This is a genomic window from Paenibacillus sp. 1-18 (assembly GCF_000520755.1).
Lineage (GTDB): Bacteria > Bacillota > Bacilli > Paenibacillales > Paenibacillaceae > Paenibacillus > Paenibacillus brasilensis.
On sequence record NZ_ASSB01000345.1, the window covers coordinates 1 to 51,059 of the forward strand.

The window sequence follows — 51,059 nt, forward strand, 5'->3', positions numbered from 1 at the left end:
CTTGATTGTCACCCTCCACAAAGGATAGTTGCCCCTCGGATACGATAGGCTCCACAGTAGGCGTTGCAAGCTGGTATACAAGTTGATACGGCGTATACCCTGCATAGGATTGTTGCGGTACGGATTGCGTGAAGTTAGGCGCGCCCACACGCTGAACCCAATACTTAGTGCCTGTACCATTCCACGTCGCTGTTGTCGCTGCCTGCGCTTGCGCTGGCGTTATGGTATTAGCATCATACGCCTTGTATCCGTAAAAGTAGGCTTTGATGTCGTCCTGCGTTGGTTGGTATCCGTCAGCCCATCCACTGTCTGCAACTGGAATGCCGAAGTAAATTTCTCCGGCTGCTGTAACGGCATTCGTATCTGCTGAACTGCCTGTACTTCCTTGCGGTAGTAGTTTTCCATCATATTTTGTGCCTATACCGCTACCTGCTACCGCTCCAATCGCCAGCCCTGTCACTTTAACTTGCCTGTTTCCGTTAGTAGCACCACCTTCACCAGGTATCCATGCTCTACTACCATCAAGCATTAGCCCCTGCCATCGTTTGGACTTGAAGTATTGCCCGTCACGTTCGAAAACTGTATCCGCATTGGCTCCTGTAACTGGATCGGCGTACAGGTCTGTTTGCAGCGCCAGCATGGAATCCTCTCGCGGTTTAAATGGTTTGGCTGTGCTGCCGATGTTGAGCATAGGGTTTTCGTGGTTGAATGTACCCACGGATGCGTACCGTAGTCGCACGGACAAAAAGCTGGTTTGGGCTGACGTTGTAAAGGTTTTAGCTCCCACAACCACGACACCTGTAGCAACCTCACCGCTCGGATCAGAGTCGTTTGAATCTCGTCTTTCGATGTATTGTAGACCATCGCCCATGCTTGACATAGTGTAAGTTGTGTTAGGCAGCACAGGCACGACGACTTTTAGCGGGGCAATGATATCCGCTGTAGTCCTTACTGCTGTCGCCTTATTCGGACCTTGAACGGTGACGATCCCGCTAGTAGTTACTGTCCACTCATAAAATGATGGCAATAAGTTCTCACCATACCGAATTACATATGGATTACGTACAGGCATTACACTATCCACGTAAGACCACTTAGCAGCCGCTTGAGCTGGCGTATAGCTTGCCGCTGCTGCGTAGTCCGTATCGGATAACTCATAGACGCGCACACTGTCCATGTTAAACGTGTTGCCGCTATTTCCCGTACCAGTTACAGTTACGATATGAAAAAAGTCCGTCGCGGCGAACCGTACAACAGATGGTGCAAAAGCAGAGGCTGACGTTACCTCATTACCTGTAGCTCCAGCAACCCCGTTTATGGATATGGCTATCTTGCTGGTGTTGCCGTTTTTCACATCTGCAACAGCTACATATTTTTTCCCCGGCGTAGTCAGGAAGCTTGCCGACGCTGTGGCTGATACACTACCTACCGTAAGTTTAAAACTGCTGCTGCCGCTGGTTTTATTGGTGGCATCCGTTGCAATAGCCACGTTTGAGGACCATGAACCAACCGTTTCGCAACCACCCATACGCCCGAGCAAATTTACGAGCATTCGCCCGGTTATGCCGGACAAAGAAAACAAAGCCGACTTAATGGCGGTGATGATCTGCACGCCTGCGTTCAGCGTTACGTCCTGACGGGATATAATGTTAAAGCGTTCTTTAACCCCATCCATAACACCAGCAAAACCGTCTATCTTCTCCCAGTTATCATTCATCATCGTTTCAACGTCGAAAAAATCATTCCCGTCTGTTACCGGGTCCTTCATGTATAAGCTCAAATTAGGTGTATTACTAGCCAATCCGTACACCTCCTGCAAAATTATTTAATGGTGTGTTATTTATTCCATTTATCTTCATGACATGGTGTATCTCAGCAATAACAAGGTAGCGAAATTTATATCGTACTTCTAAATGTGCTGGTTTTATTTCCTCTATGGCGTCCTTCAAATCTTGTAAGTTTGGCGGTATGCCTAGAGTCCCGATAAACCTGATCACAAAATAGTATTCAGACGGAAAAACAGTAACATCAACCTCGCCGCGATCATAGCTATCTGCCACATTTTTGATCATGCTCGCAGACACCTTGCCGCTGCCGCGCATCTTAGAGATAACCACGCTGCGGCGTTGCTCGATCGGCTTCGATGGCATGGAGACTATTTTTAGATCCTTTTCCCAATACTTAATGCCCCAGGTCGCCGTCTCCGGGTGAAACTGGCGGAATGTATCTACCATTGCAGCATTGAGCTTGTCGAACTCGATATCTTCCGTCTGCATTATCTCAACGAATTCTTGGATTTCCTCATAGTAATCCGGCAAGTAGGACATAAGCTTTTTAGACATGTACATCAACCGTCCCGAGCACGGCAACCGAATCCAAAGGCACCTGAATATTGCTGGTCACTCCGTTAATGGTTAGGTCAAAATAGTCGATCACAGGCGGCACGTCCAAGATAAAATTAGCTATCCGGGTGATCCGCACTAAGGTATCAGTTTCGTTAAATGCCAAGCCTTCCAGATACTTTGCAATGCTGGCTTCCAACTGCTCTTTGACATCGTCCGTCGTTGCATCCCTCGCCAATTGGACCCGCACGCTGACGTTTATAGGCACTTCCCCAGCTCCAACAACCGTGACAACCGGACCAATGGGCGCAGCGCCTTCCCCATGTCCATCCTGAGTAGGGTCTATATGCATCTGCACAGCCTGTACAACAGCAGGTGAAGGTGTTCGTTTCTCATTGTTGAGAATTACAACCTTAACTGTGCCGTTCCCATTCCAGAGCGGAAATACTTTTGCATCACCTACCCCAGATACTTCCCGAGCCCATACAACGTACTGGTTTTTATTTGCGCTAGTGATCGGCTTTGTAACTTTGTCCTGGTAACGGTCATAAAGGGCTTCGCCCGACTCTACATCTTCCCCAGACACCAATAAGTCAACCAGTTCAGCTTTTGCTAACTTGTCTATAAAATCTATAGGCAATAGCGATCCTGAATATTTATTGCCTATTGCACCAGCAGTCTCACACTCAACTGCAAATTGCCCAACCCCCAACTTACTTTTGACAACATAGTTTAAGTCTTCTATAGAGTAACGACTTCCAATTGGCACATCCATAAGCTCGTTTTGGTTGTTGTAAAACTTGCCGCGCCACTGGGCATTAGTTGCTTCCTTACGAACTATACCAGACCATGCTACTGATTTATCTAGCTCCTCTCCATTCTCCGGCGCAGGAAAGCGTAGGCTACGCTCGATGTCTAAATTCACATACATTTGAGCCAGTTCGTTCGCTGCCGGGGCCAGCGCATCGAAGATAACGCTCCCTTCCCGTTTATCCATGGTATCTGGAATACGGGCCAGCAGACGTTCTAAGATAACTTCTTCTGTTTGATCCTCATACAATCCCTCCGACCCCCGTTTCGTCTCTAAAGTTACCTTGTGTTGTGATCACTTCAAATTCGGCCAGAACATCGCTGCCGTTAAAAGTGAATTGAAAATCTCGCACATCCGTAATCCGGTCATCTGCCAGGAGCGCTTCACGGACCAACCGTTTTAATTCAGTCTGCACAAATAACCGGCTCTGCCCTTGCAGCCGGTCTATCTCAGCTCCGTAATCATCGGAGTATATTAGGTTTTCGTAGCGTAGAGTTTGAAGTATCTTATACACCACTTGCCGCATAGCCTCCAGACCGTCCACAATGCCGCGTGCGCGTCCATTCGTGAAGTCTAAGGCATATGTCTTGGTGGGCATTTCTTCCTCTTCAATCTCTTCATCAACGATGCTGCCGCCTTCTGGTATCATGGTGTCACCAACTTATCCAGCACAGCAAACTGTTGACCGCCTTGCATTCGTAGTAATAGCACGGCATCGCCTACCTTAAGGCCTTCGCGGATCACCAACACATCAGGCAAAGCGGTTTGAGTGGTCTTTGTTGCCGTCTCAGTAGGAGTCTCGTCTTTATACACATGGCTATGTGTAAGACTAACCTCATAACGTGTTACCCGCTCAGTGATTAATAGAAATTCCTCGTCCAACACCAAACGTTGATCTACAGTAATTTCAAGCGGTGAAATAGCAGTGACCTGTCCAAGCATACCTTCGCTGGGCTTTGATGCTTTCATAGTTTCCAACGCCATTTTCTGTAATTGTTTGTACATTAAATCACCTTCAATTCGAGTGACATGGTATGTTCTAAACCCGAAAATTTATGTGTGCATGAATCTACCAAGTAAACTTGGCTTACTTTCAGATCATCAATAAACACAGGCACATAACACCCCGCCCGTATACTTAAATCCCCCATAGCGTCTATACTCAAGCTTTTGCTCTCCCGGTTATGTAAGGTGAGCAAATTTTGTGCCTTTTGTTTAATCTGTGCCGCGTTCATTTTTTCATCGACTTTATCGTAGAGCTGCAGCTTACCCCACTTTTTAATATTGTTGCTGTCCTGGTAAACGTAGGCATCACGCTTGCCACTCTCTTTGTTGTCTTGCACCAGCTTGACGTAATTGTACGTCTCGCTATCTATGCTCTTTTTTAGAGCGTATCCGGTCATTAGACTGCCATCACCTACACTCACAGATACAAGCATGTCAGCGGCCCGCTTAAGAGCCAGAGCACCAAAGTCGTCGTAGAATACATAGATTGTCCCGGTAGACATTAGTGTCTGGTCGATAGCCTTATAGATGATGTCTAAAAGCTTTTGGTTGTCCTCGACCATAGCCGGGATCTTGTAGCTCGTGTCGGCAATCATACCTGTCTTGAGTTTAAAATCCTCTGCGATCCGCTTAATTACGGCCCCGGCTGTCAAGTTCTTGAATACGTAGGTATCGTTTGCGTTCAAGTATCGGATTTGGTCATAGGCCGTGATCTTCATATCCGACTTTTCGGATTGCTCGACGCTGAACACATAGCCGTAAAATATCTTGTACTTGCCCTTGGTGATCCGTACGATATCCCCGTTTTGCACCTTGAACTTTTTATTTTGATAGACTCCATCTTTAACCAACGTGATATCCACGCTGCCCGGGCTTCCGGTGCGTTCTGTTTTCCACGTAAGCTCAGACACAAGTCCTGACGCGTTCTCTTTGCCTGCCAGCGCTTCACCCGACACCTGCCATACGTTACCGTCCCGGTTATCTATAAAAATATCCATGCCATCACCCCGGCAGTCTGATTACTTGCCCGACCTTTAATCGCTTGGCCTGAGCATTAGAAATTTTGTTGAGCGTTTGAATCTCCTTGTAACGAGACCCGTCTCCCAGGTTCTTCTTAGCGATGATCCAAAGCGTATCTCCTGCTTTGAATTTGACGGTTTTAGGTTTAACCCGTTCGTTAGGCCGTTTGGCCTTCGCTTTAGAGGTTGTCGTCTTTTTGACGCCAGCCTTGGTTGTTTTTTTAACCTTGGCCTGTACCGCGTTGTAAAAAACGTACTTTTTGAATGATATTGTGTACTCGATATCCGATGTACCCGCTACTGGCTTCCACTCGAATTCCTCTATTGTGACTGGCATGTTTATGGCTATTTCTTGCGGACTCTTTTGTGCTCCCGGCTCAAAACTTATCGCAGAATAAATAAAGCGGATGGGCCGCTTGGTATCCATCCACTTGTCTATTAGAGCTATATATTCAGGTATAGGCCGCAATTCGTTCCCATTAACAAAAGGGTACGCCTGACCGGGAAAGAAACTGTCAAACGATATTTCTGTCAGCTTTCGTGACTGGATAGCGTTAATCTCGCCCCCGTCCACAATTTTGTATGTGGAGCCGTCACCAGCTTCCTTAATACTCATTTCCGGCGGATTGACCGGAATGCGAAATGCTTCTTCCCCGTTGTTGTAGCTTAGTAATATGGCGTGTTCCATTGTTATGTGTACACCCCCTGTGCCGTAGAGACAAATTGTTCTTCCAGATGGTCACCGATCTTTTTGATGATCGCATCCACATCAGCGCCGTTGTTGATATCCCCTGTTTTGACCTGTACCGTAGGCGTAAGAGTCACGAAGTTCTGTATAGACTTCATTTCTGCCAAGTCTCTCATAACTTTCAAGTCTTCACTTGAGATATCTACCTTGTCCTCGATCTTACCGACTTTATCTACTTTGCCGACGTTTTTCTTTTTGTCATTTCCAGCATTCGCTTTTTTAGCCGCATCAGCAGCAGCATTCCATTTTGTGAAGTCGAAAGGTTTATCTGCCTTAGGCGTAGCTGCGGCTTTTTGCTTCCGACGATCCATATCCCGTTGGCGGATATAATTCATGGTATCATCTTGGCGTTTTCTCGCTTTAGAAGCAGCCATAGATTCCATCGCAGCGATTTTAGCAGCACTTTTCACTCTGAAATCGTCGGTAGCTCTTTGGGAATCGGCGGAAAATGATACTTGACTGACAAAACCGATATCCGTCATTCCTGTGCTATTCAGTGCCTTAATCATGTCATTTACTTTGTTTATTACACCGTTTGCCATGTCTTGCATTGTTTGCATGACACTAGCTTTCGCATCCAAAAACGCTTGAGCAATACCCACGCCAACTTTTACAAAGAAGATTGGGACTTGATCAAAAAAGTTCAATACCTCATTCCACTTTAGTAATATTGCCGCCGCTACCATGTCGTTAGTCGTATAAACTTCATACATCCATGTCACTAGAGCAACCAACACTGTCAAGATGGCAATAAACACGTTTGCTTTCATTGTTGCGTTTAAAGTTGCCCATGCTGCAGAGAGCCCACGAGTAACTAACGTTTGGGCAAAGATCATGGCCGTACTACTTCCTGTGGCAAAAGCTATAATCCCTTGGGTAACTGCTACAGCCTTCATTGCAAGGTTCCAAGCGATAAACGCCGCTGCCACCCCTTTGACAATAGGTGCAATGTTTTGCCAATTGCTTGATATGAAGCCGTATACTTGAGCTATAGCATTAAAAGCTTTAATCGCATTTTGGACTACCCAATCTAAACCTTTGCTCAGGTTAGCAAAGAATGCATCGAATTTGCCTTGCTTGAATGCGTTATTCAACATCTGGATCATTGGTAAAAGCGACTTGGTAGCCGCGCGCCCAGCATCAGCAAACATGGATCTTACATTGTTCTTCATGATCTCTAACTGTTTGGCCGGACTTGCCAGCATAGTATCAAACGCTTTTTGCCCCATCTTTTGAGACTCCAATAACTTGTCAAAACCTTTGATAAAACCGTCGATGTCACCCTTCTTGGCAAAGTCCACGATGCCAGATGCGCGGATATCGGATTTCCCCATATTGAAGCGTTCAGCCAAGGACACAATATCGGCCGATAATGCTTCCTTAAGGGCGAAGGCAGCTCCTTCCATTCCATTACCGGCACTATCGAAGGCATTCAATCTCTGCGCAAGGTTGTTCAGCTTATCCAGTTGATCAACATTTTGAGTAGCGGAGAAAAATGACAGTGTTCCTTGAAGTGATTCATTAACATCCTGCCCAGCTGCTAATGCGTTTTTCTTAAACCGCTCAAACATGGCCTTCCCCACGTCTTCCTGACCTGTACGAGCAACAAACATATCTTGCATTTTCTGTTGTTCCATCGCACCGCCCACGGTAGCGCTAAACAATTCCTTAAGCCCTTGCATTGATAAGTAGGCTGCTGCCATACCTTTTAGGTTAGCCAGCAAACCAGATGAAGCTCCCTCGCCTCTTCTCAAGCTTCCGTTTATTTGCTCTTGCAATTGGGCTATTTTGCGTTCTAGGTCCGCTATTCGCGCTAAAGCGGCTTGTAACTCTGCTGCGTTCGCTCCGCTACTGGTTCTGAGTTGCCGGACAACACGAATAAGACGCAACACAAGCATTTGAAGATTGCCAAACATAGCTTGCAATGACGCTGGTAGTTCAATTTGTATACGAGCTTGGATAACCCTTAGTTGGCTTTGTATTCGTTGTCTGATGAGCCTGACCTGATTCATTAAAATTGCCTCATTAGCAATTTGGATATCAAACCTCATGTGTGCGTTCGTAGCTGTTCGTAACCTTTCCATATGTCTGGTTGTAGCTTGCACGGCGCTATTAACTACGTTTAGGCGTTGCGAAAAGTTATCAAACAGTTGAAGGCTAGCCGATACTGTAGCCATCTTCCCACCTCCTCCAAAGAAAAAGGCTGCTCATACGTATAAAATATACGCGATGAACAGCCTTACTCTATAAATTAACTTGATGTACTCCATTATTTTGTAAAAGGGGATCTAATTTATTTTTTATCTGCATGGCTGAAAAATGGTTCGAGCCGCTGTCAAAAAGTAGAGATGATAGATTACCTTCTGAATTGATATAATTCAGAATAAAATAATAGTTGTATGTCTTCTTCTCTTTGTTTTTAGCCCTAGAACCTACTACCAACCCGATGGGGCCAAATAGTAGCCCTCCTGCGATACCCTTTACCGCACTACTACTAACAATATTGGCTATTTCCACGTCTGTTTTTACTTCAGCTGCCGTAATCTGATTAATTGCAACATTGAATTCTGCACCACCAGCTTTAACAAGGATTCTATCCTGCTTAAGCAAAATGGTGCACGCTGATTTTTCAGCAATCGGCAAACCCTCAACATGAAACATTTCACTTAGCACAATTGCATTTTCTTCGTTCAACATTTGTTTTTTTGCCTTTGCAGAATTGACCGATTGCGATATGGCAACCGTTATTCCTACAATCAAAGCAAGCGCAATAATAAACCACATTTGAGCAGACCTCACTTTATTCATATGTGTAATGTTACCAAATATAGTATATGAAATCGCGTAATGAGTCTATTATTTTTTCTTTTCCTTATCAATGCGATAAGAGATCATAGCATATATAGCAGCACGTTCTCGCTGGCTCATCGCCATAAGGTCATGTGGCAAAATGTGAAGTTCATGGAGAGCGTAGTATGCAAAGGTTGCATCTGGATCGCTCTCCTTTATGAGTTTTTTACTTCATCAACCAATTCGTTCATATCTCGATCGAATCCGCTCAGCGTCTGGATACGTTCGATGAGCGTAGTGTATTCCCCGGCAAGTAACATTTTTCGAATAAGAGAATCCGCTCCCATAACACCATAAGACGCTTGCAATCCAGCATCTTTAAGGTTAGGATGAACCACTCCGGCTACTACCAATTTCGCTGTAAAGAGGTCAGAATCAGTTTCAGTCTGGTAAACACCCTTCACCTTTACCTTTCTAGCGGATTCCTTTCGGATTATGGACGTCTCATTCTCTGAAACGCTACGAATCTTCCACAATAACGGCTTTCCTTCTGCATCCTTAAAACGCTCAGAGAGAGCAATTTCCTCAGTAATCTCCGATTCCACATTTTCCGCATAAAACAAAGTCAAGTCACTCATTATTCATATCCCCTTAATTTAGATTATTTTAGTTACCACCCAATACAGGTTTAGAGAAGCTATCCTGCAAGCCGACCCCTGAGAAAGTAAAGTCTGCTTCCTCGTCCAAAAGTTCGGAGTCCGTGTCAACCTTAGCGATAATCGTGCTACTTAGATTGACGTTTCGAAGGGTTACGGTTTGTTTGCCAATAGATGACGTCGGATCTTCATTAACTACAACAATGTCGAAGTAAGTGTCCTTGCCCGTTGTCACGTAGTCCAGCATTAACTGGCGGAATAAAGATGTGACATAATAGATGGTCATATTCCCTGTGCCTTTCCATCCATTAGCTTTACTTTGCTCCCCCAGATACCCTAACACCTTAACTTCTTTTTTGTTCTTTTCGATTTTAGCTTCGAATTTTTTAATATAGGCCATTTCCTCGACATTGCCGTTTATGGTGGCATACATACGGCCCTGCTGACCAGATATGGTATCTTTTGCTTGCAACCATTGTGTCATATTATCTCACCCTCGCTAACTGGTAGATTTTTTCGATGCTATCAACAGGCTTGACATAGTATTCAGCGTAAATGGCATCTTTGTCGGTGCCTGGTACAATTGTTACGTCTGTTTGTGGATTGAACTCCTCAATAGCTCCTATCTGCTGATTGAGTTCAAACAACGAGATAGCTTCTTTCTTTACAATATTTCGTCCATCGGCGTTATTATCAACTTTACCGATGTACGACCTTGCGAACACCCTTTGCAAATCAGTCTTGACGCCATCCAACGTGCGGACAACACGATTTTTCCGAAAATATTTGTTTTTGGTAGGCGTAAAACTGCGAAAGGTGTTGATGTCCTCTTGTACCTTAGCTTTACCGCCCTCGAAGATGAAGAAGAACTGACCGCTTTGCACACCTGCAATCGCTTCTCGCTTGGTGAACCTAACGTCCACATCTACTGCGTCATCGTAGTCAGCGTAAGTGAGGGATTCGTTTACATTTGCTGCAGCTGTTGCAGCTGCGACCCAGGCAACTGCCTTAACCTTGTCAATCACTGTACCGTCTGAAAGAATAACGCCGTTCGTGACGTTTATTACTCCTTCGCTGTCTGCTGCGCTGTAATTCGGTAGTACCACCTGTACATTTTTGCCCTCGTCATCGCGCAAGCGACTAACGTAAGTCGTATACAAAGGCTTAAGCGTTGCGTCGTCATAAGGCACGCCTACGGTGTTGAAATCCTGAGTCTCAATAGCTGCCATATAATCCGAATGATCGGCGTTGGTTGTTGTGCCATCCGCTCCACCGGTTAACGGCGCCCCAGCTGTAGCTGCCAACGTCTTATCTGTGCCAGATGCCTTGAAGCTCACCCATTCATTAGCTACCAGCCCGTCAATATTGGTCACTTTCTGCAAATTGACTTCCCGGCCCTCGACCAAAGTCCGAACGTTGAAGCTAGAAGGCGTATCAATGTCAGCTTGAATCACAATGGAAATATCATTCCCTCTCGCGCCTCCATACTTCGCCGTAGCGACAAGATTGCCGCTTGTGACTGTAGCCTTTGTCCCTTGATTTAGGCGGTACACCAACAACGTTTTCGCGCGCTTAAGAGCCTCCTTAACCAACAGGAGGCTTGGGTGTGTGATGTCATATCCCAAAGCTTTTGAAATGTCATCGCCAGCATCTATTGTGATTATCTGTTTCACAGGCCCCCAGCTTAATGTCAACGGCAGAGTGACAACACCGCGATCACTTAATGTGCCTAGTGGTTTAGGCTCAGAAACGACGTTTGTATAAACGCCGGGTAAATCCTTGTTCTGTGTAACCCATGTGCCGGCCATTATTCAACCTCCTTCTTCAACCAATCAGCGAGAATCCGTCTGGCCTCACTAATGGTGTAATTCTGTCCATCATCAAGTAGGACGTTCAGTGTATCTTTTTCGATCTGTGTGAACTGCTGCGATTCTTGAAATTGCTCTTTGGCAAAACGGGGTTCTACCGAATCTGCAGACGTTGCCGTCTCTTTCTTTGTAGGCGCTGCCGCAGGCGTTGCCCCAGTTTCGTTTTCTTGGTTATCAGTATCAGCCACGAATACCAGCCTCCTGTTTTAAAGTCCTCATTTTTGTTTCCGGCCCCTTTGGACGCATTAAATGGACATTCACATCTAGGAAGAAATGCAGCACATCATCGACGATTTGGTGTTTCATCCCCACCGCCCTGTACAGGCTGCCTTCCCACTGGATATATTCCAATTCCTCGTACAGTTGGTCAGCAACCGTTTCGCATTCACGGCGCTTCTCCGGGTTGTCTGGGTCTGGGAAATAGTGAATGTCGAAACTATCAGTCCGCATGTACCGGCGATTAAATTCCCGGTTCTGTGCTCCATCAATAATCAACACAAAAAAGCACGGTTCCTTGAAACCCTGCTCGATTCGCTCGTCGTACACTGGGGCACCCGTTCGAAAGGTGCTCAGGTACTTCAATATTCCGTTTTTAACATCTTCCATTGCATCACCTCAGGTGGTCTTCCATAAATCGTTTCAGCTTGCGATCCATGAGTGCAGGCAACTCACGCTCCAACTCTCGTTCAGAGATGGTGAGCATGAATCTACCTTCCACCCAGCCCGTGTGTAGCCGTGTGCGGTGCCCATATTCCACATAAGGCGCGTACTCAATGGGATTAAATAACTCAATGCTATAGCCGCCCCCTACACGCTCCACAGGCCCCAACTGCCAATTTCGCCGGAGCATACCCGTATCTACTGGAGTACGTGCCACCGTCTTAGCTAGTAGCCTGCTGGCAAGTTCTCTTATGCAGTCCTCGACGAATCGCGGGTAATCGGCTTGCATCTTCCGCAAGCTCTTCCCTAACTGCTCGAACTCGCTAAAATCGAACTCAGCAAAACTCATGCCTTACCAACCCGCTTCATTTTTACCTCTTGATGGGTTGGGTATGTGAAGGGCTCTCCCGATTGCTGAAACTCATAGCTCATGCCGTCCTGCGTAACAAAAATACGGCTTCCGGACGGGATAACAATATCAGGCGCAATAAACAGCTTACCGTCATATGCGACATCATTGTTCGTGTCCGTTTGGGCCGCGCTTGGCAAGGATGCCTGAGACAATGCACACGGCTGGTTGTCGAATATAATGCCCTTTGTGGGTCGTTCTACGCCTGTTACGGGGTCTTTGCGGGTTATCTGACCTTCGACTCGACAAACGCCCGTATAGGTCATTTCAAGCAGCCTGCGTTCCATAGATGGGCTACCTAATTGCATGCCTACCACCTCAACCTTCGGAATGCGTTAAGCTGCGCGCCATACGCCTTAATAAAGGCCGTACCCTCAACGCCCTGCTTAGCATCTGCAAAGAATGTTAATTGCACGTCACCGCGCTTGATGCTTTGAACATTCTTCTCGCCTTCACCAGCTGCAGCCGGAGCCACAAACTGGTTAAGGTAATAGTCCTTTGCGATCAGCAGCACCGTGTTTTCCAATTGCTCCGGTATGTCGGATATGTTGCAGTAGTTTTTGATACCGTCAATGGTGAAATCCAAGGAAAATCCAAGTTGCACATCCTTACTCGTATCAGTAACTGGGATGCCAAGTAGGATTTTAAGCTTGGTCAGCAGTGCTTCCCTGCGGTTCGGTTCCATTTCCTTCACCCGCTTTCAGAATGGCTGCGAGCACGTCTTCCTTTTTGGTTGCGCCAGCTAGGTCAATGGAGTTTTGTTCGGCGTGATCCTTCAGCTGGGCTAGATTCATCTTGTTGATATCCGTTTCGACGGGTTCTTCAGGCACTTCCGTATCAGGGCTAATAACTTTGTCAGCGATCAACCCTAGCACATCCTTTGGAGCTACCTCAATTTCCTGCCCTTTGATGTGGAATTCACCGCCATACTTTGCACTATTTATAAGAGTCACTTTCACTCTACTCACTCCTCCCAAAATAAATAGGAGAGACGATTGTCTCCCCTTAGTTAACTTTAGCGATAAAGATGTTATTCATTTGTTCAAACGAAGGCATTACGATTTCAGATACGATCGTATTTACGTTTACTGGATGCGGCTCTTTGTATGTTGTTACTGCCACGCCTGTATTGACGATTTGTACCTGAGCGTCCGTACCGCCACTCATCAAATCGGCTTCCTCAGGTGTAGTGCCATACCACGTATTGCCCAATGTGTTAGCTGGGATAAGGGTAAAGTAATCATCAGGGTAGAAGAGTCCTGTTGTGCCATCTTGTAAAGCGAACTTCTTGTTGTATACAGCTACAGTAAGCCCCAATTTGCTGAATAGGTATTGTTTCATCATGGAGTCGGTCATAATGATGTTCTGACCACCTACAGGATTCATGTCCAACCGAATAGTTTTATTATTCAAAATGTAATTCCACGTTTTCCGTGTGCAAATAGCATTCTCAGGACGTACACCAGTGTCATCCTCGACTAGATCCTGCCACGTTTTGATATCTTGAATGATCGGAGCATCAGGGTTACTCCATTTAGCATCCGCCGTAAGTGTGGTTTTGTGCTCATCAGACATTTTGTAATCGTATTTGTATTGCTGGCGATTGGCCACAATGTCGATTCGGCCCAAAGAAAGTAATTGCATGATCATTCGTTCAGGCACCACTGTAGCACCATCAATCAGCGTTTTTCTATCATCGTAAATCTTTTGTATGAGTGTTTGATAGTATGCTGCATTAGGAGACGCTAAGAGTCTTAGCAATTCTTGACGCTCTGTTTCATCAATGTTCATACCTTCACGGAAAAACGGCATTTCGGTTTTGATTTCTTCAAAGCCAATTCGGTCTCTCAATGTGGCTTTGGCATCAAATGCGGACGGTTGCAGGGATACTGGCAAGCCTCCAGCACCTTTAATCCATTTCAAATCTAACCCTTGTTGCTTTTTCGCTGGGAACAATGTGGCTCCCAAGTAAGGAATTGCGTTCGACGCTGTCTCCTGATAATAGGTAGTAATATTCTCGGCTGTTACAAGATCAAAAATAGTTGGCATGTCTTCACCTGTCCTCTCTTATTTCAAAAATGTGATTTGTTTGAGTGCTGTAATTTCTTCTGCTGTTGGTGCTGTCGGAATTTTGCCCAGATCTACAAACCCGTGAATCATCAATGCTCCCGGTGCAGGGCCATAAGTTACATCAACATCTTCAAATAGCACACCTTCCGCATTAGAAACCCCAGTGGTTGTGACTGCTTTTTTACCCAGCTTCGTAATATCATTCAAAATACCATTGCCGATAATCGTTCCAGCAGGGACGATTTTCTTTCCATCCGCATTAGCGGTGATTCCCTCATCGTCCACCGTAATAGCTAGGTTCACATAATGATCAGGGAATTTGGTGATTCCCTTTTTGTTACCGTATTTAGTGACCACAAATTTACTCATTTTCTCATCCTCCTGTTATTGGAAATACGACTCACGCGCTTTAGATAGGTCGCCGTTATCTGCCGACTTATTCTGCGCAGCTATCTTCCCATAGTTTGTTTTGCTGTCGCTCGGGTCTTGCTTTCCGCCTGACCCGTCCGCTGGTGTAGCACCTTTCGGTTGGAATCCTGGTTTCGGGTCCTCTTTTGGAACAAATAAAAAGCCATCGCTTTCGCGAAGGCCTGTGAGTTGGTCGTCCAAACCGCTTTTTATGGCGCCATTGTCGTCCAGTTCGATTTTTGTTTTGTCCAGTAGCTTCGCAACAATATCAGCGTTGTGAACCTGACCACTCAAAGCCATCTTTAGCGCCGTGTTCAAACGTAACTCCTGCATGTCGGCATTGTACTTGTCGGTAGCGGCTTTATTGTCCGCCTGAAGCTTCGCAATCTGATCTTGTAGCGCTGGCACATCCCCCGCTGCCTTCTGCAAATCAGCCAACTGCTTATCCCGGTCCTTCAGATCCGTTTCGAGTCGCTTCTTGGTATTGTTCACTTCATCGAATTTATCTTTAGGGAACCAGTTGCCATCATTCACGACAGCCAGTTTCTTATCACCAGCCTTTTCAACAACTTGGTTATACAAATCTTCTCCAAGCAATTCTCTCAAATCCATTAATAGCACCCCTATATTAGTTTTTTTGGCGTGTAACCCACCACGCATAGGATACGTTCAGTCAGCCCCGAACCTTTAAAGAGGGCATACCCAGTTTATAGCCATATGGCAGGGCAAAATAAAAAGCCTGCTGCATCTAAATGTGCAATCAGGCTTTAATCCTTACTATTTTGTTTTTCAAACGGCTCTTTGACTTGCCTTAGCATGTCGGCGGCTATTTTTTTAGGTGTTTTGGTAAAATCCAGCTTCAGCGGCGTATCATCTATTAAACCGATAGTCCGCTTTGGCTGCTTGGAAGTCTTCGACATACGTCCACCCCAGTTCTTTAATTATGAGTTGTAACCAAAGGTAATCCATGTATTCATTCTTGGCTGTTTCTGACATTGTAGCATAGTTGTCAGACGATTGTAACTGCTCAAGAGCGGTCAGGGCAGTGGATTCCAAGACATTATTAAATACAAGCAGATCAGATGATTTACCATCGGATGATACTCCACTTACTCCGCCATCATGCCCAACTGCAAGCAGGCTAGATATAGCAGGATAGATCGCCATGTTACGAATATCCTTAACGTTAACCCTCGTCCCTCTCGGGTGGTTATGAGTCAGGATCACACTATTCGGCGGTGCTTTGATAAGCGATTCGTGTATCTCAGGAGTAAATGTAACTTTGTTTATGATACCATCAGCTCTGCCAATTTTCTTGCCTGCTGTCTGATCCATAATAACCATGATTTCTTTGCCTGCTTTGTGTCCTTCACGGGCAAGACTACGGTTAACCTCAGCTAACTTTTCTAATACCGGTTCAGACACATTTGGCAAATCAACATGGTAAGAAGCTTTCGGATTGTACTTCCGGTTAAAACTTCCTCCAGGTTCTTCAACCTCTGGATCTGGCACGTTGCTTTCTGTAGGTTCATTCGGTGTGTTCGGCTTAACATATTCCTTTTCCCATTGCTCATAGGTAATGTCGCCGGGTACCGCTTGGTTCTTGCCATCTTCATCCCGAGCTATTCGCTCCTGAACATTATCCTCGTAATAAGGAATCGTAGTGGAACGACAATAAGCATGCAGCGGCGGGTAAGTAACTCCTACCTCAGCCTCGGACAATGCAAATACCTCTCCATCCATGTGCCGGCAGATACTTGATGTACGTTTATCTAGGGTAGCTGTAAACTTATATTGTTCTACGCCCAGCTCCTTATAGGCATCCATGCGAGACTGACCGGCAAAGTAGGCTGATTCAGTTTGGATGATTCGTGCTGCAGCTGATCGTGAAACACCCATACGGTCAGATAAGGCGTTAATCATCTTATCCGGTGTATCGCCGCGTATCATGCCTTGAGTGAGCACTGTTTGAAGCTCATGGACCAACTTGTCACGATCCTTCCAGATCCGCGCAGAGAAGTTTGAACCATCCGCCGCCCAGGGTTTACTTAAGACCGCTTCAATCTGCCGCTTGTCCAACTTAGAGAAGGTAGCGCCCAACCCTGTGCCCTTGTGTAGCTCAAACACTGAGTGATAGTACCCATCCTTGTATATATCGCCCATAAGCTCTTTAGCGCCTGTCTGACGCTTTCCGGTTAGGACTTCGACATGTTGCCGCATCTGCATTTGTAGAGCCTCTAAGCGAGTCATACGCACTCTTATGGAGGCATTCTCAAGCTCCTTCATCCACCGCTGATCAACGGCGTTTTCGCGGCCTGCCTTGATATAGTCCTCAACGGTCCACTTAAACTCTTTAAGCTCCCCCGCTTTGAGCACTTGCCGTGCTTCAGCCAAACCCATTTCATTGTTCTTAGCGAAACGTTGGTAGAACACGTCAATATCTTTTTGAATGGATGCATTAGCCTTGGCGTACTCAATCTCCATTTTGCGGACGTAAGCATCACCTTTGCCTAGCTGTGCCTCATTGAGGGTATCCATGCGCTTAGACCAGTATTCCTCGGACCTCATGATCGTTCATCCTGTTTTGGGTCTGTCTCAGGGGGATTGCCGCCTGTACCGCCATAAGGCTGATCCTCTGCCGTTTTCATGGCTTCATCAGCCTCGGTTTTCTTACGTTCCTCTTCGGTCTTAACATCAGTCACCCATGGATGATTAGCGAGGTTAGTTTCATCGGACAGTATACCTACGCTGTTTTTGACGTTTTCAATTGCTTCAGTTTCGTTGATCATAACGTCCCGGTTAAGGATGAAATCAACGTCATAACTGGAGTAGTCAACCTTTGTTGTGTTATACAGATGTTGATCTACGAACCAAAGAAGTTGTTCCAGCGAGGCTTGAAATTCCGCCTCAATCGTATTCGCATCCAAGTCTAAATCCTGATAGAGAGAACGAAGGGCTATGCCAGATGGATTATTACCAAACTTGTCCGTTTGCGTGTCCACACCTCGACCAAACTCATATATACTTTTACGCAATTCAGCAATATGATTGCTTAGTGCTGTAGTGTCGATGTCTATACCTAACGTATCAATGCCGCCGTCTGCCTCAACCCTAACCATACGTAGTTGAGCCAAATTACGCCGTGCGTCTTCCAACTTTCCGCCACCGTAATTCTTCAGCACAATAATACTGCTTGGCATATCCTCGATATTGTCCGCATTCTCCGACATCCGCAAATCATAATCATCAACCAATGTTTTGATCATTTCTATAAGCGGTTGTTCTTCGTCGTTGTACTTGAATGCAACAAAAGGCGGCCGTTCCCAATTTAGAAACATTTCCTTACCGTTTACTATGGATGTAAAGTGAGATTCCACTCCCCCTATTGGACTTAAATCTTTCGAGACTAGCCTGTCTTGAGAGAAGCGCATGACTCCTTTTGAATCCCAAAACTCAACTATTGTAATGGTCTTCTTGGTTTTAGCCTCGTAGTAGATCACGTCATAGAATCGAATGACTGCATCCAACTCTGTATGCGCTGAATCTTTCCAAAGCGGGACAATCTCCTCACTCGGAATGCTCTTAAAGGCAAGCTCCCCTGTCTCGGTGTAATAAACTTGTAGCCAGGCTATCCCCTTATTGATTGCATTCTTGCCAACGTTCTTAAGTGTACGCTGAAAGTCTTTGCCGAAGTATTCACTAAGACGTTTCTTATATTCATCTGGACCGTCAGTTTGTATGCTAAATGGTTTAGAAAGCAGATACCCCGTTTTCTGATCGACGAGTTTGCGAACAAATCCATGTATTAGCTTATTGTTAGCTAGATTATGGACTTCTTGCCTTACCCCGCCTTCGCCAACAACAGTACGCTTCTTCTCAAGTATTTTCGTTTTGTTCTCATAATACATCTGCCCCAAGATCATAAGTTTACGCTTCATAGATCCTTTGAAATCCGTGACCTCTTGCATAGCTATTTCCTTATTGGTCATTGGAGAGTTTTCCTCAAGCATGCGGATGATATCTTGTGTTGTGCTCAATGCATGTCCTCCTTCCTGTATTAATCAAACGAGATACCCGGTTGCCTCATATCGTCTTCAAAGGCGTACCGTGTAGCATCAATAGTATGATTGTCCTTATCATCTAGCCTAGTCCGTGGATTGCCGTCAGCGTCCGTCTGATAGTCGATATTCTCGAACTCCCTAGCGATGTTCGGCGTTCGGGCTGGATCTATTACAATTTCCTCAAGATCATCAAGCCACTTTTCACCATACTCCACTGAACCTGGACCTTTCTTCGCACCCTTGAAACGGCAATGTAACTGCATTTTTAATTCATCCACCGACTTCGGCTCTGCGCTGTCCGCTATTGTTAGCTGCTGGTCATACTTTTTCTTTTTGAGCTTTTCGCCCAGCTCTCGGTTAGCTATCTTCACGCCGTATACTTCGTCCAACGCGTAGATTCTCCGCCGTGTTTTATCATAATGCCAGCGAACAAAGGCCAGCGGATCAACACCGTAACCCCAGTCATTACCTTGTCGGATGTTATCGAAGCTTTTAACCTCTTCATCTGTAATTGTACGGAATGTAAGGTTGTCAAACGGTACCACTCCAGACCCAATAGCTTTCCCGAGATACTCCCATTCATAACGCCGTTGGTTCTTCTCCTTTGCACTCTCAGCCTCTTTTATGAAGGCTTTGGAGATAAACGGGTTGTCCAAATAAGTAGAGTGATGAACGTGTGTATGATCCGGTTGGAATACAGACTCATATTTCTTGTTGACCCATGACTGCTTACGCTTTGGCGGGTTGTAGCTATAGAAGAACTTATAAAAAAGACCATCTCCCAATTCTCCACGCAATAAGGAGTTGGTGATGGTTGTAACTTCTTCTTCCGTCTTAAATTCTGCTAATTCCTCAATCCACCCTATGGCAAATGGGAAGTTGGCATCTTTCAGGGATTTAAGCCTCTCAGGGTTCTGTGCACCTCTAAAGGCCATATAGTTTCCTCGCGGCAGATATGTTATCCGCATGGGGGATTTATTAATCTTGAAAAACTGCGACACACCCTGTTCGGTTATTGCCCATTTCATTTGCTCGAAAATGGATAATTCAATGGTGTTGTCGATATAACGTATACCAATAGCATTAACGGGGTAACGCATAAGCAACTGCACAATGATGTGTGCTATATCTGACGATTTCCCTGAACCACGGCCACCTTTTTCTACAATATTGAGGACGTTCGGATCATTTGCAGCTCGCCATGTCGCATGAAACGCCTTTGGGATGAATTCAGACAGTTTTCTAACCATCGTTTTTACCTTGTATGTCGTCAACAAAAACAGGCGCTACAACGGCGTTAACGTCCAGTTTATCAACCCACAATCCATAACGCTTACCAAGCAGTTCAGCAGCCTTATTGCGCTCTTTCACTGGCGTTTCAAGGCCTAATTGATCCTTTACCTCTCCACGGATAACCTGTGTCAGAAACTCCAACACTTCATCCTGACTAGCTATACGAGCCGATTCCTTGCTGTCCATTCTTTCTTTTATATACTCCTTAATGTTAGGGTTTGTTAGTAGTTTGCTAGCATTAACCCTTGCGGTCGCATCCTTTTTGCATTTCGGATAAGCCATTTTGTAGCTCTCTGTTCCGTTTTGTGTTTCGATATAATAATCAGCAAATGCTTTATGCCTCTCATTCATTTGCTGTCACCACCATAAATTGAAGCAACTCAATAGCACTTTTGAACTCATAGGTGTCTGGCACCATGCAATCTTTTTCTTTCCCCGTCTTCTTGTCTTTCTTTTTACCTTCAATCCAGAATGTCAACTTGTACCTAGAGTACACGCCTTTAAACTCTTTTGAGTACCGTTGTTCTTGTATGAGCGACACATCGTGTCCTTTTTGTCCAAGTTTCAACAGTAACAACTTTATGTTTTTGCTAACATTCATATCACCCACCCTCTTTCTGTTTGCTTGTCTCTGTATGCTATTGTGGAGAATCAGGAGGTTTACCGATAACCCTGATTGCACTTGATTTACAGCCAGGACAGAGCATGTTATAGCCAACTATCACATTTCAACACAGGCTCTTCCTCCCTTATTTGGTCATTCTCCATAGCCTAAGCCGTCAACATCCACCGTCAGAAGAAATAAGCTCTATTTTTTCTTTATTACCATCATTCAATCCTCGAACGATTAGTTTACTTCAGGACCATCGCTGTCTGGAATTTGGTCAAGCTTCTTATCAAGCGAAGGCTTTGTTTTTCCAATGAGCGTCATGGGAGTGGTTTTGAGCGCTAAACAAATGTCACCGACGTTCTTGCTATTGTTATCATCCAATAAGTAGGTAAACAAGCGCTGTTCTTTCTTATTGAGCCCATACTCTTTAGCGATACTGGCTGCGACTTCTTCACACGTCATTTCAAGTTCTTCCGCTACTCCCATTTGCATTCACCCTTTCAGCAAATAAAAAAGCCGCCTATTGGCGAATAAATCATTCGTTTTCTAAATCAATATGGAAACTTACTGTCGGGAAATATTCTTTCCTGACTATATAACCCTCATTTTCATATTTTTTAATTATTTGTTCAATCCCAAATGACAGTTCCGTTTTTAACGATTCCGTGACTGGTTCATTATTTGTTGTTTCCAGAACGAAGCGATCAACATCTTCTGCCAATTTTTCTTTAAAATCACCATCAACTTTTGGAAATCTATAATTCTCCACAAACCGATCATACCTAATCCGAATCTTTTCTAACTCTTGAACATAATCAACTTCGATTCCGCGAACTGTTGCAAGGTTGACGTCCATGCAAACACCTCTTTTTTTATTTTCAATATACCATATATAAGACACACAGCGGAATCGAACCGCCCAATGTCCTGTATGTGTCATATCCCCGGACTAAGCCGGGAAAAGGCGTTACTTGAGTTGATCAGCCAACTGCTTAATTACAGCCGGCGTGCTGATACGTTGTCCATCTTTGCGGTTGCCCTTGATGTATGCTGCATCCTCATTGCTGTAGTAGACTACACCGTTACCCTCTACTACTGGATAGCCGCTTTCGTCTGCTTGCAGCTCAGTAGCAACATGCTTGCCGTGCTGCTTGGCATGCTCCTCATCGTGCAAATGCAGGATGCCGTATTGATCGAGATATGCGTAATTCTTTGCCATTGTCTTCATTCTCCTTTTAAACGCAAAAAAGCGGCGGTTTCCCGTCGCCCTCTCGTCTGTATTGTTTGCGCCCTAACCCTCCGTCGTGCGCTTGCCACTGCCGCTCCCTTATGCTTGCGGTATGGTTACCTATACTCCTTGATGGATTCGAACCACCGACCAACGGCATATAAGGCCGCTACTCTTACCACTGAGTTAAAGGAGCATATTAAAAGCCCGTAGTTCTATAGCGCCCGGGCGGAGCGCTTGGGAAGGAATCTAACCTTCTGACCATCCCCGCTTCCACACCACCGCAACTCAGTGCTCTATCACCCTGTGTTCAAAGCGGTGCCTTTAAGCGTGGACGAGTCCTGCCGTGGTAAGGGACAGCAGGGACACCCGGGCGTTAACCCTATATCCCTACTTTAAAATGGTTTCTCCCCCAAATTGCCCCCACGTTACCCCCAACTTACCCCCAAAATTCCGCATAGCTTCAAGGTTTCTGCTATACTTTTGACTCCTTCGTCTATTCGGCGGTCAATGGTATTAACGCTCATGCCGCGGTTCTGGAATTGGATCACAGTAAATTTATATTTACGCCCCTTAATGAAGCGGTGCTCAATGATCTTTTTGACCTCATCGTCTAAGATTAAATTGATTGCCATGTCTAATTCGGTGATCAATTTGCTCCACTCCTGATACACTTGCCTTTCTTCCGCCGTTAGAGACTCCTTGCGACCTAATGATTCGACGGTAAGGCGCATCTTAGGGTAATTGCCCAGCAACTTGCGTACGGCCTTCTTATCGGCTTCTGTGATGCTCGGGTATAATTCCATTTGCTCTATCGCCCCCATCTTGTCGCTCCTTTTTACATCAATTCAAACAGATCCATTTGTCCTTTACCCGTAAACTCCGTGGAATCCTGTATTAAACCATCCTCCAGCCACTTACGCGGTGCCTGCTGCTGGTAATGAGGCCAAATTGGTTCGCCCTCAACTGATCGGCTGGGATTGGTCTTCTCGGCCTTCTGCGTCCACACCCAACACGTTTTAGACGTCACTTTATCGTTGTTATCTGCCATATTTAACCCTCACCTCGCTTGGATCTATCCTCTCAATCAACATATACCTATCTACTTGCACAACACCCACATATAACAGTACAGCGCATAATATAGAGGTATAGGCTCTTATCATGGGATGTCTACCTTTTTGACTTGATCTACATACACCTTATAAATCTCATCATCATAAGCAAGCGCGGCAACTCTACCAACACGATGAATCTCAATATGATCAACCTTCACATTTTTCAAAAACGGAAACTGTATACCAATGTAATCGACTCGATCTCCCGGTTGTATATCTGGCTGCTGTAGTAGGTCTGGATACAGGTGCTCTATTACGCTAAGAATGTTATCGTATGCATCATTTTGGCCCGTGTGGTATCCTCCTAAGCCTACTTTCGTTTTAGGCAATGCTGTAATCCGCGTTTTGATTTCATTGATAAGTTTATCTGTCATTGTTGTTCCTCCCTCAAAACTGGTAGAGTAATTGGCGTCCAATGCGTATGATAGTCCGGCCAGTTTGCATCCAATGGAGTACCGCAATATGGAGGTTCCACAATCGGGAATTCCCACCATAATACAGCTCCATGATCCTCATGCCATTCGTCTAGCGGTCTTGGGGTACGACTTATCTCTATTTCCTTTTTCAACTTTTCTGCTTTCTCTTGCGCCAACCTGAAGTAAGTGGTTATTGGTGGATTTCTCATGTCCCATTTTTCTTCTTTAAGTTCCTGTTCAAATCTTTCCTTTTGTTCAAGCTCCCACAATGGAGATGGGTTCTTCTTCAAATATTCGAACATCAATATATCCTCCCTTAGTATCATTCCGTTTTGCTACACGATATGATCGGGTGCAGGTGTTACCTACACCCTGTATTGGTTTAATCCTGACTGGATAATGTCATATAAGCAGCCTCTGCCCTCTCTCGGGGGCTGGAATTAGCTATTTCTGCTGCCGTTCCAAGGCTTACGGCTGTATAAGCCATAACTGACTTACCATACTTGTTAAGCAACCAGTTACGGATATATCCTTCTTCGTCCTTGTTTATCGCTGCTGCCTGTACCTCCAGAGAGACGGCAGGATCGGCGCAGTAGTTAGGTGCTTCTTCCCATGCCATATCTTCTGTCCATTTAGGTCCTGATTTAGAGTCTCCTTTTAGAATTAAATAATGAAAATTGCGCGAGATTTTCACTGAGTAACCCATCAACTCAGCTAACGCCCGGTTAAGTTGCTGGTCTGTCATATCTTTTACCGACATATCTATCATCCTTCCAACGCTCCGTCAGGGTGACAGAGCGTATTGTATTGGTGGTTACTCCCCTAACTCGTTAGTAAGCCAAGTTATTTTGCGGTCCCTTTCTTCAAGCTGCTCTTGAAGATGATCAACCTCTTGAAGATGCTTATTGACTAATCCTTGTAGCCTGATCATTTCCTGTCCTTGACGTTCAATTGTCATTCCGTATTCCCCTGTCTGCTGCTGGAGTGAGTCTACCAGGGCAAGTACATGAGACGGATGTAATGCCAATCCACCACCATCCTTATCTTGAGCAACAAAAACTGTCGTCGCCGATTTCAACATATCAATTACGTGTTGATGTTTACTCACCTTTACCGCCTCCTTGTAGCAGCTCCGGGTTATCGTGTATGTTGCCGATAGGTTTTCCATGCTCATATATACCAGTCAACATCCATGCATTTACGGCCCATTCTGCATGTTCTGTACATTTCACAACTCCACGTTCCAGCGCACCGTTTGACCACGGTCTTGTAAACTCGTAAATATCGCCTTCCCAAACACCGTAGTTTGGTAAATCTATGAATTGACCCACTGTTGCAGGATCGACCTCGCAAAAGTCTCCTTTGTCGCCAAAGATATAATGTACTCGCGGCGGAACATCAGTATATCCTTGTGAATAATAGCCAATTTCAAATTGATAGACATAGTAGCCATACACCCAGCCAGTGCCGTTGATAGGTTTACCACGGAATTTAATATCTCTCATGCTTATCTCTCCTTTGGTATAGGTAGTAGGCTTACAAGCTGTATTCTTTAATCCATGTACGTTGGAATAGGTCGTCCCTGTATATTTCAACGCAATCATATTTTTTAGGATCGAGCAGGCTTCGGGCCTCTTTTAAGGCTCTCAACAAGCTGCTTTTAAAAAACATTATTTTAACGCGCTTGCCATTGTAATAAAGCACAAACTCAAAATCCGATTTATTGGTCACGTTATCTCTCCTTTGGTATAGGGGATGCCCCCTTAAAATAGTGACATCTGACCAACTTGCCCCGCAGCAATAGGATTGATCCAAAGTGATTCGGTCCGGATCCGCCCGGCTTCTGCTTTAACCGTTTTCGTCTCCCGCCGCCAATCTCTCAAAGCTTCCTCATACATAGGATGATCGTATCCACTAAGCAGGACCGGACCGGGATGATTCAATAATATTTGCAGCAACTCAATATGATCCGCATCGTTCATTTCATTCTTGTACATTCGCTTGCTTCGCGTTGAAAGTAAGTACGGCGGATCTGCATAAACAAGGACCTCAGGACGCTTGTAGCGCTCCAGCAGCTTAACCGCAGGTTGACATTCAATCTGCACATTCCGTAAGCGGTCCGTAACCTGCATGATCTTGTCCGGCAACAGTTGCCAATCTCGCGCAGGATGCGGTGCGTTCAGATCAATGATATGCCGCCATCCGGTCCGGTCACTGGTCTTTCCTCCGCGTGCCATCCAGCAACGGACCAAGAAGCGCCTTGCCCGTTCAACATCACTGCCCTCTGTCTCATATCCTTTGTAGTATTCAGCCCGAGCATAAGGAGTCCAGTGAATAAGTCTGGCCAGCTCGTCCGGCTGATCCCGAATTATTTGAAATAGATTGGATACTTCCCCGTCCAGGTCGTTCACCGTTTCCAGAGTGGAGCGATTTTTATTGAACAGCACCGCCCCGCTGCCGAAAAATGGTTCCAAATATGTTGTATGTGCTGGCATATTTGATATAATCCAATCTGCCATGCTCCACTTGCTGCCGGGGTAATGCAATATACGTGGTGCTTTCATGTCTCTCCCCCTTATGGAGGGTTGCCCCTCCTTTATCTCAAACTTCCAAATCAAACCAATTCCCGTAATAGTCCTCGTCTTCTGGGTCTTTTGAAAAATAGTGCAACCTGCCATATTCATTCAGGATCGCGTATTCTTTCCCACTCTCATGTAGTTCGTATTCCTTTCCTTCTATAGCTGCTGGGTGCATGATAAGGTCCTTTTTACATTTAAGTTTCATGGGGTGTTCCCTCCTTCTTGTCCCCTATGGGGCTAAACTGTGCGGTTCTTTCTGAACCACGCCCGACCTTCATCCGTATTTAAAAATGCTTCTGCCTTTTTGGTATGATCTATCCGCCGTACCAGTCCTTTTTCTTTCAACTTAGCTACTGAACAAAATCCCCGAAAACCACCGTTTTGGTCATGAACCTCGTATGTTCCAGCTCCAAACTTGAAGCCCGTTGCCCAGCAAACTATTTTTAGTTGCATATCCATTGTTATGTCCTCTCTGCCCTTGGGGGCTATATATTTAATCCTCTGGAAGCAGCTTGTTAAATGCTCTACGGTATAATTCAGCTACTTTTATTCTGGTCTTCTTCCCTTCGCGCCGGATATTCACCGTCCTATTTTTCTGCTCCTTAACCAGCACTGGAAATCCAGTTATCGGATGTGAAGCAAATACTTTCCCATCTTCATCTATGCGATATGGATAATAGCCGGGGATATATTTAAGGGCTTTGTTTCCCATCCCTAACACTCCTTTATTCGTTGTTATATGAATTAATTAGATAAATCCACGCTGTATCAAAGCACCAAACTATGCTTTTTTCTTTTTCTTAACAGGAGGCGCTAGGATCGTTTGTATGACCTCTTGTTGGTATTTGGTATCTCCGCCACCTAATCGAATAGAACGGGCTATCTGAGCCAAAATAAAGGCGTCTCGGACGTTATCTGAATCATGTTCAAAGCCCCACTTTTTAAAAATGGGTAAAACCATATTGTCTTTAGATGAACTACCGCTCCCTGTGGCAAACTTTTTTACTTGACCAGGTGTTGGTACTATAAACTTAATTCCCATGTCTCTTAGAGCAAAGCGAATAGCAAATCCGATTCCATATTGGGTACTGACTGCCTTACCTTTTGAACCAAACGAGAAGCCTTCTATGCAAACCACATCAGGCGTATTGGCGTAATTCGCTATTTCTCTACCGTATTCTTGTAATTGTTCTGCGCTTGAAAGTATCCCATTTTCCAAGACAATCTCTAACTGCTCTTCTACATTTCCATTTTCGTTTAAAATGACTACCCCTGTTTTGGTACTCGGGTCTATTCCTACGTATCTGGTCATATTTATTCTCCTATCCTATTTTTTTCTTTGCTTTTCTCCGGCTGCCTTGAGAATGCGCTTCACGTTTTTCCGCAATTTGATCTATCATATCTACCAACTTTTTATTTATATATTCTGTTCTGGCGTCATAAGGAATGCCAAACAGTGCTGCTTCACTTTGAATGCTGGCAACTATCCGATCAACTCCACCGAGTTTTTCAAACAGATGATATTCCCAAGTTTCAAATATTGCGTCCATCCGGTTTGTGTAGTCCGTTGCCATCCGTTTTACCTGCCCTCCGGTAGATTTCTTTAGCCAGTTCTTGACGGTAATCGGTGCAAAGTGTGTTGTCGTAAAAGTTTATCATTAAATCCGCATCGTCCAATTGTTTGGGGTCTATTGGATTCATGGGGTATCCTCCAGTGGGGTTTCATAGATGTTGCCGATGACTTCAAACTCTCGTTTTGCTGACAGTGATAAATGCCCGACCATATATTTAAATTCATCGTGATTAAACTTAACTATTGCTTTCACAGTATAACTATCGTCAGATGTAGACCACAGATGCTTGTGATCCTGCCACGCCAATATATCTCCCTCGTATATCTCTTTACCGTTACGGTCTTTTAGTCCAGTAGAGTCCTGGCGGATGAATCTACCTGGAAACACGCTCCCATGGATGATTATGCCGTTTTGCCTTAATGCAAAATCTCCAGACGGTTTTAAGAATAGCTGCCCAATGCATCCTACATGCCCCTTGTTAATATCCTGCCAGAAGGACTTACTTTCTGTGTCCCATACTCTATATGGTCTACTCATTTGTATCCTCTCCTTTCAAAGCAACACGGGCGCGGCGTCCATTATCTTCGTCAACTGGAATAGTCGGACCCCAACTTGCCAGCACGTTTGCCATATAGTTTTTCTCGTCCGCATAAAACTCCAGTGCCTTATCCTTAATATCTATCTGCTGTAGAAGGTATTCAATCGGCTCAATAATGGCCTCCGCCGTAAAAGCTATGTTCCGTCCTTCCGCCAACGACCTCTTAGTCGCTTCATGCGTTTTTCGTATCTTTTGTATCTTCTTATCCATGGTTTAGACCTCCACTTTTCTTTCTTCCATGTTAGGATCGAGTGTTTTTAAGAAACCAAGTAGTTTATCTGTGTATTCACCGCGAGTGTAAATCATTAATTGTCCTGTTTCATCATTTTTTAGAAATACAAACCCTGCTTTTCCATACGTTTTGGCATAAGCATCAAAGTATTCCGCACATGAGTCCAACGTCTTCTCTTGTAACTCTTGATTTAATTCCATATCCCTTATTCCTCTCCTTGCCCTTTAGGGCTTATAAATCTGACCATATCCCGTATATGACAACTGTGCTGGTTCCGTCCGTGTCGTCAAGCTCGCAAACACCACCTATCGCTTCGCAATCCACTTCGCCGTGTCTTTCGCGGGCAATCTCCACTTTCATATCTCCGCCGTATATATCACGTTCTTTAATCAATAATTCAATCAAGTCGTTCAGGGTTCTCACTCTGTCATTCATTCCACTATCCCCTCTCCTTGGGTAGCTATTACTTCAGGTTGCTTTACTGCCTTACGGTCTTCTTGATGGATTTTGTTGCTTAAGCATTTCTGACACACTTTAACTTTCAATCCCGGCACACCCATTGTCGCTGGTCGTTTACCTTCCCAATTGCATTTCTCACATACCCAAATTTTCATGTCTATCTTCTTCCCTTCTTATTGGAGTCAGCCTTGATACCGTTCGTAATCTGCAAACTTCCCGTAATTTTTAAGGTTAACCATTTCCGCCGTCCCAGTGCGTCCATTTCGGTTTTTGGAGACGATGAATTCGATGATATTTTTCTTTTCTGTTTCAGCGTTGTAATAGTCATCCCGGTATAAAAATGTGATTGTGTCTGCATCCTGCTCGATGTTGCCGGACTCTCTTAAATCAGACATCATCGGACGCTTGTCCTGACGTTGCTCTACGCTTCTACTTAGCTGGGCAAGGGCAACCACTGGGCAATCATTCTCCCGAGCCATCTGCTTCAAACTGGAGCTTATATACCCCACTTCATCGTTTCGGTTCCGGTTGCTGAATTTCTTGCCACCTTTGATTAATTGCAAGTAGTCGATATAAACGATCAGGTCAGGACATTTCTTTTTCAACTTTCTAACAGCCGCGCGTATCTCTTGAATAGACAGCCCCGGCCGATCATCAATGTAAATGTCCAATTTCGCCAGCTCAGACAGGCCGATTGTATAAGTCTCCCATTCTTCATCACGAAGCTGTCCACTTTCAATCCGGCTGCCATCGATGTTACATTCTGCCGATATCATACGGTCATAGAGTTGCAAGTCGGGCATTTCCAAGCTAAATATAGCGACTGTGAGTCCCTCCTTGCCGTTTCTAACGGCGTTATTAAGGAGGAAGGCAGTTTTACCTACGGACGGCCTTGCGGCGATTATATTAAGCGTCTGCGGCTTCCATTTGCCTGTTATGTCGTCAAGGTCTTTCCCGGCCGTACTGGCCCCGTTAGGTTTACCGTTGTATTTCTTGTCGTTGATTACATCGAAGTGCTGCATTACTCCATCTTTGATGTGCTTGAAATAATCTGTACCCCGATTGTGGTCTTCGATGAATTCAGCAATTCCCATCAGTTCGGCCGCAAGCGTATTAGGATCATCGGCCCCGTCGTTAAAAATAGCTTTCATCGAATTGAATCCAGTTCGTAATAAATACTTCTCTTTGATTATTTTTTCGTGTTCAAGGAAGTTAGCTACAGTCGGAACGGATTGGGATAGCCTGGATAAATAGTCAACCCCGCCAACGTCCTGAATCTTTTCTCCAATGCTCATAGTCAGAGAAACCAAGTCTATCTTTTTCTCCCGTTCCCTTATGAACTCCATACTTTCAAAGATCGTTTGATGTGGACCGTGATAAAATTCCTCTGCTGTTAAGATGGACTCATAAATTAAGTCTGGTTGTAAAATGATTGATCCTAATGCCGCCTGTTCAGCCTCCAAGCTGTAATAACTCATGACTGGCTTTCCTTATGAGCAGCTATTGTCCTGCGCATCCATTCCTCTCGGCTGATCCCTTCACGTTTCCATGGCGGCTCACTTGACGCGCTCTGCCGTATTCGGTCTTGCTCCTCAAGCATCTTTCTAGTGCGTTCGATTTCCCTATCAGCCTCAATCCGAGCATTCGGCTTGATGATCTCTGCTATCGAAGGCGCAAACTTGCTCTCGCGGATATGTTCCCGAGCATTTGCCCAACAATGGTCTGCATCGGCTGGCTCTAATTCCTCAAGCCAGTTTTCAGCAATGGTCCTATCAACCTTCCAACTGGGGTAACTTGCAGCCAGCTTTTTGAATAGCTTTTTGGCATCCTCTCTTTCCATAGCGTACCTCCTACATGTCATTTATAAAGTCCAACCGGTCTTGTCCGCCGTCTTGCTCGGCACGTTCCTTAATTGCATTTGTATAAAAGGAGAATGAATTGACCTTGCCGCCTTCCTCCAATTTCTTTTTATGCTTTTCTCTCATCACTTCAATAATCAAATCTGATTTTATGCCCTGATTTATAAATTGAGTGACTAAAGGCCAATCTTTAGGTTTAAAACCAAGGCAACCGTGAATTTGACTATATGCCTTTTCTATTTTTTCCATCTCGTCAGCAGTAGTAGTAATAGTATTTGGTAAGGTACTGTACTGTACTGTACTGTTACGCGCGCCGTCCCCAAAACTGTCTGCGGACTGTCCGAGGGACGTCCCCCGGACAGGTTCAACCTTTTCCTTGGATGATTTACGGGACATCCGTTTCTTTTCCGCATCCTTTTTTCGCTTATCTACCAATCTACCAATATAATCCTGAAAATCATGGATAAATAACTGGTTATCAATTACATCAATGAATCCAACTTCGATTAAAGCGTCCATAAGCACTTTCGCATCCCCGGTCCACATCATTTCATCCGCTATGTCTTCCGGTTCTAACATGGACAAGCATCCGTCTGGCAAGTTATCCATGGCCCACCACCACAACAGATGTAGATGACCGATTACCGCCGGGACTGTAATTCCTAGCTTACGGGCCAATCGTTTAGTCTTGATGTGTCTCCCAAGCCCTTGGTGGCTTTCAAGCCAAGCCATATTATCACCACACTATTCTTTTGCTGATTTAACCAACATCGCCATTGCTCTCCGCGCCCTGATCCCCTCTGGAGTCTCATCAAGCCAGTCATGGCATGCCGTACATAAATGCAATAAGTCCGTTACTCTCGTTTTATGGTTAATGTGCTTACGTCCGATCAAGTGAGCTCGTTCAGTAGCCAAGGCGTTGTCACAAAGCTCACACAAGCCGTGTGACCGCGCTTTAAGCTGCTTATCTACCTTTGTGCTTATATCTCCTTTTTCTCGCTGTGTAAGCTTCACACGCTTAGACTGAGTTTGTTGGGCCTTTGAATAAGGCAAGAAATCATGCACTCTGATCCCCTCCTATATATCAGACTGGTATTTTAAGATAGTCTGGAGAGCTGACACCTGTACCTTAATTGCGTCCGCTGCCTCAATACCAGCTTTAAATTGTGCCTCTGTAAAATCACGTTGAAACAGATATTCAGCGACATTACCTTTGGCTATGTCCGGAATAAGAGTAGCCGCCAAGCCTTCTTCCACTTTCAATCGCAGCATTTCCTGCGCTAACCTGGAACGATAATCCCGCTCCGCCTCAGCCTTTTCCCGTCCAAGTTTAAAGAGTGCGTCAGCGGACTTACTAAGCCGCTTAGACGCCTCATGAATCTCTGTAGTTACACTTATTACGTCCATACGCCCTCCTAAAATGGTAAATCTAAATCATCGGGGTCTATTGGCTTTCCGTCATCATGAAACGGGTCTTTGTTATAATGGCGGCGATGATCCGGTTCGTTTGGATCTCGTTGGCTCTGGTTGTCTCGGTTCGACTCCAAAAACCGCACATTATCCGCTACAATCTCAGTTACATACACCCGCTTGCCTTCACTGTTCTCGTAGTTACGCACCTGTACACGGCCCTCTACGGCGGTCAGACGACCCTTTTTGAGATAGTTGGCGCACGTCTCTGCAAGCTGCCGCCATGTCACAATTGGTAAGAAGTCTGTCTCCCGTTCGCCGCCTTGACTCGTAAAAGGACGGTCTACGGCCAACGTGAAAGAGCATGTAGCAATCCCGTTCGGGGTATACCGTAATTCAGGGTCCTTAGTTAAACGGCCGATCAATATAACTCTATTTAGCACTGGATGCACCTTCCTTTTGTTTATCTACGAGTTTCTTTGCAAGCGACTCGTGCATTTGTTGCAGTGTATGGCCTTTTTGCTTCATGTTGTCGATCCATTCCTGCATGCCTTCTGTGCTTCCAGAAAGAACCTTCCATTTCGTTTCAATATCCTTGAGCAATTTTGTTTCAGCTGCCTCTTTTTTCTCACGTTCAATCCGCTGTTTTTCGTCCAGTTCAGCACTACTTACCTTGTCCGGGTCTTCGCCTGTAGGAATCGCAAACGTCCGCAGGAACAAATATTTATATGAATAGGTCATAGCCTTGCCCACGCCTTTGTCTTGCGTGTCAGCCCCCGTACCGGAAGAAACAATGATTTCATGTTGTCCTGTATCAATGTCCACGATTTTGTAATCAACATCGACAGTAGAAAGATTCCCGTCCCTTGTATGGATCTGTTTTATTGGGAGCACCACAAGTCCGTGTTTAATGAGACTTTCGCGTACCGTAGCGGTTACTTTTTCTTCCGTAATTGCTTTGTATTTGGTCTTTCCAAATTCAACCTCATCGTCTTTGGACAAGTATTCAACATCCTTCATGACAGCGGATATTTTTTGGTAAAGATTTAATTTGACCTCTTCGGACATCTTTACATCCTCCTAAAATTTTGTTATAGTGACCGTGAAATGTTTATTAATTCGTCCGATTCGACTCCGGTTGCAGCCAGGGTCGTTTCACTTTCTATGGCATTACGCACGTCATATAAAGCTTCGAGTACATATTGCAGCTTTCCATCCCTGAAGATTAACAATGGCTCTACGATGTTATTGAGCGATTTACCACGTATTTCAGTTTCGGCTTGAAGCTCCTCCAGAACCCGGATAGCTTGTTCTAACGGCGTTTTCACGTTTTATTCCCTCCTTTTGTTCCCGTCGAATGCGACGATATTCCTGATATGTTACATCGCTGCTGAATTTGAAAATCACAGTTCCGTTCGGATGCTCTATGGCTTGTCCACCTACTTGGGATAAAGCGCACAGATCCGCGTAACTACTACTGCCTTTGCACCTTATTTGCATATGCATCGTCTATCATCCTCACCAAGACCTGATTTTTACACTCAACAGCTTCCAACATGCATTCTTTGCAGTGTGCTTCCTCATGTTCGTATACCAGATACTTTGCCTCAGCTCCGCATCCGCATCTGATCACCATATCAAAACTCCCACTGAATCTTTTGCGCCAATTCAACATAACGACCAAAGGTAATGCGATTTTTGATAAAGCCATATTCCGGCTCCTGCTCGTACAATTGGCCCAAGTATTCCAGATGTTCATCCGTTAGTACACTTAGCCCACTAAGATCCTTAGTTACTACCACAGGACGTTTACGCCACCACCGCCACATACCTATCAACTCCCTTTTATAGAGTCAGCCTGCAACCTTGCCATAGTCTTAAGTTGGAACCAGGTACCGTCACGCTTGATCAGCAGCATGCCATTTACTCGCTTACCAGCAACGAAACCGCTAAACATTGGGTTCATACTCTCGCCTTCTTTCTTAAATCGCAAGACGGGTTAGACAGCTTACATAGTAACCAGCTTGCTTTAAATTATTGACTGTTGTTTCAACGCCTTCGCCCAAGATGTTCATGGTCTTGGATACTTCGCCTTTCTTTACAACCAGTTTGTAAAAATCTTTTTTGTCCAACTCCCCGATAACCACAAAACCATGTCCAACTTCAATCATCTTCATTCTCCTTCTTCTAATCCGGAATTGATTTCCTTACGGTATTCTTCATTTGATTCACCAAGTACCCTCCTTGAATTTGATTAAAATAACTTCTGGCCGTTTGTTTCTTCAATCTCTATCAACAGATTGTTAGGTGGCGTCCAAGTCGCTACATACTTTAATCCACGTTCGCAATCTTTCTTCAATGTGTTGTTATAAGAGTTAATACCAAAGTATTCTTGGTAGTCGTTCCACAAAGCAGAGTATGCGCTAGAACGAATGCCGCTGTGCTTGTAAGCTGCTGATTTTCTCCCTCCAAGAAAACCGACCACCCTCGAACTACCAGCTTTTTTAAGGGCTCGCTGTTGTCCATAGTCAATCGTTGTAGTGTTTTCGATCCTGTCCATACGACTTTCAATCTGTGGAAGCTTGTCCATTACATCAGCAGTCTGACGAAGTGCGATGGCAATTGCTGTGTTGGAATCAAGAACAGGCGGCTTGTTCAGCGTTTCCTTCATCCGATTGAACTCTGTGATGTACATTTCTTTGAAACGTGCAGCTTCCTTCCCGGTGTAACTCATAGCGAGGAATGAGAATCCGTCTTGAGAGATAATGAATTTAGCCACGTTTTTACCTTGAGTTGACTTGTAAGAGGAAGGCACGAAATTGTGCTCTCTAAATTCTTCACTACATTCCAATTCCCGAATATCCTGCATAACGCGTCGATGTTCTTTTCCGAACACCTCAGCTACCGTGAGGCTATCGGTCACCGTGTTTCCATTTTCGATAAATACCAATTGAGTCATACTGTTTCTCCTTTCAAAGCAGAAGATTCTATAAGTAAATCTTCATATTCTCTTAGCCATTCCAGCTTTATTCGTCTCTGGCCACCTAATTTATAGCTTTTTAGTTTACCTGCTTTAATTGCCCTAGACACTGTAGCTCTGCTTACTCTGAAATATTCCATTACATCTTCTATCGTTAGAATTGAAGGTAGATTTTCCACTCTTTTCACCTCGTTTTGTTAGGAAGTAATCGAGACATCTAACATAATGTTAGGATTTTCTTCAAAAAAAATGATTTCCCCAACACCACATTCGAAAACTCTAGCTAGTTCAATAGACTCCATCATTGTTATAGTCTCTGGACGATCCTCCATGCGCGTATAAGTACTTGTATGAATATCTAATTTTTCAGCTACAGCAGATTTAGATAGCTTTCTATAAGCTCTCCACTCCCTTAGTGTTCTACGACGGTACGGCATTTGCTCACCTCCCTTGCGTGTCTCAACTATATCTAACTTAAAGTTAAATGTCAACGTAAAAAACGTTTTTTTTAAGTATAAGTTAGAAAAACTGTGGAAATACTGATTTAATGATGTTAAGATTAAGTCAAATTAATTATGAGGAGAGTTACTGTGAACAAAATAAATTTTTCGGAGAATCTAAAAAAGTATAGAGAGCTCAGAGGTTTATCTAAAGAAGAATTAGGTTCACGTATTGGTGTTTCTGGTGTAACCATTGGCTATTGGGAAAGCGGGCGCAATGAACCAAGAATGGGCAAAGTAGACCATATCGCACAGATACTAGATGTAACTATCGACGATCTCTTATTTGAGAATACATACAAAGAAATCGAAAACAAAATAAACATTGACACCGAGGAATTGAGCGAGGACAAGCGTAAAGCAATTGAATTGATCCTTTCACTGGCAGATGAAGATGTCAAAATGTTCAATTTGCTCATGGAACGTTCTATTAAAAAAGACTAGGGTGGGAAACTATGGCTAAAAAATACCAGAATGTACGTGAGAGAAAAGGAAAATTTCATTATCGATACAGTATAAAAGATGCTAATGGTAATAGAATCCAAAAAGAAACACCCGGATTCGCCAGCGCTAAAGAAGCTTCAGAAGCTGGCAAAATAATTGAAGCAGAAATAATTAACGGAACTTATATTGAAAACAAAAAAATACTAATAGGCGAATTTGCAGATCAATGGATTGAGTTTTACAAAGCGACTAATGTCAAAGAAATAACAGTGGATCTTCGGATAAGTGTTGTTAAAAAAATAAAGAAAAAGTTCGGAGGTTTGAAATTACAAGAGCTAACTACTGCAAGATACGAAAAAGAATTACTCACTTTAAAAAATATTGAAAATAGATCAAAGAGTACTATTACGAATTTCCATGCAGTAATGAGAATGATTTTCCAAAAAGCGTTAGAATTAGAGCTTATCAAGAAAGATATAACTCAATATGCGACACTTCCTTCTTTTTCTGAAACTGTTGAAGAATTAGAAGTTAAAGATGAGATACCTAAGTATTTAGAGAAAGAAGAACTGGCTATCCTACTTCAAAAGTCTAAGGAACTCGAAAGTCCTCAAGCGTTTAGATTACTATTTGTGCTTGCATACACTGGTATGAGACTAGGTGAATTGTGTGCTTTAAAAATAAAAGATGTGGATGAAGTGAATAAAAAAATATCAATCACAAAAACACTATACGTTCCAGGCACTTTGAAAGAATATAAGCTAAATACTCCGAAGAACAAATCGTCCATTCGAAAGATCGACGTAAGCTCGCGAGTTATATCAATTATAAAAGAACAAATCGCTTGGAAAAATAAATTTAGAATGGAATATAGAAGATGGTTCAACGATGAATCAGACTTTATATTTTTTACCGAAGGCCGTTTTATGGGTTATCCGTTGCGCTTGTACGAGGCTAGAAATTATATGGACGAAGCGCTTAAAGCAGCTGGAATAAACCACCCACTAACCCCTCACTCTCTCAGACACACATATACATCATTAATGGCAGAGGCAGGCGTAGAATTAGAGGCTATCCAAAAACTTTTAGGGCACAGTAGTGACCACACAACTAAAGCTGTTTATCTACATGTCACGAAACAAAGACGTAGAGCAGCAGTCGAAAAACTCGACAGTTTAATGGATGGAGTTATTTAATCGTGGGGTTTTTGTGGGAATAAAAAAACAAAAACCCCGGTATAACAATGTTTAGGGCCACTTTTTATTTATCGCTTCTATAAAGATTTTTTTGAAACCCCTTACATTTTTTTAAAATCCGTTTGCACTTTTTTACATAGGTCTTGTCTCCCCCCCTTCCCGCATATGTATAGTAGAGTACTTATTTTGTGGGATACCATCGTAAAAGAAAGGAGCCGTGAGAGCTTGAGCCGATTGATCCTGAACCGCATATTGCGTGCTCTGTGGGTCACTATTGTGATAGTAGCTCTGTTGCTGGGCATATATGTGCTGTTCCCACTCGTTTATCCATTCCTGCTCGCCTGGCTGGTGGCCTATGCCATGAACCCGCTGGTTGGTTTTCTGCGCACAAAGGCCCACATGCCGCGTTGGATGGCTGTCACGGTCTCATTGTTTGTATATTTAGGCGGAATCGCAATTGTCCTGTCTGCGGCAATCACCCGAATGGTGCGAGAGGTTATTAAGCTGACCATGACGTTTGACGGACATATTGAGCATTTTAAAAGCCTGTTCATCGACTGGACTCAGAGTGATCTGATTCAAAATGTAATTAACGAAATCAACCATTTCATTCGCGACAATCCGGATTATCAGCACACTATAAATAGCAATATTGACAAAACCACACAAACGGTCAGTTCGGCCGTCACTACGCTGGCCGCCCAATTTTTTAATGGCATTTTGAATTTGCTGACCTCTCTGCCCAATATGGGTGCCGTGCTAATGGTCATTGTTGTAGCTGCATTTTTTATCAGTAAGGACTGGAACCAGCATAGCAGGATACTCTCCAATATGATTCCGGATACGATTCGCAAGCCACTATCGGGTGTATGGCACGATCTTCGCAAGGCACTGTTCGGCTATTTGCGTGCACAATTTATTATTATCTCCATTACAGCCTTGACGGTCATTATTGGGCTATTCATATTGCGTGTGGAATCCGCCTTTACCATCGGTTTAATGATCGGGCTGGTGGACTTGCTACCTTATTTGGGGGTTGGCCTGGTGATGATTCCGTGGCTGCTGTATGCCTATATGTCAGGTAATTTGGCATTAGGGGTAGGATTATCGATCCTCTATATCATCCTGTTGGTTGGACGGCAAATTGTGGAGCCAAAGGTGTTAGCCAGCAGTGTGGGTTTGAACCCGCTTCCCACCCTCATCGGCATGTTCATCGGGCTCAAGTTGTTTGGTATTTTGGGGCTGATTATCGGTCCTGTATCACTCATAATCGTCGATGCCCTGAATCGCGCGAATGTCATTCAGGACTTGCGAAATTATATTCTTGCCGGAAGAGTGCGTTAAGTGGATAGGAAAAACGATCTCACGTTAAAACCGTCGAAACGTAATACTGCCGTTTTTCATTTTTTTCTCCAGCCACTTCAATAAAAAGCGACGATACAGTGCACGTGTTAAAGGGAATACCAGCGTAAAACCAATGATATCGGTTAAAAATCCGGGGATAAGCAGTAAGCTTCCACCAAAAAAAACACATAACCCATCCAGCATTTTACGGCCAGGTACTTGCCCACGGTTCATTTCATGTTTCGCATCGGCGATCACCTTGCGACCTTCAAATTGCATCATGGCTGCACCAATCAGGGTCGTCAGAATGATGAGCAGAATCGTTTTGCCCGCTCCAATCCAGTGACTTACCCATATGAACCCGTACAACTCTGCCAGAGGAATGAGCAGCAGCAACAGCCACAGGCGCTTGCGCATCATCATGATCTCTTTCCCTCCCCGCCTGTAAAAGCAGACCTTAACGCCGTGTACAGCTCAGGTAGTGCCTGATCCAGCCTAACGGGCTTCCATTCGGTATTTACCCATGCGTGGCGTGTCGTTCCTGTGACAAGCAGCTCTCCCGGCAACGTATCTGCCTGTGTCCACACCTTTCCAACATTGTTTTGATGCTCGTCAGCCGTTACACGCCGAACCTCATAATTATAGTTTAGACGCAGTCTGGAGAAGTCCGTAATGGCTGTATAAACAGTAATCATGTCATCGTAGCGAGCAGGACTCCCATATTTCACATTGATTTCAAGAACTGGCAGCAAAACTCCCCGTTCCTCCATACTCCGATAGTTAAAGCCTGCCTGACGGATCATTTCAGTACGCCCGATCTCAAACCAGTTCAAATAATTCGCATGATACACGACCGCCATCTGGTCTGTTTCCTGATAACGGACTCGTAGCGGTGCACCATACCAGCGTAATTCCGTTTGTTTCTCCTCTTGAGTCATACTAGCTCTCCTATCTTTGTACATCTTTATCTCTACGTTGCCCTCTCTCCATTAAACCATATTTACAGCCCGGGAACAAAAAGAGAGCCGACCGAACGGTCAGCCCTCTCAACTATGGTTAAATGATCGCTTATTATTTAGGCAACGGCTTGGACAATTTGTAATATCCGCTTTCCGAAGCCGCAATCAACAGACTTTTTGCTTGACTTCCTGCCCAAGCATAACCGAGACGTCTCTCTTCACTGATTTTCATAATGTCTGTATACTTTTTGCCATCCCGGTCTGAGAAGAAATACTTATTGTCTTCCACATTGTAGAAGCGATACCACATAACGCTTGATGCATCCTTTTGGAAGAACTCTGGACCTTGACGATTGTATTTGATTCCGTCGATTCGGTTCGTGTCAAACCATTTCAAAGCGCTCAGTGCTGCTTTTTTCACCTCAGCCGTTTGCGGTTGGGACATCAAAAAGGCCGTGATGCCTACCGATTCCGTAGTTGTTTTGGAAGCAAGCTCAAATGCCCGGGCAGGCACAGATGCATAAGTAACCGGATCATGCTGTGCACCCCAGATCGTCGGCGTACCATTGTTTACAATTTGAGCTTTAACCGTATACTGTACACCTTTATTCAGAGCCTGCTGAAGTCTGGAGCGATATGTATTGTCAAGAATATCGCTATCAAAAGGCTGTCGCTTGTTCACAATATCATCAGCCAAAACCATTATTCTAACCATTGCATCATCGTTGTAGGTTGCAGCATCAGAATAATTACCACGTTTAGGGTATACTTGCGGCCAACCACCGGAGGAATATTGAGAGGTTAGAACGAAGTCAACAGCTTTTTGTACACTGTTCTGAATGTCTTTATTTTTTGTTTTTTTGTAAACATCCGCCAAAAAACGAATCTCGGTTGTCGTGGCCTCGTTATCAAACGTCCCCAGTTCCACGCCATCCTTGTTCACCCAGGTAGAGCGCGCAGCTTTGCCATCCCACTTGGATTTATAATTTTTTTCCATGGCTTTGAAGAATCCGCCATGCGGCAATTGCCACGATACGATATTCAAGGCCAGTTTGGTATCCTTGGATACATCGCCTGTAGAAAATTTACTAAAATCACGATAGTTGTCCAGCAGGCTGCTCGCACTCACGCTAGCGAATGGAACAATAGCATTTTTGTTAATGGCCGCATCACTATACACAGCCTGAGTAACACTCGCCCCCGTATCAGCTGCCTCCTGCTCTGCTGCCGCCCATGAAGGGTTAATAAGTCCCGTTGTTACCGTAATCGCCATTCCGGAAAGGGCGATCCATTTGACAGATTCAACCTCTTACTAATACTTGATTAGTAAGAGGTTTTATCCTGTTTTATATATATAGTAAAGCTGTCGAAAACTGCACGGCTTACCCAAAGCGCCCCATAATGTACTCCTGGGTCAGTTCATTTTCAGGATTCGTGAAAATCTCGTTTGTTTTTCCATGCTCAATCAGATTCCCGATATAAAAATAAGCAGTATAGTCTGAAATCCGTGCGGCCTGCTGCATATTATGCGTTACAATCACGATACGCAGCTCTTTTTTCAATTCAGTAATGAGCTCCTCGATCTTGCCTGTAGACACGGGGTCCAGTGCAGAGGCCGGCTCGTCAAGCAGCAAAATTTTCGGCTGGACGGAGAGCGCACGCGCAATACAAAGCCGCTGCTGCTGCCCGCCAGATAGCGCCAGTGCGGAATCATGAAGGCGATCCTTGACCTCATCCCACAGCGCTGCCTTACGCAGGCTGCTTTCCACGATTTCATCAAGCTGCTTCTTTTTGCGCACCCCCCGATATTTGGGGCCGAAGGCGATATTATTGTAAATAGATTTATAAAAAGGGTTGGGACGTTGCCACACCATGCCAATTTGCTGACGCAGCTTGATCACGTCCGTTCCCGGCGCAGTCAAATCCTGCCCGTCCATCCAGATATGCCCCGTTGTAGAGGAAGACGCAATCTCGTCGTTCATGCGATTAAGTGAGCGTAAAAAGGTCGACTTGCCACAACCGGAAGGACCGATCAGGGCGGTCACGGTTTGCTCGGGAAAGGCCAGATTTATTTTTTTTACAGCCTCAAAGCTGCCATAATAAATACTCAAATCCTCGGTACTAAATGGCTGTGGCGGTTGCCCCGCAAGTTGTTCCGAGCGTGTAGACTGAACGGACGTTGTTGTTGCTGCAGGTTTTGTCGTTCGCGTAATCACTTGTTCCATATTCCCCATCCCCTTTCTAATCCATCCGTTTGGCAGCTGTCAGGCGGCGGTAAACAGCTCTTCCGAACCATCTTGCACTCAAGTTGAAGGCAAGTACGAGCAATACCAATACCGCTGAAGCGCCTGCGGCAATATCCTTGGAATCAGGAGCAATGCCTTCACTGTTCACCTTCCAAATATGCACAGCGAGCGTTTCGGCAGGTCTCATCGGATTAATAGGCGATCTGGCATGCAATGGATTCCAATCGGTAAAATCAAGCGGCGGCGTACTCATTCCTGCTGTAAACAGCAACGCGGCGGCTTCCCCGAAAATCCGGCCTGCGGCCAAAATAGTACCCGTAATCAAGCTTGGCAGCGCAGCTGGCAGTAAAATGGAGGTGATGATTTTCCATTTGGATAATCCGAGCGCAAGCCCGGCTTCCTTTTGCTCCTTGGGTATAGCCCGGAAAGCCTGCTCTGTTGTACGAACCATCAGCGGCAGATTGAATACTGCCAAGGCCAAGGCTCCTGATAACAGAGAAAAACCAAAATTAAACGTATTTACGATAAGTAAAAGTCCAAACAAACCGATGACGATGGACGGGAAGGAAGACAATACTTCGACGACAAGTCGTATGAAGTCCGTAATTTTTCCCGGCTTTGCGTATTGCGCCATGTATATACCGGCACCCCAGCCAATCGGAATGGTAATGATCAAAGTTAAAATCAGCAAAAATACAGAGTTAAATAGCTGCGGGCCAATGCCTCCGCCTGCGCGTAACGTTTGGGGAGCACTGGTTAGAAAATCAAAGGAAATGTGACTGACTCCACGGGCCAAAATGAACCCCAATAATCCCAGCAAAAGGACAACAATGAACAAGGCAAAGAAACAGATTACAAATGTAGCGATCTTATCGGTTGTTTTAGCTCTCATCTAATCCGGTTTCTCCTTTCAAGCAGCCTTACCAGCAGCACAAAGATAAATGTCATGAGCAGAAGCACAAGCGCCATACTCCAAAGAGCGTTGTTATGAACTGAGCCCATAGCTGTGTTGCCCATGCTAAGTGTAATAACACTGGTCAAGGTCGAAGCGGATTCCAGCAAGGAGCTTGGTATGTGCGGTGCATTCCCGATGACCATCTGCACGGCCAGCGCTTCCCCAAAGGCACGAGCCATACCGAGAATAATTCCTGTCAAAAGAGCGGGCAGCAGCGTCGGAATAATGACGCGTGCAATGGTCTGCCAGCGGGTAGCCCCCAAAGCATAGGAGGATTCACGCAGACCTCCTGGCAAGGATGACAGAGCATCCGCCATAATACTCGTAATGGTCGGCAAAATCATCACAGACAACACAAGGCAGCCTGCCAAAATGCCGATGCCTTGTCCTCCGAACACGTTCCGCAGCAACGGGACGATCACAGTCAGACCGACAAAGCCATATACTACCGACGGAATACCGGATAATAGCTCAATCGCAGGCTGAAGGATACGTTTACCCGATTTTGGCACGATTTCCGTCATAAACAAAGCTGCACACAGACTGAGCGGACTGGCAATTAAAGCCGCCAAAATGGTTACAGCAAAAGAACCCGTAATAAACGGAAGCGCACCGAAGGACTTGGGTTCACCGTCTGGGCTCCATTTGGTGCCAAAGAAAAATTCACGTAGACTGACTCCATTCATCGCAAATGTAGCTACACCTTTGGAGGCAACAAAATATACGATGGAAACAATGACTGCAACTAAAAAAACGACACAAACCGACGTATAAATGCGGCCGGTCCATTCTTCCCAGTAATGTCTTTCTTTCATAACTCGGGAACGTTTATTCTGTTCCATGTATGCCTTCCCTTCAATTGGTTCCATACTGTAACTCCTTTAACCGAAGAATAGAGGTCGGACGCTAGTCCGCCTCTTCTCCGTGAATATACTACGCATTAGCTGCATTCATCCGAACAGGAGATGTATCTCCTTATTTCGTAATGTTCCCGTCAGCATCGCGTTTAACTTTCATACCAGATACTGGAATGTACCCCAGATCTACGACATCGGATTTCTGGATTTCATCAGACAGAATATAATCAAGGAATGCTTTGACGTGTTCTTTTGGCTCACCTTTAGTGTACATATGCTCGTAAGCCCATACTGGATATTTACCTTGCTCTACATTTTCCACGTTGGCTTCAACACCGTCGTATTTCAAAGCTGTTACAGTGTTGTCGATGTAGGAAAGAGCCAGATAACCAATAGCACCCGGTGTTTCAGCAATCAGCTTTTTCACAGTACCGGAGGAATCTTCCTGAATGGAACCTGGAAGATCTTCCGTTTTTTGGCCCAATGCATATTTTTCAAATGTTGCACGAGTACCGGAGCTGCTTGGACGGTTTACAATAACGATTTTTTGATCTGCACCACCAACTTGTTTCCAGTTCGTGATTTTACCTGTGAAAATTTGTACCAATTGATCTTTCTTCAGGTCTGTTACGCCAACCTTAGGATTCGCTACTGCTGACATCGCTACAACAGCTACTTGGTGATCGACCAGCTCATCTGCGCCGCTCTCCAGTTTTTCTTTGGCAAACACGTCAGAGTTACCGATATCCGCTTGTCCGCCGGAAACCTGAGTCAAGCCAGTACCGCTGCCGCCGCCTTGTACTTGAACTGCAATGCCTTTATATTTATCGACAGCCATAAATTTTTGTCCTGCTTGCTCTACCAATGGTTGAAGTGCCGTGGAGCCAACAGCCAGAATGTTACCTGTCAGTTCAGCAGCTGCTTTATTATCTGTTCCTTTAGCAGCATCTCCTTGTGGTGCAGCATTGTTACCTGACCCGCAAGCTGCGAGTGCAAATACCATGGTAAGAGTCATCAGAATGAACGGCCATTTTTTCAACATTTTTTATTGTCCTCCCCTTAGTTAAGTGACGGTTTTTTATTTATGACCATCAACACTTTTACATTGTAGGCCTGGAATGTTAGACGAACGACGTGGTTTTGTAAAACAAATATAAAATATTGATAGATAAATTATTTTAAGGTATATAATTAATCTATAGTTAAAACTTCATACATCAAGACACTTAAGGAGGTCTGTCTAATTCCATGAATATTCTAAAATTACGTATTTTGATGCTGATCGACAAATTCCATAAGGCGACGGATGTGGCCGAAGCTTTGCAAATCAAGCAGCCTACCGTCAGCTTTCATATGAAGAGCCTCGAAAAGGAAATGGGTGTTTCCCTATACTCTCTTCAACAAGGCAGAATTATGCTATCTGAAGCCGGAAAAAGAATGCTGCCCTATGCGAAGCAGATCATCTCCCTCGAGCAAGAAGCAAGACAAGCTGTAGATGAACTCGCAGAGGAATCGCAGGTTCTATTACAGTTAGGCGCAGAGTCGATCTCAGGCACATATCTCCTCCCGTCTATCCTTGCCAAATTTGCTCAACAATTTCCAAAATGCCGGATTCGGCTGGAAATTCAACCTCCAGATACCATCAAACAGTTGCTGCAACAGGGAGAACTTGATTTTGTTTTTCTGGACGATAGAGATCCTCTACCAGAGCATACCGCGGCAGAGGTGGTGGCTTCGGACCGAATTGGAATTATCAGGAGCAAAAATAATGCTTCCAAAGCAGTGGATGTCTACAGACCTGATATGCTGGACAAGCATACGTGGGTGAAATACAGCGGGGCATCTGCTATTGATGCACATTCCTCTCTACTTAAGCCCAATCTGGAGACCAACTCATGGGAGGCGGTAAAGCAAGCAGTAAGCGGCGGAGAAGCGCTTGCCTTCTTTCCTGCCTGTGGTGTTCAGAACGACAACCGCAGCGTTCCTACGGTGGAATGGCTTCCTTATACTGAGGCTACTGAGGTTGATAGACAAAGCGACTGTTATCTAATAAACATTGTGTATCAACGTGATACACACCAAAGCATGATCCAACAAGCATTCCTTAATTTCATGCGGCAAGAAGCGCAGAAATTTAAAAACTAGAGAAAACCAAAAAGAGCATCCAAGTCGCAATGACCTGGATGCTCTGCTTGCTGTATCCAAACGATATAGTTCTGTTTGATATTCCAAACAGGATAAAATTATGCTTGTGCAGGAACGCAGCTAATTTTGATCAGGTTGGTAGAACCGGAATCACCAAGCGGCACGCCAGCGGTAATCACAACCAAATCGCCTTCTTTAACAAGACCGGAATTGCGACCGCCTTCCAGCGCATTGTCAAACAGACTGTCCGTTGTGTCCACAATCGGTCTTCCTTGGACTGCATGTACGCCCCAGATCAGAGCCAGGCGGCGAACGGTTCTTTCCTGTGTTGTCACAGCAATAATCGGAGCTTCTGGGCGGTATTTAGAAATCATACGCGCAGTTGTTCCGCTTTGTGTAGACGTCAGGATTGCTTTGGCATGCAGATCAAGTGCAGAAATGGAAACGGATTGGCTGATTGCTTCCGTAATACTAATTTCTTGCGCCGTTCTTTGTTTCTTGAACAGATCACGGTAATTCAGAGAGGACTCTGCTTTTTCTGCAATACGGGACATCGTCAGTACGGATTCCACCGGATATTTACCCGCAGCTGTTTCGCCGGACAGCATAATTGCGTCTGTTCCGTCAAAAATAGCATTAGCTACGTCACTTGCTTCCGCACGAGTCGGGCGCGGGTTACGTTGCATGGAATCCAGCATTTGTGTTGCCGTAATAACAGGCTTGCCAGCTACATTACATTTGTTAATCATCAGTTTTTGCGCCAAAGGCACTTCTTCAGCAGGGATTTCCACACCAAGGTCACCACGGGCAACCATCAGGCCGTCAGAGGCATCCAAAATTTCGTCCAGGTTGTCAACACCTTGCTGATTTTCTATTTTGGAAATGATTTGAATGTGACTTGCGTTGTGCTTTGCCAGCAATTCACGGATTTCCAGTACATCACTTGCTTTACGAACAAAAGAAGCCGCGATGAAATCAACGTCCTGCTCAATACCGAAAATGATGTCGTTAGCATCCTTCTCTGTAATACCAGGCAAAGAAATGGCTACGCCTGGCACGTTAACGCCCTTCTTGCTCTTGATCGTTCCACCATTGACAATGCGGCATTTGATTTCAGTGCCTGATACTTCAATAACGGTGAGTCCGATCAGACCATCGTCGATCAGAATGGTGGAGCCGGGCTCCACGTCAGCGGGAAGGTCCTTGTACGTAATGGAAATACGGTCTTTCGTACCAAGAATTTCTTCCGTAGTCAGCGTAATGAACTCGTCCTGAACAAGCTCAATAGGTTCAACCTCGAGCTTTCCTGTCCGGATTTCCGGCCCCTTCGTATCGAGCAAAATAGCAACGTTTTTGTTAAGCTCTTTGCAAGCTTGTCGGATATTTTTGATCCGGTTGCCATGCTCCTCGAAATCACCGTGAGAGAAATTCAGGCGGGCTACATTCATACCAGCCAAAATCAGTTTCTTCACATTTTCCAATGACTCACTGGAAGGACCGATAGTACATACAATCTTAGTTTTGCGCATTTGGGTTTTTCCTCCGTTTTCAAAGGTGCTACTTTATATCTTTTTCCAACAATTAAATCTACTACACTTTTTCCTATTTGTATAGGAAGTTCGTCATATTTATTGTTACCCGTTTCCAGTGTTTTACAACATAGGCTCCGCTTCCGAAGATTTCAAAAAGGTGTATTGACCTATTTTCCGGAATTTTTGATACCGATCTTCCCTCAATTCATCGCAGCTCATATTCATCAGTTCGGCCAAATGACGTTCCAACAGCTCCTTGATTGCAGCAGCAGTCATTTCATAGTCGCGATGCGCGCCCCCTTTCGGCTCCGGCACAATGTCCTCGATGACCTCCAGGCGCAGAAGATCATTTGCTGTAATCTTCATAGCTTCAGCTGCCTGATCTGCCTTGGAAGCATCCTTCCATAGAATCGAGGCCGCCCCGTTTGGAGAAATGGCCGAGTAGATGGCATGCTCCAGCATCAGTACCCGGTTGCCGACCGCAAATGCAAGCGCACCGCCGCTTCCACCCTCGCCGATGACCACACAAATAACAGGCACCGAAAGCTTTGCCATCTCCCGCAAATTACGGGCAATTGCTTCCGATTGACCTCTCTCCTCTGCTGTATTACCCGGATAAGCGCCCTTCGTATCAATAAATGTAATGATTGGGCGTTTAAACTTGTCGGCCTGCATCATAAGACGCAAACCTTTCCGGAAACCTTCCGGGTGTGCACTACCAAAAAAACGCGCAATGTTATCTTTGGTATCCTTACCGCGCTGCTGACCAATAACGGTCACCGGAATACCATTCAGCTTGGCAATCCCGCCCACGACCGCCAGATCGTCTCCAAACAAGCGGTCGCCATGTAATTCAATAAAGTCCGTAAACACTTGCTCGATCAAATCAAGAGACGTCGGCCTTTGATGATGACGGGCCAGATGCATCTTTTGCGGTGCTGTAATGTTCGAGTATATTTCTTCTTCCATCTGGAGATAACGTTCTTCCAGACGGTTAATTTCATCTGTAAAATCAATTTGCTTATCCTGTCCGAATTGCTTGAGTTCTTCGATCTTCTGCCGCATCTCGACCAGGGGCTTTTCATAAGGCAATTCGCCAGCCATCTATTCCACCCCTTTCACACTGTGTAGATCAAGCAGTTGCCCAAGGGTATCGCGCAGTTCCTTGCGGTGCACAACCATATCCAATTGTCCATGCTGTAAATTAAATTCGGAAGTTTGAAAATCATCCGGCAGCTTCTGTCTGATGGTCTGCTCGATTACGATACGGCCTGCAAAGCCAAATACAGCGCCCGGCTCTGCCATATTAATATCTCCAAGCGTAGCAAAGCTGGCCGAAACTCCACCTGTAGTCGGATCCGTAATAATGGAAATATAAAGCAACCCCTGCTCGTCCAGACGAGCGAGAGCAGCGCTTGTTTTGGCCATCTGCATCAGACTCAGAATACTTTCCTGCATACGTGCCCCACCGGATGTGGAGAAGATAATAAGCGGCAAGCGCTTGTCAATCGCCTGTTCAATGGCGCGGGTAATTTTTTCTCCCACGACCGAGCCCATGCTGCCTGTAAAAAAGTCAAAGCTCATCACCGCTACGACAACAGGAAGCCCATGAATAAGGCCGTCGCCCGTAACGACAGCCTCTCGCAAGCCGGATTTCAGCGTCTGCTGCTCCAGCTTACTCGCATATCCAGGAAAGTCCAGCGGATCAACTGAAATCATATCAGCATCATATTCTGTAAATGTGTCCTCATCGAGCACCATGCGAATACGCTCCATCGCATTAAGACGCATATGATATCCGCACACCGGACACACCTTTAAATTCTTTTCCAGCTCTTTGCTGTATTGAATGCTTCCGCACTTGCCACATTTGGTCATAAGACCTTCGGGAATTTCCCGTTTGGGACGATCCGGCATGTCCGATTGATCGCCGCTCAGCGAACGTTCCGAAGGGATCGTCGCGTATTTACGCTTCTTTTGGAATAAATCTTTAAACACAACTACACCTCTCCAGCCGTTTATTTGTCAGCCGTAACCGATACAAGGTTCTCTGCCGTCTGTGCGGCACCTCTAAGCATTATGTTCATACACACGTCAACGCTTGTTTGCAAAACATTACCGCCGATCGTGCATCCTTTGTTCCATTCATGCTGCTGTATCACTTCCGCCGTTCCGGACTCAAGGGCGCAAAATCGAATTAAGCACTTCCTGTATTTCTTCGACTTCCCCCGAAGGCACAAGTATCTCAAACTGTTGCTTGGACGCGCTAATGGCCCGGGTCTGTACCATAAAACCTTCTTCAGACAGTTTGAGCTTAATCATGTCAGCCAGTCTGGCCGTCGGTGCGATATAAATCACCGTCCACATGCCTTGTTTCTACCCCCTAAGCCTCAAGTTTTGAGCCCATATAATAGACTCATGATAACATACCTTACTTTTTTCCCGCAACAAAAGCCCTCCTGCTCATTAGAATCCTTCGGAGGGCCTAAAAGTTTATCCACTCTGCTCATACAGACCAATCAAGCGTCCAAGGACGCAGGATAATGCTTGGCATGAAGGCTCCGATGGGCAATACGCGAAGAAGCGGCAGCGGCCAAACCAGCGACGAGATCGTCTAAAAATACGTGAATACCGCTACTTTTTTGGTTCAGTTGTTCAATAACCCCAATCTTTTCCTTATCCAGATATCCAAAGCTGGTTAAACCGATCATGCCATATACGCTCGTAATCCCGAGAGCCAGTGTCTCGTCCACCCCATACAACGGTTCGTCTGCCTCCATAATGGCTTGCAGTGGCTCAGGGAGAAGTCTTTTTTCGGCTAGCTCATCAAGTGCAATACCTGTGAGCAAAGTATATTGCACCTCGCGCTTTTGCAAAACCGCTTTGACACTGTCCACACATTCTTCCATCGTCAAATGGGGATAATATTTTTGTTGCAGTTGAAAAACGATGTCCGCAATGGACTCGATACGAATGCCTCTACGATTTAATAGAGTTTCTGCATATTCATAGGACATGATTTCCCTCCCGCCTCACCGTACAGTTCTATTCTTCCACTGTGCGGGGCCTCATGTGTGCAGGATTATGTGATGAAGCTGTTGTTCCGCCAGTTTTCCAAGTGTATGCGAGAGGGAAGGAAATTGTTCATTAAATTGTTACTATTAGACAGGAAGGGCAGTAGGCAGGAAAGACAGGTTGCAGCATGTCCATCATTTGACTTTCACCGTACCTTCACCCAGTATGGACTCCATTCGATCAAAAAGCTGAGGCGAAGGCTTGATGCTGTAAGCATCGCTCAAGGCCAATAGACGCTGGCTGCTCTCATAAAATAGTACGGTAGGCAACGCACCGGGATGCTCTTGCAGCAGCGCCTTGAGGCTGACCAGCAAGCTGGCGTCCTCCTCGGCCTCGCGGGTGATTTTAACAAACACCCGCTGATGAGCCTCACGCCTCGGGCTGCGCGGAGCCGGGGCTTGCCCGCCGTGAGCCGCTTCAGCGTTGCTCGGTGAAGCGCCCGTAGCCGGGCGAGCCGGCTTGGGCTGCGACGGAGCAGACGTTGCGGCTGTTGACGGCACACGCTGCGCTCCCCCGCCGGGGGTGCCAGCGGAAGAACCAGCTGCTGGCATGGATGTTCCGGCTGTGGCAGCTGGACGCGCCCCGGCACGCCGACGCTGGAGA

77 protein-coding genes, 1 tRNA gene and 1 pseudogene are annotated in these 51,059 nt (G+C 45.2%); 4 read left to right on the forward strand and 75 right to left on the reverse strand.

Annotated elements, in window-relative coordinates:
* From L693_RS0122580 to L693_RS0122905, 62 genes are all read right to left on the reverse strand, one after another.
* A partial coding sequence (locus L693_RS0122580) for a hypothetical protein (RefSeq protein WP_025720186.1) occupies window positions 1-1,801 on the reverse strand: 1,801 nt, incomplete at its 3' end.
* Window positions 1,794-2,342, reverse strand: a complete 549-nt coding sequence (locus L693_RS0122585; RefSeq protein ID WP_231503734.1) for a YmfQ family protein — start codon at window positions 2,340-2,342, stop codon at window positions 1,794-1,796. The genes L693_RS0122580 and L693_RS0122585, both read right to left, overlap by 8 nt.
* Window positions 2,335-3,402 (reverse strand): baseplate J/gp47 family protein, encoded by a 1,068-nt coding sequence (locus L693_RS0122590; RefSeq protein ID WP_025720190.1) that lies wholly within the window; start codon window positions 3,400-3,402, stop codon window positions 2,335-2,337. The genes L693_RS0122585 and L693_RS0122590 overlap by 8 nt, the downstream gene beginning before the upstream one ends.
* Window positions 3,395-3,802: a DUF2634 domain-containing protein gene (locus L693_RS0122595; protein ID WP_025720192.1), complete on the reverse strand. Its 408-nt coding sequence runs from the start codon at window positions 3,800-3,802 to the stop codon at window positions 3,395-3,397. Before L693_RS0122595 ends, L693_RS0122590 begins: the two co-directional genes overlap by 8 nt.
* The gene (locus L693_RS0122600; RefSeq protein WP_023987551.1) at window positions 3,799-4,158 is read right to left on the reverse strand and encodes a DUF2577 domain-containing protein; all 360 of its coding nucleotides are present in this window, start codon (window positions 4,156-4,158) and stop codon (window positions 3,799-3,801) included. Before L693_RS0122600 ends, L693_RS0122595 begins: the two co-directional genes overlap by 4 nt.
* Entirely contained in the window at window positions 4,158-5,156 is a 999-nt protein-coding gene (locus L693_RS0122605; RefSeq protein WP_025720195.1) for an XkdQ/YqbQ family protein, read from the reverse strand. The genes L693_RS0122600 and L693_RS0122605 overlap by 1 nt, the downstream gene beginning before the upstream one ends.
* Window positions 5,157-5,160: 4 nt before the next feature.
* On the reverse strand, window positions 5,161-5,865 hold the full coding sequence (locus L693_RS0122610) for a LysM peptidoglycan-binding domain-containing protein (RefSeq protein ID WP_025720196.1): 705 nt from the start codon (window positions 5,863-5,865) through the stop codon (window positions 5,161-5,163).
* 2 nt (window positions 5,866-5,867) lie between these two features.
* Window positions 5,868-8,102, reverse strand: coding sequence for a hypothetical protein (locus L693_RS0122615; RefSeq protein ID WP_025720198.1), 2,235 nt, complete (start codon window positions 8,100-8,102; stop codon window positions 5,868-5,870).
* A 67-nt stretch (window positions 8,103-8,169) separates the two neighbouring features.
* Entirely contained in the window at window positions 8,170-8,709 is a 540-nt protein-coding gene (locus L693_RS0122620; protein ID WP_025720200.1) for a hypothetical protein, read from the reverse strand.
* A gap of 221 nt (window positions 8,710-8,930) precedes the next feature.
* Window positions 8,931-9,353 carry a phage tail assembly chaperone gene (locus L693_RS0122625; protein ID WP_025720202.1) on the reverse strand — a complete coding sequence of 141 codons (423 nt, stop codon included), beginning with the start codon at window positions 9,351-9,353 and terminating at the stop codon, window positions 8,931-8,933.
* 28 nt (window positions 9,354-9,381) lie between these two features.
* The gene (locus L693_RS0122630; protein WP_025720204.1) at window positions 9,382-9,855 is read right to left on the reverse strand and encodes a phage tail tube protein; all 474 of its coding nucleotides are present in this window, start codon (window positions 9,853-9,855) and stop codon (window positions 9,382-9,384) included.
* Window position 9,856: 1 nt separating this feature from the next.
* Window positions 9,857-11,179 (reverse strand): phage tail sheath family protein, encoded by a 1,323-nt coding sequence (locus L693_RS0122635; RefSeq protein WP_331281102.1) that lies wholly within the window; start codon window positions 11,177-11,179, stop codon window positions 9,857-9,859.
* Window positions 11,179-11,427, reverse strand: coding sequence for a hypothetical protein (locus tag L693_RS0122640; protein ID WP_025720207.1), 249 nt, complete (start codon window positions 11,425-11,427; stop codon window positions 11,179-11,181). The genes L693_RS0122635 and L693_RS0122640 overlap by 1 nt, the downstream gene beginning before the upstream one ends.
* Window positions 11,420-11,845 (reverse strand): phage tail terminator family protein, encoded by a 426-nt coding sequence (locus L693_RS0122645; protein ID WP_025720208.1) that lies wholly within the window; start codon window positions 11,843-11,845, stop codon window positions 11,420-11,422. The genes L693_RS0122640 and L693_RS0122645 overlap by 8 nt, the downstream gene beginning before the upstream one ends.
* 4 nt (window positions 11,846-11,849) lie before the next feature.
* The gene (locus L693_RS0122650) at window positions 11,850-12,248 is read right to left on the reverse strand and encodes an HK97 gp10 family phage protein (RefSeq protein WP_025720209.1); all 399 of its coding nucleotides are present in this window, start codon (window positions 12,246-12,248) and stop codon (window positions 11,850-11,852) included.
* Window positions 12,245-12,616, reverse strand: a complete 372-nt coding sequence (locus L693_RS0122655; protein WP_049825255.1) for a hypothetical protein — start codon at window positions 12,614-12,616, stop codon at window positions 12,245-12,247. The genes L693_RS0122650 and L693_RS0122655 overlap by 4 nt, the downstream gene beginning before the upstream one ends.
* Before the next feature lie 2 nt (window positions 12,617-12,618).
* Window positions 12,619-12,993: a phage head-tail connector protein gene (locus L693_RS0122660; RefSeq protein ID WP_049825256.1), complete on the reverse strand. Its 375-nt coding sequence runs from the start codon at window positions 12,991-12,993 to the stop codon at window positions 12,619-12,621.
* On the reverse strand, window positions 12,953-13,267 hold the full coding sequence (locus tag L693_RS0122665) for a Rho termination factor N-terminal domain-containing protein (RefSeq protein ID WP_025720214.1): 315 nt from the start codon (window positions 13,265-13,267) through the stop codon (window positions 12,953-12,955). The genes L693_RS0122660 and L693_RS0122665 overlap by 41 nt, the downstream gene beginning before the upstream one ends.
* Before the next feature lie 46 nt (window positions 13,268-13,313).
* On the reverse strand, window positions 13,314-14,357 hold the full coding sequence (locus L693_RS0122670; RefSeq protein WP_025720216.1) for a major capsid protein: 1,044 nt from the start codon (window positions 14,355-14,357) through the stop codon (window positions 13,314-13,316).
* Between the two features lie 18 nt (window positions 14,358-14,375).
* Complete coding sequence (locus tag L693_RS0122675) at window positions 14,376-14,747, reverse strand: hypothetical protein (RefSeq protein ID WP_025720218.1); 372 nt, start codon at window positions 14,745-14,747, stop codon at window positions 14,376-14,378.
* 15 nt (window positions 14,748-14,762) lie between these two features.
* The gene (locus L693_RS0122680) at window positions 14,763-15,398 is read right to left on the reverse strand and encodes a phage scaffolding protein (RefSeq protein ID WP_025720220.1); all 636 of its coding nucleotides are present in this window, start codon (window positions 15,396-15,398) and stop codon (window positions 14,763-14,765) included.
* 258 nt (window positions 15,399-15,656) lie between these two features.
* Window positions 15,657-17,354, reverse strand: coding sequence for a minor capsid protein (locus tag L693_RS29565; protein ID WP_025720222.1), 1,698 nt, complete (start codon window positions 17,352-17,354; stop codon window positions 15,657-15,659).
* Complete coding sequence (locus tag L693_RS0122690) at window positions 17,351-18,823, reverse strand: phage portal protein (RefSeq protein WP_025720223.1); 1,473 nt, start codon at window positions 18,821-18,823, stop codon at window positions 17,351-17,353. The genes L693_RS29565 and L693_RS0122690 overlap by 4 nt, the downstream gene beginning before the upstream one ends.
* Before the next feature lie 20 nt (window positions 18,824-18,843).
* Window positions 18,844-20,097 carry a PBSX family phage terminase large subunit gene (locus L693_RS28435; RefSeq protein WP_049825257.1) on the reverse strand — a complete coding sequence of 418 codons (1,254 nt, stop codon included), beginning with the start codon at window positions 20,095-20,097 and terminating at the stop codon, window positions 18,844-18,846.
* Window positions 20,090-20,491 (reverse strand): terminase small subunit, encoded by a 402-nt coding sequence (locus tag L693_RS0122705; protein ID WP_025720224.1) that lies wholly within the window; start codon window positions 20,489-20,491, stop codon window positions 20,090-20,092. Before L693_RS0122705 ends, L693_RS28435 begins: the two co-directional genes overlap by 8 nt.
* Complete coding sequence (locus L693_RS0122710) at window positions 20,484-20,741, reverse strand: hypothetical protein (protein ID WP_025720226.1); 258 nt, start codon at window positions 20,739-20,741, stop codon at window positions 20,484-20,486. The genes L693_RS0122705 and L693_RS0122710 overlap by 8 nt, the downstream gene beginning before the upstream one ends.
* 246 nt (window positions 20,742-20,987) lie before the next feature.
* Entirely contained in the window at window positions 20,988-21,236 is a 249-nt protein-coding gene (locus L693_RS0122715; RefSeq protein WP_025720228.1) for a hypothetical protein, read from the reverse strand.
* A gap of 49 nt (window positions 21,237-21,285) precedes the next feature.
* The gene (locus tag L693_RS0122720) at window positions 21,286-21,606 is read right to left on the reverse strand and encodes a hypothetical protein (protein ID WP_025720229.1); all 321 of its coding nucleotides are present in this window, start codon (window positions 21,604-21,606) and stop codon (window positions 21,286-21,288) included.
* 111 nt (window positions 21,607-21,717) lie between these two features.
* Window positions 21,718-21,969, reverse strand: a complete 252-nt coding sequence (locus L693_RS0122725; RefSeq protein WP_025720231.1) for a hypothetical protein — start codon at window positions 21,967-21,969, stop codon at window positions 21,718-21,720.
* 132 nt (window positions 21,970-22,101) lie between these two features.
* Window positions 22,102-22,174 (reverse strand) — tRNA-Ile (locus tag L693_RS0122730).
* A gap of 232 nt (window positions 22,175-22,406) precedes the next feature.
* Window positions 22,407-22,802, reverse strand: a complete 396-nt coding sequence (locus L693_RS0122735; RefSeq protein WP_025720233.1) for a hypothetical protein — start codon at window positions 22,800-22,802, stop codon at window positions 22,407-22,409.
* A gap of 14 nt (window positions 22,803-22,816) precedes the next feature.
* Window positions 22,817-23,029 (reverse strand): hypothetical protein, encoded by a 213-nt coding sequence (locus L693_RS0122740; protein WP_025720235.1) that lies wholly within the window; start codon window positions 23,027-23,029, stop codon window positions 22,817-22,819.
* A gap of 111 nt (window positions 23,030-23,140) precedes the next feature.
* Window positions 23,141-23,470 (reverse strand): hypothetical protein, encoded by a 330-nt coding sequence (locus L693_RS0122745; protein WP_025720236.1) that lies wholly within the window; start codon window positions 23,468-23,470, stop codon window positions 23,141-23,143.
* On the reverse strand, window positions 23,467-23,814 hold the full coding sequence (locus L693_RS0122750; RefSeq protein WP_025720238.1) for a hypothetical protein: 348 nt from the start codon (window positions 23,812-23,814) through the stop codon (window positions 23,467-23,469). The genes L693_RS0122745 and L693_RS0122750 overlap by 4 nt, the downstream gene beginning before the upstream one ends.
* Window positions 23,815-23,894: 80 nt before the next feature.
* Window positions 23,895-24,272 carry a hypothetical protein gene (locus L693_RS0122755; protein ID WP_081752195.1) on the reverse strand — a complete coding sequence of 126 codons (378 nt, stop codon included), beginning with the start codon at window positions 24,270-24,272 and terminating at the stop codon, window positions 23,895-23,897.
* Between the two features lie 54 nt (window positions 24,273-24,326).
* Window positions 24,327-24,620 carry a hypothetical protein gene (locus L693_RS0122760; RefSeq protein WP_025720242.1) on the reverse strand — a complete coding sequence of 98 codons (294 nt, stop codon included), beginning with the start codon at window positions 24,618-24,620 and terminating at the stop codon, window positions 24,327-24,329.
* Window positions 24,613-25,017, reverse strand: coding sequence for a hypothetical protein (locus tag L693_RS0122765; protein ID WP_025720243.1), 405 nt, complete (start codon window positions 25,015-25,017; stop codon window positions 24,613-24,615). The genes L693_RS0122760 and L693_RS0122765 overlap by 8 nt, the downstream gene beginning before the upstream one ends.
* Before the next feature lie 31 nt (window positions 25,018-25,048).
* Window positions 25,049-25,243 (reverse strand): hypothetical protein, encoded by a 195-nt coding sequence (locus L693_RS30780; RefSeq protein WP_025720244.1) that lies wholly within the window; start codon window positions 25,241-25,243, stop codon window positions 25,049-25,051.
* Window positions 25,244-25,275: 32 nt separating this feature from the next.
* Entirely contained in the window at window positions 25,276-26,076 is an 801-nt protein-coding gene (locus L693_RS0122775) for a DNA adenine methylase (protein ID WP_025720246.1), read from the reverse strand.
* Between the two features lie 37 nt (window positions 26,077-26,113).
* The gene (locus L693_RS0122780) at window positions 26,114-26,296 is read right to left on the reverse strand and encodes a hypothetical protein (protein ID WP_025720247.1); all 183 of its coding nucleotides are present in this window, start codon (window positions 26,294-26,296) and stop codon (window positions 26,114-26,116) included.
* 32 nt (window positions 26,297-26,328) lie between these two features.
* Window positions 26,329-26,550 carry a hypothetical protein gene (locus tag L693_RS0122785; protein WP_025720248.1) on the reverse strand — a complete coding sequence of 74 codons (222 nt, stop codon included), beginning with the start codon at window positions 26,548-26,550 and terminating at the stop codon, window positions 26,329-26,331.
* 34 nt (window positions 26,551-26,584) lie between these two features.
* Window positions 26,585-26,803: a hypothetical protein gene (locus L693_RS0122790; RefSeq protein ID WP_025720249.1), complete on the reverse strand. Its 219-nt coding sequence runs from the start codon at window positions 26,801-26,803 to the stop codon at window positions 26,585-26,587.
* 69 nt (window positions 26,804-26,872) lie between these two features.
* Window positions 26,873-27,403 (reverse strand): hypothetical protein, encoded by a 531-nt coding sequence (locus tag L693_RS0122795; RefSeq protein ID WP_025720251.1) that lies wholly within the window; start codon window positions 27,401-27,403, stop codon window positions 26,873-26,875.
* Between the two features lie 10 nt (window positions 27,404-27,413).
* The gene (locus tag L693_RS0122800) at window positions 27,414-27,665 is read right to left on the reverse strand and encodes a hypothetical protein (RefSeq protein WP_197030035.1); all 252 of its coding nucleotides are present in this window, start codon (window positions 27,663-27,665) and stop codon (window positions 27,414-27,416) included.
* Window positions 27,625-27,792, reverse strand: a complete 168-nt coding sequence (locus L693_RS30200) for a hypothetical protein (RefSeq protein ID WP_155983914.1) — start codon at window positions 27,790-27,792, stop codon at window positions 27,625-27,627. Before L693_RS30200 ends, L693_RS0122800 begins: the two co-directional genes overlap by 41 nt.
* Complete coding sequence (locus L693_RS0122810; protein WP_025720255.1) at window positions 27,789-28,202, reverse strand: YopX family protein; 414 nt, start codon at window positions 28,200-28,202, stop codon at window positions 27,789-27,791. The genes L693_RS30200 and L693_RS0122810 overlap by 4 nt, the downstream gene beginning before the upstream one ends.
* Entirely contained in the window at window positions 28,195-28,473 is a 279-nt protein-coding gene (locus L693_RS0122815) for a hypothetical protein (RefSeq protein WP_025720257.1), read from the reverse strand. Before L693_RS0122815 ends, L693_RS0122810 begins: the two co-directional genes overlap by 8 nt.
* A gap of 3 nt (window positions 28,474-28,476) precedes the next feature.
* Complete coding sequence (locus L693_RS0122820) at window positions 28,477-28,695, reverse strand: hypothetical protein (protein WP_025720258.1); 219 nt, start codon at window positions 28,693-28,695, stop codon at window positions 28,477-28,479.
* Between the two features lie 31 nt (window positions 28,696-28,726).
* Window positions 28,727-28,930: a hypothetical protein gene (locus tag L693_RS0122825; RefSeq protein WP_025720260.1), complete on the reverse strand. Its 204-nt coding sequence runs from the start codon at window positions 28,928-28,930 to the stop codon at window positions 28,727-28,729.
* Window positions 28,931-29,136: 206 nt separating this feature from the next.
* Window positions 29,137-30,432 (reverse strand): replicative DNA helicase, encoded by a 1,296-nt coding sequence (gene dnaB / locus L693_RS0122835; RefSeq protein ID WP_025720262.1) that lies wholly within the window; start codon window positions 30,430-30,432, stop codon window positions 29,137-29,139.
* Window positions 30,429-30,794 carry a hypothetical protein gene (locus L693_RS0122840; protein ID WP_025720264.1) on the reverse strand — a complete coding sequence of 122 codons (366 nt, stop codon included), beginning with the start codon at window positions 30,792-30,794 and terminating at the stop codon, window positions 30,429-30,431. The genes dnaB and L693_RS0122840 overlap by 4 nt, the downstream gene beginning before the upstream one ends.
* Before the next feature lie 10 nt (window positions 30,795-30,804).
* Window positions 30,805-31,392 (reverse strand): hypothetical protein, encoded by a 588-nt coding sequence (locus tag L693_RS0122845; protein ID WP_155983915.1) that lies wholly within the window; start codon window positions 31,390-31,392, stop codon window positions 30,805-30,807.
* A gap of 165 nt (window positions 31,393-31,557) precedes the next feature.
* Entirely contained in the window at window positions 31,558-31,878 is a 321-nt protein-coding gene (locus L693_RS0122850) for a hypothetical protein (protein ID WP_025720268.1), read from the reverse strand.
* A 12-nt stretch (window positions 31,879-31,890) separates the two neighbouring features.
* The gene (locus L693_RS0122855) at window positions 31,891-32,220 is read right to left on the reverse strand and encodes a hypothetical protein (protein ID WP_025720270.1); all 330 of its coding nucleotides are present in this window, start codon (window positions 32,218-32,220) and stop codon (window positions 31,891-31,893) included.
* 8 nt (window positions 32,221-32,228) lie between these two features.
* Window positions 32,229-32,666 carry a single-stranded DNA-binding protein gene (gene ssb / locus L693_RS0122860; protein WP_025720271.1) on the reverse strand — a complete coding sequence of 146 codons (438 nt, stop codon included), beginning with the start codon at window positions 32,664-32,666 and terminating at the stop codon, window positions 32,229-32,231.
* Window positions 32,656-33,291, reverse strand: coding sequence for an ERF family protein (locus L693_RS0122865; protein ID WP_025720272.1), 636 nt, complete (start codon window positions 33,289-33,291; stop codon window positions 32,656-32,658). The genes ssb and L693_RS0122865 overlap by 11 nt, the downstream gene beginning before the upstream one ends.
* Window positions 33,292-33,314: 23 nt before the next feature.
* Complete coding sequence (locus L693_RS0122870) at window positions 33,315-33,551, reverse strand: hypothetical protein (protein ID WP_025720274.1); 237 nt, start codon at window positions 33,549-33,551, stop codon at window positions 33,315-33,317.
* A 309-nt stretch (window positions 33,552-33,860) separates the two neighbouring features.
* Window positions 33,861-34,052: a hypothetical protein gene (locus tag L693_RS0122880; protein WP_025720276.1), complete on the reverse strand. Its 192-nt coding sequence runs from the start codon at window positions 34,050-34,052 to the stop codon at window positions 33,861-33,863.
* Between the two features lie 153 nt (window positions 34,053-34,205).
* Window positions 34,206-34,394, reverse strand: coding sequence for a hypothetical protein (locus L693_RS0122890; RefSeq protein WP_025720278.1), 189 nt, complete (start codon window positions 34,392-34,394; stop codon window positions 34,206-34,208).
* 83 nt (window positions 34,395-34,477) lie between these two features.
* Entirely contained in the window at window positions 34,478-35,182 is a 705-nt protein-coding gene (locus tag L693_RS0122895; protein WP_025720280.1) for a Rha family transcriptional regulator, read from the reverse strand.
* Window positions 35,179-35,382, reverse strand: coding sequence for a helix-turn-helix domain-containing protein (locus L693_RS0122900; protein ID WP_025720281.1), 204 nt, complete (start codon window positions 35,380-35,382; stop codon window positions 35,179-35,181). The genes L693_RS0122895 and L693_RS0122900 overlap by 4 nt, the downstream gene beginning before the upstream one ends.
* Window positions 35,383-35,400: 18 nt before the next feature.
* Window positions 35,401-35,640, reverse strand: coding sequence for a helix-turn-helix transcriptional regulator (locus L693_RS0122905; RefSeq protein ID WP_025720282.1), 240 nt, complete (start codon window positions 35,638-35,640; stop codon window positions 35,401-35,403).
* A 153-nt stretch (window positions 35,641-35,793) separates the two neighbouring features.
* On the opposite strand from L693_RS0122905, the gene L693_RS0122910 reads away from it, so the two are divergent.
* From L693_RS0122910 to ytvI, 3 genes are all read left to right on the forward strand, one after another.
* Entirely contained in the window at window positions 35,794-36,147 is a 354-nt protein-coding gene (locus L693_RS0122910) for a helix-turn-helix transcriptional regulator (RefSeq protein WP_025720283.1), read from the forward strand.
* Window positions 36,148-36,158: 11 nt separating this feature from the next.
* The gene (locus L693_RS0122915) at window positions 36,159-37,343 is read left to right on the forward strand and encodes a site-specific integrase (protein WP_025720285.1); all 1,185 of its coding nucleotides are present in this window, start codon (window positions 36,159-36,161) and stop codon (window positions 37,341-37,343) included.
* A gap of 225 nt (window positions 37,344-37,568) precedes the next feature.
* Window positions 37,569-38,687 (forward strand): sporulation integral membrane protein YtvI, encoded by a 1,119-nt coding sequence (gene ytvI / locus L693_RS0122920; protein ID WP_025720287.1) that lies wholly within the window; start codon window positions 37,569-37,571, stop codon window positions 38,685-38,687.
* A 24-nt stretch (window positions 38,688-38,711) separates the two neighbouring features.
* Here ytvI and L693_RS0122925 read toward each other — a convergent pair whose 3' ends face one another.
* The 7 genes from L693_RS0122925 to L693_RS0122955 all read right to left on the reverse strand — a co-directional run bounded on the left by L693_RS0122925 (window position 38,712) and on the right by L693_RS0122955 (window position 44,746).
* Window positions 38,712-39,110 (reverse strand): FxsA family protein, encoded by a 399-nt coding sequence (locus L693_RS0122925; protein WP_010349074.1) that lies wholly within the window; start codon window positions 39,108-39,110, stop codon window positions 38,712-38,714.
* The gene (locus L693_RS0122930; protein WP_025720288.1) at window positions 39,107-39,625 is read right to left on the reverse strand and encodes an acyl-CoA thioesterase; all 519 of its coding nucleotides are present in this window, start codon (window positions 39,623-39,625) and stop codon (window positions 39,107-39,109) included. The genes L693_RS0122925 and L693_RS0122930 overlap by 4 nt, the downstream gene beginning before the upstream one ends.
* Window positions 39,626-39,758: 133 nt before the next feature.
* On the reverse strand, window positions 39,759-40,919 hold the full coding sequence (pelA, locus tag L693_RS0122935) for a pectate lyase (protein ID WP_049825258.1): 1,161 nt from the start codon (window positions 40,917-40,919) through the stop codon (window positions 39,759-39,761).
* A gap of 109 nt (window positions 40,920-41,028) precedes the next feature.
* On the reverse strand, window positions 41,029-41,871 hold the full coding sequence (gene pstB / locus L693_RS0122940) for a phosphate ABC transporter ATP-binding protein PstB (RefSeq protein ID WP_025720289.1): 843 nt from the start codon (window positions 41,869-41,871) through the stop codon (window positions 41,029-41,031).
* Between the two features lie 16 nt (window positions 41,872-41,887).
* On the reverse strand, window positions 41,888-42,784 hold the full coding sequence (gene pstA / locus L693_RS0122945; protein WP_025720291.1) for a phosphate ABC transporter permease PstA: 897 nt from the start codon (window positions 42,782-42,784) through the stop codon (window positions 41,888-41,890).
* On the reverse strand, window positions 42,781-43,716 hold the full coding sequence (gene pstC, locus L693_RS0122950) for a phosphate ABC transporter permease subunit PstC (protein ID WP_025720293.1): 936 nt from the start codon (window positions 43,714-43,716) through the stop codon (window positions 42,781-42,783). The genes pstA and pstC overlap by 4 nt, the downstream gene beginning before the upstream one ends.
* 106 nt (window positions 43,717-43,822) lie before the next feature.
* Window positions 43,823-44,746: a phosphate ABC transporter substrate-binding protein gene (locus L693_RS0122955; protein ID WP_025720295.1), complete on the reverse strand. Its 924-nt coding sequence runs from the start codon at window positions 44,744-44,746 to the stop codon at window positions 43,823-43,825.
* 206 nt (window positions 44,747-44,952) lie between these two features.
* Here L693_RS0122955 and L693_RS0122960 point away from each other — a divergent pair, with 206 nt between their 5' ends.
* Window positions 44,953-45,849 (forward strand): LysR family transcriptional regulator, encoded by an 897-nt coding sequence (locus tag L693_RS0122960; RefSeq protein ID WP_025720297.1) that lies wholly within the window; start codon window positions 44,953-44,955, stop codon window positions 45,847-45,849.
* 98 nt (window positions 45,850-45,947) lie between these two features.
* On the opposite strand, the gene pyk is transcribed toward L693_RS0122960, so the two are convergent.
* The 6 genes and pseudogenes from pyk to L693_RS30785 form a co-directional block, all read right to left on the reverse strand.
* A complete protein-coding gene (gene pyk, locus L693_RS0122965; protein WP_025720299.1) occupies window positions 45,948-47,378 on the reverse strand; it encodes a pyruvate kinase in 1,431 nt (476 codons plus the stop codon).
* A gap of 123 nt (window positions 47,379-47,501) precedes the next feature.
* On the reverse strand, window positions 47,502-48,485 hold the full coding sequence (locus L693_RS0122970) for an acetyl-CoA carboxylase carboxyltransferase subunit alpha (RefSeq protein ID WP_025720301.1): 984 nt from the start codon (window positions 48,483-48,485) through the stop codon (window positions 47,502-47,504).
* Entirely contained in the window at window positions 48,486-49,379 is an 894-nt protein-coding gene (gene accD, locus L693_RS0122975; RefSeq protein WP_025720303.1) for an acetyl-CoA carboxylase, carboxyltransferase subunit beta, read from the reverse strand.
* Between the two features lie 180 nt (window positions 49,380-49,559).
* Window positions 49,560-49,748 (reverse strand): hypothetical protein, encoded by a 189-nt coding sequence (locus tag L693_RS0122980; protein WP_007429680.1) that lies wholly within the window; start codon window positions 49,746-49,748, stop codon window positions 49,560-49,562.
* Window positions 49,749-49,900: 152 nt separating this feature from the next.
* Complete coding sequence (locus tag L693_RS0122985) at window positions 49,901-50,398, reverse strand: phosphatidylglycerophosphatase A family protein (protein WP_025720305.1); 498 nt, start codon at window positions 50,396-50,398, stop codon at window positions 49,901-49,903.
* Between the two features lie 192 nt (window positions 50,399-50,590).
* Window positions 50,591-51,059 (reverse strand): annotated as a pseudogene (locus tag L693_RS30785) (DNA polymerase III subunit alpha); the annotation flags it as partial.

Bases quoted from the DNA above. Each gene is read 5' to 3' on its own strand.
- L693_RS0122585 (WP_231503734.1), bottom strand. From the start codon at position 2,342: ATGTCTAAAAAGCTTATGTCCTACTTGCCGGATTACTATGAGGAAATC.
- L693_RS0122595 (WP_025720192.1), bottom strand. From the start codon at position 3,802: ATGATACCAGAAGGCGGCAGCATCGTTGATGAAGAGATTGAAGAGGAA.
- L693_RS0122600 (WP_023987551.1), bottom strand. From the start codon at position 4,158: ATGTACAAACAATTACAGAAAATGGCGTTGGAAACTATGAAAGCATCA.
- L693_RS0122605 (WP_025720195.1), bottom strand. From the start codon at position 5,156: ATGGATATTTTTATAGATAACCGGGACGGTAACGTATGGCAGGTGTCG.
- L693_RS0122610 (WP_025720196.1), bottom strand. From the start codon at position 5,865: ATGGAACACGCCATATTACTAAGCTACAACAACGGGGAAGAAGCATTT.
- L693_RS0122615 (WP_025720198.1), bottom strand. From the start codon at position 8,102: ATGGCTACAGTATCGGCTAGCCTTCAACTGTTTGATAACTTTTCGCAA.
- L693_RS0122620 (WP_025720200.1), bottom strand. From the start codon at position 8,709: ATGTGGTTTATTATTGCGCTTGCTTTGATTGTAGGAATAACGGTTGCC.
- L693_RS0122625 (WP_025720202.1), bottom strand. From the start codon at position 9,353: ATGAGTGACTTGACTTTGTTTTATGCGGAAAATGTGGAATCGGAGATT.
- L693_RS0122630 (WP_025720204.1), bottom strand. From the start codon at position 9,855: ATGACACAATGGTTGCAAGCAAAAGATACCATATCTGGTCAGCAGGGC.
- L693_RS0122635 (WP_331281102.1), bottom strand. From the start codon at position 11,179: ATGGCCGGCACATGGGTTACACAGAACAAGGATTTACCCGGCGTTTAT.
- L693_RS0122645 (WP_025720208.1), bottom strand. From the start codon at position 11,845: ATGGAAGATGTTAAAAACGGAATATTGAAGTACCTGAGCACCTTTCGA.
- L693_RS0122650 (WP_025720209.1), bottom strand. From the start codon at position 12,248: ATGAGTTTTGCTGAGTTCGATTTTAGCGAGTTCGAGCAGTTAGGGAAG.
- L693_RS0122655 (WP_049825255.1), bottom strand. From the start codon at position 12,616: ATGCAATTAGGTAGCCCATCTATGGAACGCAGGCTGCTTGAAATGACC.
- L693_RS0122660 (WP_049825256.1), bottom strand. From the start codon at position 12,993: ATGGAACCGAACCGCAGGGAAGCACTGCTGACCAAGCTTAAAATCCTA.
- L693_RS0122670 (WP_025720216.1), bottom strand. From the start codon at position 14,357: ATGCCAACTATTTTTGATCTTGTAACAGCCGAGAATATTACTACCTAT.
- L693_RS0122675 (WP_025720218.1), bottom strand. From the start codon at position 14,747: ATGAGTAAATTTGTGGTCACTAAATACGGTAACAAAAAGGGAATCACC.
- L693_RS0122680 (WP_025720220.1), bottom strand. From the start codon at position 15,398: ATGGATTTGAGAGAATTGCTTGGAGAAGATTTGTATAACCAAGTTGTT.
- L693_RS29565 (WP_025720222.1), bottom strand. From the start codon at position 17,354: ATGAGGTCCGAGGAATACTGGTCTAAGCGCATGGATACCCTCAATGAG.
- L693_RS28435 (WP_049825257.1), bottom strand. From the start codon at position 20,097: ATGGTTAGAAAACTGTCTGAATTCATCCCAAAGGCGTTTCATGCGACA.
- L693_RS0122705 (WP_025720224.1), bottom strand. From the start codon at position 20,491: ATGAATGAGAGGCATAAAGCATTTGCTGATTATTATATCGAAACACAA.
- L693_RS0122710 (WP_025720226.1), bottom strand. From the start codon at position 20,741: ATGAATGTTAGCAAAAACATAAAGTTGTTACTGTTGAAACTTGGACAA.
- L693_RS0122715 (WP_025720228.1), bottom strand. From the start codon at position 21,236: ATGGGAGTAGCGGAAGAACTTGAAATGACGTGTGAAGAAGTCGCAGCC.
- L693_RS0122720 (WP_025720229.1), bottom strand. From the start codon at position 21,606: ATGGACGTCAACCTTGCAACAGTTCGCGGAATCGAAGTTGATTATGTT.
- L693_RS0122725 (WP_025720231.1), bottom strand. From the start codon at position 21,969: ATGGCAAAGAATTACGCATATCTCGATCAATACGGCATCCTGCATTTG.
- L693_RS0122735 (WP_025720233.1), bottom strand. From the start codon at position 22,802: ATGGGGGCGATAGAGCAAATGGAATTATACCCGAGCATCACAGAAGCC.
- L693_RS0122740 (WP_025720235.1), bottom strand. From the start codon at position 23,029: ATGGCAGATAACAACGATAAAGTGACGTCTAAAACGTGTTGGGTGTGG.
- L693_RS0122745 (WP_025720236.1), bottom strand. From the start codon at position 23,470: ATGACAGATAAACTTATCAATGAAATCAAAACGCGGATTACAGCATTG.
- L693_RS0122750 (WP_025720238.1), bottom strand. From the start codon at position 23,814: ATGTTCGAATATTTGAAGAAGAACCCATCTCCATTGTGGGAGCTTGAA.
- L693_RS0122755 (WP_081752195.1), bottom strand. From the start codon at position 24,272: ATGTCGGTAAAAGATATGACAGACCAGCAACTTAACCGGGCGTTAGCT.
- L693_RS0122765 (WP_025720243.1), bottom strand. From the start codon at position 25,017: ATGAGAGATATTAAATTCCGTGGTAAACCTATCAACGGCACTGGCTGG.
- L693_RS0122775 (WP_025720246.1), bottom strand. From the start codon at position 26,076: ATGAAAGCACCACGTATATTGCATTACCCCGGCAGCAAGTGGAGCATG.
- L693_RS0122780 (WP_025720247.1), bottom strand. From the start codon at position 26,296: ATGAAACTTAAATGTAAAAAGGACCTTATCATGCACCCAGCAGCTATA.
- L693_RS0122785 (WP_025720248.1), bottom strand. From the start codon at position 26,550: ATGGATATGCAACTAAAAATAGTTTGCTGGGCAACGGGCTTCAAGTTT.
- L693_RS0122790 (WP_025720249.1), bottom strand. From the start codon at position 26,803: ATGGGAAACAAAGCCCTTAAATATATCCCCGGCTATTATCCATATCGC.
- L693_RS0122795 (WP_025720251.1), bottom strand. From the start codon at position 27,403: ATGACCAGATACGTAGGAATAGACCCGAGTACCAAAACAGGGGTAGTC.
- L693_RS0122800 (WP_197030035.1), bottom strand. From the start codon at position 27,665: ATGGCAACGGACTACACAAACCGGATGGACGCAATATTTGAAACTTGG.
- L693_RS30200 (WP_155983914.1), bottom strand. From the start codon at position 27,792: ATGAATCCAATAGACCCCAAACAATTGGACGATGCGGATTTAATGATA.
- L693_RS0122810 (WP_025720255.1), bottom strand. From the start codon at position 28,202: ATGAGTAGACCATATAGAGTATGGGACACAGAAAGTAAGTCCTTCTGG.
- L693_RS0122815 (WP_025720257.1), bottom strand. From the start codon at position 28,473: ATGGATAAGAAGATACAAAAGATACGAAAAACGCATGAAGCGACTAAG.
- L693_RS0122820 (WP_025720258.1), bottom strand. From the start codon at position 28,695: ATGGAATTAAATCAAGAGTTACAAGAGAAGACGTTGGACTCATGTGCG.
- L693_RS0122825 (WP_025720260.1), bottom strand. From the start codon at position 28,930: ATGAATGACAGAGTGAGAACCCTGAACGACTTGATTGAATTATTGATT.
- dnaB (WP_025720262.1), bottom strand. From the start codon at position 30,432: ATGAGTTATTACAGCTTGGAGGCTGAACAGGCGGCATTAGGATCAATC.
- L693_RS0122840 (WP_025720264.1), bottom strand. From the start codon at position 30,794: ATGGAAAGAGAGGATGCCAAAAAGCTATTCAAAAAGCTGGCTGCAAGT.
- L693_RS0122845 (WP_155983915.1), bottom strand. From the start codon at position 31,392: ATGTTAGAACCGGAAGACATAGCGGATGAAATGATGTGGACCGGGGAT.
- L693_RS0122855 (WP_025720270.1), bottom strand. From the start codon at position 32,220: ATGGACGTAATAAGTGTAACTACAGAGATTCATGAGGCGTCTAAGCGG.
- L693_RS0122865 (WP_025720272.1), bottom strand. From the start codon at position 33,291: ATGTCCGAAGAGGTCAAATTAAATCTTTACCAAAAAATATCCGCTGTC.
- L693_RS0122880 (WP_025720276.1), bottom strand. From the start codon at position 34,052: ATGTGGCGGTGGTGGCGTAAACGTCCTGTGGTAGTAACTAAGGATCTT.
- L693_RS0122890 (WP_025720278.1), bottom strand. From the start codon at position 34,394: ATGATTGAAGTTGGACATGGTTTTGTGGTTATCGGGGAGTTGGACAAA.
- L693_RS0122895 (WP_025720280.1), bottom strand. From the start codon at position 35,182: ATGACTCAATTGGTATTTATCGAAAATGGAAACACGGTGACCGATAGC.
- L693_RS0122905 (WP_025720282.1), bottom strand. From the start codon at position 35,640: ATGCCGTACCGTCGTAGAACACTAAGGGAGTGGAGAGCTTATAGAAAG.
- L693_RS0122915 (WP_025720285.1), top strand. From the start codon at position 36,159: ATGGCTAAAAAATACCAGAATGTACGTGAGAGAAAAGGAAAATTTCAT.
- L693_RS0122925 (WP_010349074.1), bottom strand. From the start codon at position 39,110: ATGATGATGCGCAAGCGCCTGTGGCTGTTGCTGCTGCTCATTCCTCTG.
- L693_RS0122930 (WP_025720288.1), bottom strand. From the start codon at position 39,625: ATGACTCAAGAGGAGAAACAAACGGAATTACGCTGGTATGGTGCACCG.
- pelA (WP_049825258.1), bottom strand. From the start codon at position 40,919: ATGGCGATTACGGTAACAACGGGACTTATTAACCCTTCATGGGCGGCA.
- pstB (WP_025720289.1), bottom strand. From the start codon at position 41,871: ATGGAACAAGTGATTACGCGAACGACAAAACCTGCAGCAACAACAACG.
- pstA (WP_025720291.1), bottom strand. From the start codon at position 42,784: ATGAGAGCTAAAACAACCGATAAGATCGCTACATTTGTAATCTGTTTC.
- pstC (WP_025720293.1), bottom strand. From the start codon at position 43,716: ATGGAACCAATTGAAGGGAAGGCATACATGGAACAGAATAAACGTTCC.
- L693_RS0122955 (WP_025720295.1), bottom strand. From the start codon at position 44,746: ATGTTGAAAAAATGGCCGTTCATTCTGATGACTCTTACCATGGTATTT.
- L693_RS0122960 (WP_025720297.1), top strand. From the start codon at position 44,953: ATGAATATTCTAAAATTACGTATTTTGATGCTGATCGACAAATTCCAT.
- pyk (WP_025720299.1), bottom strand. From the start codon at position 47,378: ATGCGCAAAACTAAGATTGTATGTACTATCGGTCCTTCCAGTGAGTCA.
- L693_RS0122970 (WP_025720301.1), bottom strand. From the start codon at position 48,485: ATGGCTGGCGAATTGCCTTATGAAAAGCCCCTGGTCGAGATGCGGCAG.
- L693_RS0122980 (WP_007429680.1), bottom strand. From the start codon at position 49,748: ATGTGGACGGTGATTTATATCGCACCGACGGCCAGACTGGCTGACATG.
- L693_RS0122985 (WP_025720305.1), bottom strand. From the start codon at position 50,398: ATGTCCTATGAATATGCAGAAACTCTATTAAATCGTAGAGGCATTCGT.